Consider the following 56935-nt stretch of genomic DNA (forward strand, 5'->3'; position numbering starts at 1 on the left):
CGTCTGCGACAGCGAGTCGGTGTGCGCGGAGCCGTAGCCGTTCATCCACGCCTTCCAGGAACCGCCGTGCGCGGCCTGGCCCGAGCTGTTGTCGACCACACCGGAGCTCGCCGTCCACGGCGACGCCGAACCCGTCTCGAAGCCCGGGTTGCCGAGCAGCTGCGCCGGCGTGCAACCGCCGCCGCCGCCACCGGTGACCGTCCAGGCGAAGGTGGTGGCGGCGGACTTGCCGGCGGCGTCGGTGACGGTGACGGTGACGCTGGAGCTGCCGGCGGTGGTGGCGGTGCCGGAGATCAGGCCGGTCGAGGAGTTGATCGACAGGCCGGCGGGCAGGCCGCTCGCCTTGTACGACAGCGGGGCGGTGCCGCCGGAGGCGTTGATCTGCAGGCTGACCGAGCTGCCGACGGCGGTGGACTGGCCCCCGGGGTTGCCGACCGAGACGCCGGCGCCGGCGGGCTTGGTGAGCAGGCAGCCGGGCACGGTGAGGTCGACGGTGCGGGCGGAGTTGACGCAGGTGGTGAACCAGTAGGTCTCCTCGCCGTAGCTCTGGCCCTTGACGGCCTTGGTGGAGCCGTCGGCGGCGACCTCACAGGGGTTGTTGAGGGTGCACATCTGGCCGTCGTCGTTGCCGGTGTTGTTGATGCCGACGATCCGCCCGCTCGCGGAGTCGATGATCGGCGAACCGGAGGTGCCGTGGGTGGTGTCGCAGCCGGAGCTGTAGCGCAGCGAGTCGTGCCAGCTCCACTGGTCCTCGCGCAGGGTGGGCACGAACCCGTTGACGGAGCAGTTCCAGACCTGCTTCCAGTACGACGAGGGTATGTACATGGAGGAGCCGTCGACCGGGTGGGCGTCGTTGATCGTCAGTGCGGTGGCGCCGTACCGGGAGGTGATCGACGCGAAGGTGTCGGTGAGTTCGTAGAGGGCGACGTCGGTGCCGGTCATGGTCGCGTAGATCACCTTGTCGGCCTGGACGGTGCCGAGGTTGTTGCCGGCGCCGTTCAGCAGGGTGCCGCTGCGGTTGGCGCTGACGTTCTGGATGACCTGGCCGTAGGGGGGCATCGTCGGCAGGCAGTGCCCGTTGGTCAGCATCATGGCCCGGTCGCCGGAGGCCGAGGTGGGGAAGCGGACCAGCGAGGCCGAGCAGTCGTCCAGGGCGATGGTCGACGTCAGGTCGGCGGCCTGCACGGCGGGGGCGGCGGGGGCCGAGGCGTGGGCGGGGACGGCCGCGAAGGCCAGCCCGCCCGCGACGACGGCACCCGTGCCGGCCATCGCGGCGAGTCTCTTGAACATGGCTCTCCTTGTGGGGGATTGCGGGGTGTACGACTGGTCGCCGACGCCCGCGCCGCACGAAAGTGCCATGGCCACTTCAAAGGGGTCAACCGTTCTGGCCGAACTCGCCACTCCTCATGACCTGTTGTGCCACCCTGCGGCAACCACCCGTCCCGGTATGCCCGTTACGCGCCGCCGAGTGAACGCTACGGCTGCGGCGCGGAGTTCACGGCCTGCCGTTCGGCCGGGGCGCCCTGGTTGCCGAGACCGCGGCCGTCCCCTGACCGCCGCCGAGCCGCGCCTGGGCGACGCCGACCGGGCAGAGCTTCTTGTCGAGGACGTCGCCGCGCGGCGCTGACGACTCGGCGGCGAGCGCGGCCAGGCCGTTCACCGGATCGGTTCGGGCCGCGTCCGCCCCGGCCGGCGCCTCGGCGGCGTCCAGGCTCCGGACGGCACGGCCGCTGTGGGCTTCGACGCGGTACGAACGACCCCGGTCACACCGTTTCGAACGATCACCCGAAGGGCCCGCCCCGGCCCGCCGGTGAGGGTCAACTACGATCGGGCACGTGCTCAGCCTCACCGGACTCCCCCTCCAGATCATCACGTCGGTCATCGCGATCGCGGTCTTCGTCGCCACCATGTGGCTCTGGCCGAAGTTCGGCGGGAAGGGCTGGAAGTCCTGGCTGGGCCGGCTCGGCGCGTTCCTGGCCGCCCAGGTGTCGGTGCTGGTCGCGATGGGCCTGATCGCCAACAGCTACTTCGGCTTCTACAGCTCCTGGACCGACCTGCTCGGCACCAGCGGCGGGCTCGGCACGGTGGTCGACCACACGCCCAACGCCTCCGGCGTGTCCGTCACCGGCGAGCAGAGGTTCTACTCCTCCCAGGGCTCGGACCCGGAGCGCTCCGGGCTGATCCAGAAGGTCGACGTCAAAGGGTCCGGCAGCGGTCTGAGCACCGAGGCGTACGTCTACCTGCCGCCGCAGTACTTCCAGCCGGACTACACCAAGCAGCGCTTCCCGATGGCCCTGGTGCTCACCGGCTACCCGGGCATCCCGGAGAAGCTGATCTCGCTGATGAAGTACCCGGCGTCGACGCTCGACGCGATCGAGCAGAAGAAGCTGCCGCCGACCATCCTGGTGATGGCCCGCCCCACCCTCGCCGGCAACCGGGACACCGAGTGCGTCGACGTGCCGAACGGCCCCCAGGTGGAGACCTTCTTCACCAGCGACCTGCCCAAGGCGCTCGCCACCACGTACCGGATCGGCACCGACCCGGCGAACCGGGCCGTGATCGGCAACTCCACCGGCGGCTACTGCGCGCTCAAGTTCGCGCTGCGCAAGCCCGACTCCTACCCCGCCGCGATCGCCCTGTCCGGCTACTACAGCGCGGCCCACGACGAGACCACCGGCGACCTGTTCGGCGGCAGCGACAAGCTCAAGCAGGAGAACGACCTGCTGTGGCGGCTGAAGAACCAGCCGCCCGCCCCGGTCTCGCTGCTGCTGACCACCGCCAACGACGAGAACAACCGCGACGAGACCAAGGCGATGGTCGCGGCCTTCAAGGCCCCCACCAAGATGTCCACGATCACGCTGGACACCGCCGGCCACAACTTCCACACCTGGACCCGGGAGATCCCCCCGGCGCTGGAGTGGCTGGGCAAGCACCTCACCATGCCCGCTGCCGCGTAGCCGACGGCCGACGGTCCGGAGCCGTCCGACGAGCAGGCAGGCTGAGATCAAACTCGCCTCACAGCCCCGTCTCACGGTTCTCTCAGCCACGCCACGCACCGTATGACGCATGACCACGAGCAGCTACTCCCGTCCGGCCGGCGAACCGTGGCCCGAGGCCGCGAACCACCCGCCGCCGGAGGTGCCGCAGCCGGACCCCGTCCCGCCGGCCCCGGCGCCGCTCTTCCCCGAGCAGCCGCTGCCGCCCGTCGGCCCCAAGGGCCCCGCCTCCTGGTCCGGCCGGCTGCGCACCCTCCCGGCCCGCGCCTGGCGCGGGCGGGCGGACGACCCGCGCTGGGTGCGCCCGGCCCTGCTGGCGCTGCTGGCCGCGACCGCCGTCCTCTACCTGTGGGGCCTGAGTGCCTCCGGCTGGGCCAACGCCTTCTACTCGGCCGCCGTCCAGGCGGGCACCCGGAGCTGGAAGGCCTTCTTCTTCGGCTCCTCCGACGCCGGCAACTTCATCACCGTCGACAAGCCCCCGGCGTCGCTGTGGCCGATGGCGCTCTCGGCGCGGGTCTTCGGCCTCTCCTCCTGGTCGGTGCTGGCCCCGCAGGCGCTGATGGGCGCGGCCACCGTCGGAGTGCTGTACGCGACGGTCCGCCGCCGCTTCTCCCCGCTGGGCGGCCTGCTGGCGGGCGCCGCGCTGGCGCTGACCCCGGTGGCGGCGCTGATGTTCCGCTTCAACAACCCGGACGCGCTGCTGGTGCTGCTGCTGACGCTGTGCGCGTACGGGATGGTGCGCGCGGTCGAGTCGGCGAGCACCCGGTGGCTGCTGTTCACCGGGGCGATGTTCGGCTTCGCCTTCCTCACCAAGACCCTGGCGGCCTTCCTGATCCTGCCCGCCTTCGCGGTGGTCTACCTGGCGGTGGCCCCCACGGGCTTCTGGCGGCGGGTGCGGCAGACCCTGCTCGCGGGCGTGGCGCTGGTGGTCTCGGGCGGCTGGTGGGTCGCGGTCGTCGAGCTGCTGCCCGCCTCGTCCCGCCCGTACGTCGGCGGCTCGCAGGACAACAGCTTCCTCTCGCTCACCTTCGGCTACAACGGCCTCGGCCGGGTGGACGGCAACGAGCGCGGCAGCGTGGGCGGCGGCGGGCGGCTCCCGGCCGGGCTCGACCTGCCGGGCGGCGCGATGCGCGGCGGAGCCGGGCGCGGCTGGGGCCAGACCGGCCTGACCCGGATGTTCGGCACCGACATCGGCGGGCAGATCGCCTGGCTGCTGCCGGCCGCGCTGATCCTGCTGCTGGTCGGCCTCTGGGCGACCCGCCGCCACGCCCGGCCCGACACCGCCCGCGCGGCGTTCCTGGTCTGGGGCGGCTGGCTGATCTCCACGGCGCTGGTCTTCAGCTTCATGTCCGGGATCTTCCACCAGTACTACACGGTGGCGCTGGCCCCGGCCGTCGCGGCGCTGGTCGGCATGGGCGTGGACGGGCTGTGGCGGGCGCGGCACCGGCTGCCCTGGGCGCTGGTGCTGGCCGGGACGCTCGCGGTGACGGCGGGGTGGGCGTTCGTCCTGCTCGGCCGCAGCCCGGACTTCCTGCCGTGGCTGCGCTGGGCGGTGCTGGTCGGCGGACTGGCGGCGGCGGCCGCGCTGGTCGGCGGGCAGGTCGCCGGGCGTTCCTCGGGCCGGGTCGGCGCGCGGATCGCCTCGGTGGCGGGCCTGGTGGGCCTGGCGGCGGCGCTCGGCGGTCCGGCGGCGTACGCGGTGGACACCGTCGGCACGGCGCACACCGGCTCGATCGTGACTGCCGGACCGGGCGTGCAGGGCGCGTTCGGGCCGGGCGGCGGCGGGCGTAAGGGCGCGCGGGGTTTCCCGGGCGGCGCGGGTGGCGGCAACGGCCGGTGGTTCGGGCAGGGCGGCCAGGGTGCCCAGGGCGGCTTCCCCGGCGGCCAGGGCGGTCAGGGCGGTCAGGGTGGCTTCCCCGGCGGCCAGGGCGGTCGGCAGGGCTTCGCCGGCGGGGCACCCGGCTTCCCGGGCGGCTCGGGCTCGGACCGCGCGAACGGACGCCACGAGCGCGGCACCGGCGGCAGCGGCGTTCCCGGTGCCGACGACGGCGCCAACGGCGGCACCGACGCCCCCGGCACGACGGGCCCGGCGGGCGCGGGCCCCGGTGGCACCGGTGGTCCCGGCGGTCCGGCCGGCACGGGTGGAGGCGGCATGGGCGGTCTGCTCGGCGGCACCAAGGTGAGCGACGAGGCGGCCGCCCTGCTCGAGGAGAACGCCGCCCACTACACCTGGGCGGCCGCCACCGTCGGCTCCCAGAACGCCGCCAGTTACCAACTCGCCACCGGCGAGCCGGTGATGGCCCTCGGCGGCTTCAACGGCACCGACCCCTCGCTGAGCCTGGACGGCTTCCGGAAGTACGTCCAGGAGGGCAAGGTCCACTGGTTCGTCGCCGACGGTTCCCGGGGCGGCTTCGGCGGCGCGGGCGAGGGGACCGGCGAGGGCAAGCAGGAGTCGGAGAGCGCCCAGATCGAGTCCTGGGTGGCCGGCCACTTCACCGCGAAGACGGTCGGTTCGGCCACCTTCTACGACCTGACGGCGCCGGCGACCCCGGCGTCCTGACCGCAACCCCGGAGGGGGCGTGCCGCGTTCGCGCGGCACGCCCCCTCCCCCGTGCGCCGGTCTCCCGGTCTCCAGCCCGAACGTCCGACGCCCGACGCCCGACGCCCGACGCCCGATGCCCGACGGCCAACGGCCAACGGCCAACGGCCTCAGTCTGACGGGCAGTACGTCCCCGCCACCGGCAGCCTGCCCTCCACCAGGTAGGCGGCCACCGCGTCGCGCACGCAGCCGCTCTTGTCGTAGGCGGTGTGCCCGTCGCCCTCGCGGGTGAGCAGCACGCCGTGCTCCAGCCCGGCCGCCAGCCGCTGCGCCCACGGGTACGGGGTGATCGGGTCGGCGGTGGAGCCGATCACCAGGATCGGGGCGCTGCCGGGTGCCCGGACCGGATGCGGGTGTTCGGGCGAACGGTACGGCCAGCTGCGGCAGTCCGGGTCGAGCAGGGTGGCCAGGGGGGCGTGCCGGCTGGTCAGCGGGGCCCGGGCGGCGAGTTCGGCGAGGGCCGTGCGCAGGTCCGCGTCGGTGGGCGCCTGTGCGGCGTCGGCGCAGGAGATGGCGGCGTAGGCGTCGGCCGGGGTCGCGTGACTGCCGTCCTCGCGGCGGCCGTCGGCGCCGTCGGCGAGCGCGAGCAGGCCTTGGGCGTCGCCCCGGGTGACGGCGGGTCCGAGGGCGTCGCGCAGCCGGGGCCAGGAGCGGTGGCCGTCGGCGAGCACGTCGAGGGCGGCGGTCCAGCCGAGGGCGGCGGTGAGGGTGCGGCCGTCGTCGGTTCGCATCGGGTGGTCGCGCAGGCCGTCGAGGAGGTCGGCGAGGCGGCGCGGGGCGGCGGCCGGGTCGGTGCCGAGCGGGCAGTCGTCGCGCTGGTCGGTGGCGCAGGCGGCGGCGAAGGCCCGGAATCCGGCTTCGGCGGCGGCGGCCTGCTCGATGCCGAGCCTCGTCGGGTCGACGCTGTGTTCGACGGCGCCGTCGAGGACGAGGCGGCCGGTCCGGTCGGGGAACTCCTCGGCGTAGAGCGCGCCGAGGTGGGTGCCGTAGGAGGAGCCGAGGAAGTCGAGTCTGCGTTCGCCGAGGGCGCCGCGCAGCACGTCGAGGTCGCGGGCGGTGTCGCGGGTGCCGAGGTGCGGGAGCAGGTCGGCGTGGTGTGCCCGGCAGGCGTCGGCGAGGACGCGGCCGTGGTCGTAGGTCGGGTCGTCGGTGCCGTTCCACTGGTCGCGGGCGGCGTCGTCCAGGCAGTGGACGGGGGTGGTGTCACCGGCGCCGCGCGGGTCGAAGCCGACCAGGTCGTAGCGGTCGTGCAGCGGCCCCTGGTAGTTCGTCCAGCCCCGACGGACCATGTCGACGCCGGAGTTGCCCGGGCCGCCGGGGTTGAGCAGGAGGCTGCCGATCCGGCGGCGCGGGTCTGCGGCGGGCACCCGGGCGAGGGCGACGCCGATGGTGCGGCCGCCGGGGTCGGCGTAGTCCAGCGGGACTCGGAGGGTGGCGCAGCGGGTGGCGGCGCCGTCCGGGGCGGTGTCGCCGTCGTCGGGGCAGGCGTGCCAGTCGATCCGCTGGTCGTAGAGGGCGCGCAGGGCCGGGGCGGTGGTGGCGGCGACCCGTTCGTCCAGCGGCGGGCGGCTGTCCGGTCGGCTGCCGCCGGGCGCCGTGCAGCCGCTCAGCGGGGTGAAGGCGATAGCCAGGGCGAGGGCTGCGGCGGAGGCGGGCAGCGCGTGCCGGGGGGACCGGGCGAGCCGGGAAGACCGGCGGGACCGGGGGATCATCGGGGCCACCGCCCAGGAATACCATCCGGCCCCGGCCGGGGGCACATCGCGCCCGCCTGCCGCCGCCTGGACGTAACGTTTCGTCAGCCGCCGATGGCGGACATCGGGCGGTCGGGCCGGACGAACTCCGCGCTGCCGATGGCGTGCCCGGGCCCCTTGCCCGCCACGGACGCCCGCCAGGCCGCCTCGACCGCCGCGTCGTCCGCCCCGCCGCGCAGCAGGGCCCGCAGGTCCGACTCCTCCGTCGCGAACAGGCAGTTGCGCAGCTGTCCGTCGGCCGTGAGCCGGACCCGGTCGCAGCCCCCGCAGAACGGTCGGGTCACGGAGGCGATCACGCCGACCACCGCGTCCGTCCCGGCGATCCGCCACTCCTCGGCGGGCGCGCTGCCGTGCCGCCCGACCGGCACCAGGTCGAACCGCTTCCCCAGCGCGGCCAGGATCTCCTGTGCCGTCACCATCGCCGTCCGGTCCCACGCGCCCTGCGCGTCCAGCGGCATGGACTCGATGAACCGCATCCGGTATCCGTGCTCCACCGCGAACTCCGCCAGCGGGACGATCTCGTCCTCGTTCGTCCCCCGCACCGGCACCGCGTTCACCTTCACCGGCCCCAGCCCGGCCGCCTTGGCCGCCGCCAGCCCCGCCAGCACGTCGGCCAGCCGGTCCCGCCGGGTGATCGCCGCGAAGCGCTCGGGCCGCAGGGTGTCCAGGCTGACGTTCACCCGCCCCAGCCCGGCCTCGCGCAGTCCGACGGCCGTCCGCGCCAGGCCGATCCCGTTGGTGGTGAGCGACAGGTCGACCCCGAGCGCGGCCAGCCGTGCGACCAGCCCCGTCAGCCCGCGCCGCAGCAACGGCTCGCCGCCCGTCAGCCGTACCGACGCGACCCCCAGCCGCTCGACGGCGATCCGCACCAGCCGCACCACCTCGTCGTCGCCGAGCACCCCGTCCCGGGGCAGCCAGTCCAGCCCCTCCGCCGGCATGCAGTACGTGCAGCGCAGGTTGCAGCGGTCGGTCAGCGAGACCCGCAGATCGGTGTGGACCCGGCCGAAGCGGTCCACCAGCGGGCGCGGTGCGGTGTTCATCGCCCCAGTACAGGCGGCGGCCGCCCGCAGGGCCAGCGGCCGAACCACCGGGGAACGGCCGCCGCCTGAGGCCTCCCGCTGTGCGTTCACACAATGCGCGACCCCGCCCGGTGGCGGCAGGCTGGGCCCATGCAGATCGCGCCGACACCCGGCGGGCGGAGCCCGGTCGCCGCCCTGGTCCTCGCCGCCGGGGGCGGGCGGCGGCTCGGCGGGCGCCCCAAGGCCCTGATCCGGTACGGGGGCCGGCCGCTGGTGGAGCACGCGGCGGCGGTGGTGCGGGCCGGCGGCTGCGCGGACGTCACGGTGGTGCTGGGCGCGGAGGGCGAGCGGGTGCGGGCCACGGCGCACCTGCCGGGCTGCCGCCTGGTGGCCAACCCGGACTGGGCCGGCGGCATGGGCTCCTCGCTGCGGGCCGGCCTGGCCGCCCTGCCGCCGGGCGCCTCGGCCGTGCTGGTGATGCTGGTGGACACCCCGGGCGTCACCCCGGCCGCGGTGGCCCGGCTGCTGGCCGCGCACCGGGCGGGCGCGGAGCTGGTCGCGGCGGCCTACGGCGGGCGGCGCGGCCACCCGGTACTGATCGGCGCCCGGTACCTCGCGGAGGCGGCGGCGGGCGCCCGCGGGGACGCCGGCGCCCGCGCCCTGCTGGCGGCGCACGCGGCGGAGGTCGTCCTGGTCGAGTGCGCCGACGTCGCCGTCCCGGACGACCTCGACACCCCCGCCGACCTGGCCCGCTGGTCCGCCGGCCGGCCCTCCTCCCCGGGGCGGAGCGCGCCCTGACCCGGGAGCGCGGGAACCCCTGATCCGTCCCTGAGGATTGCCCCATTCCGCGCCCAGCGCCGGACATTTCGGGGAGCATGGGAATCGTCCCATTCCACCCGACACCGACGGACGGAGCCCGCGATGGCCGGACTGCCCGACGACTTCACCGGACACGACCCCACGCGGTCGGGGGCAGGCGGTGGTGCCCGGGCGATCCGCTGCCCCGCCTGCCGCCGCGAGCACCTGTACGAACCGCCGTCGCTGCCCTGCCCCTGCGGCGCCTCGCTCAAGGTGCCGCTGCTGCGCGGCGGCGTGCCGGTGCAGGTGCGCTTCCGCTCCTGGGAGGACTCCTGGCTGAACATGCGCTGCCCGCACTGCGGCCGTTCCGACCAGTGGCCGCAGCCCGAGTTCACCTGCAACTGCGGCGCCACCGTCCGGCTGCCGGTGGACCGCGCCACCCGGTTGGGCAGCGGTACGGCCGCCCCGCTCGCCGCGCCCGGCCCGCAGGCGTCCCGTCCCTCCCCGGCCCACCCGATGGGCGCGCCGGTGCCCGCCCCGCCCGCGCCGCCGGGGGCCTCGACGGGCCGCTCCCGCACGTTCCGCCCCCGCACGCCGTTCCGCCCGCACCCGGTGCGCACCTCCCAGGACGCGGTGTTCACGGCCGCCCGCTACCTGGAGTGGCTCGGCTTCGACGACCTGGAGCTGACGGAGGCGCAGGAGCGCGACGGCGTCACCCTGCTGGGCAGCCGGATGGTCGCCCAGGTGGACACCTGGACCGAGCCGGCCGATGTGAAGTCGGTCGAGTGCCTGTGGCTGCAGACCCTGCACGCCGAGGAGATGGCCGCCGCGATGTTCACCCTCGCGGGTTATTCGCACCAGGCCACCGTGCGCGGCGAGCAGTTGCTGGTCGCACTGTTCAGCCTGGATCTGGCGGGTGTGCCGCAGCCCGCGAACGGCGCCGCAGAAGCCCTGATGGAGACCGGCTGGACCTCCTGACCGCCCGGACGCCCCTCTAGATCATTTCCTCCCCGAAAGCAACAACCTCCGCTCGTGATCTGGTGCACAAGCTCGCCCCCGTGTTGAATTGCCGCCACAGCGCGGGCCTTTCGCCCTGCCGTCGCCGTGCGCACGGTTCGCGGCGGCAGGGCCGCAGGGGGCAGGCCCGTGCCCTGCTGGATGGCGCACACAAGGAGGTGGCGTTGTCAGAGCACGGATGGGGCCCGAGCGGCCTCGACGGGCGGGGGCGGGCGGCAGCCGAGGAGCCGGGCGACACCGTGTGGCGGCTGAGGTCCCGGGCGTGCTGGCAGGAGGCGGCCGAACTGTTGCGCCCGACTGCCGAGCACGACCCGGCCGTGGCCCTGGGGCGGGCCGAACTCCTCATCGAGCAGTGCCTGTTCACCGCCGCGCACTGGACCCAGGCGGAGCAGGCCCTGCGCCTGGCGGAGGCACTGGCGGCCGGCACCGAGCAGCGCGCCGGCGCCGCCTGCGCCCGCGGCTTCCTCGCGTACGTGGCGAGCGTGCTCGGCCCGCGGGACCGGCTGGACGAGGCCCAGGCCGCGCTCGGCCGCACCTCGGCCCTGCTGCCGCCGGACGCGCCGGGCCGCCCGCTGCTGGACTTCCGGCGCGGGCTGGTCGCGGAGAACCTGGTGGGCGACCGCGGCGCCGCCTGGATCGCCTACCGGCGGGCGCACGAGGGCGCCGCCGAGCGCGGCGACGAGCTGCTGCGTTCGTACACCTGGCGCCACCTGGCGGCGCTGGCGCTGTCCCGGGGGGACGTCGGGCACGCCCGGGAGGGCTTCGACGCCTCGCTGCGGCTGCGCGAGCAACTCGGCTTCACGGTGGGGGTGGCGCCGGCGCTCGCGGCGCTCGCGGAGGTGTCCGAACCGGCCGAGGCGGTACGGCTGCGCGCCGAGGCGGCCCGGCTGGTGCACGCCCTGGGCGGGGTGCCGGTCTGGCTGGCGCGCCAGCTGGGCGCCGCCCGCGCGCCGGGGCCTCCCCCGGACGGGCGCATCGCTGGGGAGACCCTGGGGACAATCAGCTAAGGTGAGCCTAACCTGGCCGGGGCGAGCAGTGCCCCGGCCGGGTCGCCTTGCCGTTCCCCGGGCACCGCCATGCCCCGGTCCGACCGCGCCCGCCACACCGCCCCGCGGCCCCGGCCGGGCGGTCATCGGCGGCCCCGGTCGACCCGATGGGGCCGCCATGACCGCGAGCAGCACCAGGCCCGGCCCCGCGCCGCACGCCCCCCGCCCCACCGGGGCGCACACCCCCGCCCCCGCGCCGGCCTCGGCGGCCCCGGGCGTCCCCTCGTACCACCGGCTCACCGGGCTCACCCCCGCCCTGAGCGTGCACTGCGCCCCGCCCCGGCGCGGCGGCGGCTGGCTGCCCGCGGCCGACCTCGCCGCCCGCCCCGAGGCGGTGCGCGAGCTGGTCGCCCACGACGCCCGCAAGGGCCTCGCCCGCTACGGCCGGCCACTGCGCCCGGACGTCGCGGCCGGCTTCGGGCTGCACCGCTTCGTCTGGCCGGTGTCGCTGCTGTTCACGCTGCCGTGGTTCCTGGAGCGGCGCGTCCCGCTGCTCGCCCTCGGGGACGTCTCGCTGCGCCGCCGGGCCGACTCGGTCGAGCTGACGGTCCGCCCGGCGCGGTTCGCCTGCCTGCCGGGCGACCCCGCGGCCGGCTCGCCGCGGGCCCGGACGGCACCGGACGAGGAGGCGCTGGCCGCCGAACTGCGGTGCGCCCTGGGCGGGTTCCTGGCACCGGTGCTGGCCGCCTTCGGGCCGGAGGCGCGGCGCGGGCCCCGGGTGCTGTGGGCGATGGCCACGGACGCCGTGGTGGAGGGGCTCTGGTACGCGGGCGGCCTGCTCGGGGAGCGGGACCGGGCGCGCGCCGAGCTGTCCGCACTGCTGGCGCCCGGCGAGCCCGCGCACGCGCCCCGCGGGCCGGGCGCGGGCGGGGGCCCCGCTCCCGCCCCGGCCCCGTTCGCTCCGGGGGCAGGTTTCGCGCCCCCGGCGCCCGGCCGCGGCGGTGCTTCGGATGCCCCCGGGGCCGGCGGCGATGCTTCGGGCACGGAGCGGGCCCGGGCCAGTTGCTGCCTCGTGTACACCGTGCAGCCGCAGGACATGTGCGCCGGCTGCCCCCGCGTCATGCGACGTTGACGAAAACCTGTGCGGTCACAGATCCGGAAAGCCCGGGATTTCAGGAACAATCCACAGTTTATTTGTACGACAATCTTTTTGTTGCTGAGTCAGAAATCCCTCTCCTCAGCGCATTGACGACGAATCGGCCATTCGCCCGCCGAGCATCCGCCATGATGGTCCCCGCCATCACGACGCAGGAAAGCGACGCAGGAAAGCGAGGCTGGTCCCGGCGATGAAATTGTCCGACATACCGCTCGGGTGGGCCGTCACCGGAGTCGCGGGGCTGCTGGTCAGCGCACTCCTGCTGGCCCTGCTCCGCAACCGGGGATCCGCCCCCGCCGGCGGACCGGATTCCTGGGAACGCTCCGAGGAACGGCGCCGCCGCAAGGAATCCCTGTACGGCGGCGCCTCGTACACGCTGCTGTTCTGCTGTGCCGGTGTCGCCGCCGCGCTGTCCTTCCACGGGCTCGTCGGCTTCGGCGTGCAGAACCTGGGCCTGTCCGGCGGCTGGGAGTACCTCGTCCCGTTCGGCCTCGACGGCGCCGCCATGTTCTGCTCGGTGCTCGCCGTCCGCGAGGCCAGCCACGGCGACGCGGCACTCGGCTCCCGGCTGCTGGTCTGGCTCTTCGCCGGCGCCTCGGCCTGGTTCAACTGGGTGCACGCCCCGCGCGGCTTCGGCCACGCCGGCGCCCCCCAGTTCTTCTCCGGCATGTCCCTCTCGGCGGCGATCCTGTTCGACCGGGCGCTCAAGCAGACCCGCCGAGCGGCGCTGCGCGAGCAGGGCCTGGTGCCCCGCCCGCTGCCGCAGATCCGCATCGTCCGCTGGCTGCGCGCCCCCCGCGAGACCTACGCGGCGTGGTCGCTGATGCTCCTGGAGGGCGTCCGCAGCCTGGACGAGGCGGTCGACGAGGTCCGCGACGACCGGCGGGAACGCGCCATGGAGAGGGAGCGCCGCAGGCTGGCCGGGCGCCGCGAGCGGGCCGAGATCCGCGCGATCAACCGCTCCAACAGCACCTGGCGCCGGGGCGGCACCGCCCGGCAGCTGGAGTCGGGCTCGGAGTCCGCCATAGCCGGCGGCCCCGGGGCCGAACCGACCGCCCCGGCCGCGCTGCCCGGGGTGGAGCAGGCGCCGGCGCCGCGCGAGGTCGAGCCCGCCGAGGGCACGGTGGTCCAACCCGGCCTGCCGGCCCGCCCGGAGCGGCGCACCATCGACCTGACCGTGGAGGAGGACACCGTCACCCTGCCCCGGCTGGACTCGCTGGAGCGCAAGCTGAAGGACCTGGAGCAGCAGTTCGGGTAGCGGGCGGTTCGGTGGCGGGCTCCGGAGGTCGTCTTCGCCGGGCTCGCTGCCGAGCCCTTCGCCGGACCGGTCCCCGACCCGGTCCTGAGCCCGGCCCCGGGCCTGGCCCCCGGCTCAGTCCCGGATCGCGGGCCTGAGGACGAGCGCCGCGTCCGGTCCGAGCAGCCGGCCCGCGCTCGGCGGGAGCGGTACGGTGACCGCGTCCAGGCCCGGGTCGAGCGGGCTGCTGGCGGCAGGATCCCGGTCGGCGATCGCGACCGGGAGTTGGGAGTTCCAGACGGCCCAGAGCCGCAGCTCGCCCTTGGGGTCGTCGCTCTCGTGCCCCACGTCGACGATCAGGGTGTCGTCCCAGTCCGCCGTCTGGGCGAGGTGGTCGCGCCAGAACAGCAGTCCGTGCTCCTCCGCCAGCCGGGACACCCTCAGGTGCAGCGCGTACCGGGACGGCAGGGAGACCGGCGCGTCCGTGCCGTCGGCGGGCACGGTCAGCGGATCGAGGAGGAAGACGGTGGTGAGCGGCACGGGGGCGCCGTCGGGGCCGGGTTCCAGCCCGACGGGGCAGTAGTGCGCCGCGAGTTGCTGGTGCAGCACGACGGGCAGCCCGCGGACCGACAGCTGGACTTCGGCCTGCCGGAAGGTCCGGCGGCCGTCGACGTCGGGCGGCCCCGGCTCCAGGCCCGCGAGTTCGATCGCCACCCGCTTGCGGCCGAACAGGAAGCGGCGCAGGTTCTGGTACCCCTCCTCCGAGTTGACCAGACCGTAGCGGCCGGAGTGCGAGCGGTGAACGTACGCGCGGTGCGCGCCTTCGACGCAGGCGTTCCGGATCGTCACCAGGCCGTCACTCTGCGGGCCGACCACCTTCCGGGCCGGGCCGTAGTCGCCCGGATCCGTCCCGATGACGCAGAAGACCCGGTCGGGATCGAAGGCCTCGGGCGGGATCCGGTCGGGCTGCCAGCCCTCCGGGGCCTCGGTGCCGTACGCGACGCCCGGCACCAGGTAGCCGTACATCTTCTCGGGCGAGAAGATGTCGGAGCCCACCGGGCCGAGGTCCTCCATGAACTCGTCGAGCAGGCCGCCGCCGACGGCGAAGGTGATGCCGCCGTGCGGCGTGCCGTAGGTGAACAGCCGGTCGACCAGGTCCTTTCCGGGGATGGTGGGGTGGAAGTCCCCGAAGCTGTCGTACGACCACTTCTGGAGCATGCTGCGGCAGACCAGGCCGCCCATCGAGTGGGCGATCAGGTCGACCTTGTCCGAGCCCGTCTTCTCGCGGACGAGCCGGACGAGTTCGTACAGGTCCCTGGCCGCCGCCTCGATGTCGAAGTCGGCGGCCCCTTTGCTGAAGGTGTCGGCTGAGGCGTCGTAGAAGCGGTGGATCCAGACGGTCGCCGGATCCACCGACGCCGCCTCGCAGGACCGCAGGTAGGCCTTGGGATCCCCGGCCACCAGCGGGTGGTAGCCGTCCTCGGCGAAGAGCCGGAGCAGCGGGCTCTCGAACTGGTAGTACTGGGCGTTGCCGTCGCCGCCGACCCGGATGTGGGTCGAGCCGTCGTTGAACCCGTAGAAGGGGTCGTCGACCTGCTTGTCGATGCCGGCGGTGCCGCCGGCGAAACCGCGGACGTAGATCAGCGGGAGGCGGGCGACGCCGTCGGCGGCGTAGCGGGGCGCGGTCGACGGCCCGCGCGGGGGCGGCAGGGGGAGCGTGGGGGAATCGGCGGTTTCGCCGTCCGTCTGAGGGTGGAAGACCGACACCATGACGTGATCCTCGTCGGCACTGGTCCGTGGCTGCCCGCCTCGGGTCGGCGAGCCCGAGCCACGCACCCTCGTCGGCTGCCGGGACGCGCCGGAGCGCGTGACCTGTCTTCAGGTTCGCAGACGCGACCGCGTTCCGTCCAGGGCCGCCCCTGCGGGCCCCGGCTAGGCGGCGGCCGTGCCGCTGAGTTCGAACCACATCCGCTTGCCGGAGCCGCGCGGTTCCACGCCCCAGGCGTCCGCCAGCGCCTCAACCAGCATCAGGCCGCGCCCGGAGGAGGCCTGTTCGCCCGGCGTCCGACGGGTCGGCCACAGGTCCGACTCGTCCTCCACCTCGACCCGCAGCCGGGCCCGCCCGCCGTCCGCCTCCGGCTCCCGGTAGAGGCGCGCAGTGAACATGGCGTCACGGTCCGTGTGCCTGATGGCGTTGGTGACCAGCTCGGAGGAGAGCAGTTCGGCGGTGTCGATGAACTCGGCGACGCCCCAGCGGCGCAGCGCGTCGCGCAGCTCGGCCCGCACCTCGGCGACCCTCGCCAGGTCGGCCTGGCCGATCCGGCGGCGCAGCTGCTGCGCGGCGAGGCCGCCCGCCGGGCCGTCCCAGCGCAGGAGCAGCAGCGCGATGTCGTCCTCGCGCCCGCTGGAGTCGGCGGCCTGGGAGGCGATCCGGTCGGCCAGTTCCTCCAGCGGGTCGTGGGCGGCCTCCGCGGCGGGGGGCAGCGGGCCGGCGAGCACCCGGGCGAGCCGGGAGATGCCCTCGTCCAGGTCCATGCCGCGGGCCTCGACCAGGCCGTCGGTGCAGAGCAGCACGGTCTCGCCCGGGTCCAGGCTGAAGCGGGTGACCCGGTACTCCTGGTCCGGGTCGATGCCCAGGGGCAGCCCGCCGGCCACCGGCACCACGGCGGCGGTGCCGTCGGAGCGGCGCACCATCGGGTCGAGGTGGCCGGCCCGGACCGCGTAGACCACGCCGTAGTCGACGTTGACCTCGGCGTAGGTGCAGGTCGCGAAGTGGTCGGTGTCCAGGTCGGCGAGGAAGCGGGAGGCGCGGGCCATCACGGCGGCCGGCGGATGGCCCTCGGCCGCGTAGGCGCGCAGGGCGATCCGCAGCTGGCCCATGATCCCGGCGGCGTGCACGTCGTGTCCCTGGACGTCGCCGATCACCAGACCGACGTGCCCGCCGGGCAGCGGCACCACGTCGTACCAGTCGCCGCCGATCTGCAGACCGGAGCCGGCCGCGAGGTAGCGCACCGCGGTGGTCACGCCCGGCACGGACGGGACGGTGCGCGGCAGCATCACCCGCTGCAGGCCGGCCGCCAGCTCGTGCTCGGCGTCGTGCAGCCGGGCCCGGGCGAGCGACTGGGCGACCAGGCCGCCCAGGGTGGACAGCAGGGTGCGCTCGTCCGCGTCCAGCTCGCGCTCGTCGTCGAAGCTGACCACGCAGACGCCGATCGCCCGGCCGCTGGCCACCAGCGGCAGGTACGCCCAGGAGCCGCGGCCGGTGCGGCTGGTCGGCTCCCACACGTCGGGGTAGCCGTCGCGGAACTCCTCGCGGGTGGAGACGAACACCGGCGTCCGCTGCCGCAGTGCCTCGGAGGCGGGGTGGCCGGCCGGCAGCCAGGTGCGGTCCCAGACCGCCAGCGACTCCGGGTGGTAGCCGAAGGCGCCGAGGATCTGCGCCCGGCCGGCGTCGAAGGAGGCCAGCACCAGGCCGTCCGGCGGCAAACCGGGCAGCGGCAGTTCGGTGAACACCCGGGCCACGTCACGGACGGTGACGGCTTCGGAGAGGGCACGCGCCGCCTCCTTGATGAACCGGGAGCGGTCCTCGCGCAGCATGGCCAGCCGGTCGGCGCGGTCGCGCTTGTGCAGCTCGACGGTGGCGTCCCAGACGAAGCCCACCATCCGGGAGGCGCGGCCGAAGGCGTCGGCGAGCACCCGGCCGCGGAAGCGCACCGCGCGCATGGTGCCGTTCGGTCCGACCGTGCGGTAGTAGGCGCCGCACTGGCCGAGCTCGGACACCGCGCGCTGGACCCGGCGACGCACCACCGGGGCGTCCTCGGGGTGCAGCAGGGCCAGGAAGGAGTCGGCGGTGCGGTCGAAGCGGCCCACTTCCAGGGCGTCCAGGCCGATGATCGCGCAGGCCCGCTGGTCGCCCTCCAGGACGTCGCGGCGGATGTCCCAGTCGAAGGAGCCGATGCCGTTGGCGGCCATCGCCGGCTCCAGCCAGTCCGGCATGGTGTCGGCCGAGGCGGACGGCAGGCCGCCGGACAGCACGGGTGCCACCCGGGCGGCGGCGAGGCTCGGCGACGGGCGCAGCGAGGAGGTCCGCCGGGTGGACTGGACGGGCGGCCGGGCCCGGCCCGCCCCGGAACCGCTGGGGCCCGCGGCGGGACCGACGGTACCGACGGTACCGGCGGCGCCGGTGACGGGGCCGGCCGGAGTCCGCGGCTCGAGGGCGGCGGCCGGCTGGTCGTCCTGCCTGACCTGCGCCGTCTGCGCGGCCTGCGCGGCCTGCGCGGCCTGCATGACTTTCTCTGCCTGCTCGGCCACGCGCGGCTCCGCGACTCGCGGCTCGACGGTGGACGCGCCGGCAGGAAGCGCCGGCCCCGGCGACTCGGGCTCAGTGGGCATGCTGCTCCTGCCGCTGCCGTGGCGGACCGCGCCGACCATCCGGACGGGCCGCGTGGCGGTGTGATGGGTCGTGCTGGATAGGACGGTGCCGACGGACGGGTGGCCAGTCGAGGTTCGGTCTCCCCGCTGCTTCCCGCACGCGGACACACATTCCCATCATCCTGGCCAATGTTCCGCCGAGCGGCAATGCCAAGGGGCCGGAAATCTTCCGTTCCGCCTTCTGTTCAGGGCTTCCTTCGATGGCGAATCAGTCGACGGCGAACAATCGTACGGCAGTGGGAACCGAGTGCGGGGCCGGGCCGCGTCGGGGCGGAGGGGCGACGGCGGACAGCAGTGAGCGACGGCGGGCGACGGCGGACGGCAGTGAGCGACGGGCGGCGGAGCCAGGCGGGCTCAGGCGGACTCAGGCGGACTCAGGCGGACTCAGGGCAGGGCGAGCTCGAACCAGGTGACCTTGCCGTCGCCTCTCAGCTGCACGCCCCAGGAGTCCGCGAGCGCCTCCACGAGCAGCAGGCCGCGCCCCGAGGTCGCGTACTCGGCCTGCGGATCCCGTCGGCGCCCGGGCAGCCTGCTCGTGCCGTCCTGCACCTCGATCCGCAGCCGGTGGTCCGAGCCGAGCACCGCGTCGAAGACCGCGCCCTTGGCGGTGTGCAGCAGTGCGTTGGTGACCAGCTCGGAGGAGAGCAGTTCGGCCGTGTCGGACAGCTCCGGGACGCCCCAGCGGCTGAGCGCCGAACGCAGCCGCTGCCGCACCGCGCCCACCCCGACCAGATCGGCCGGGTCGACCGTCAGGTGCAGCCGCCGGTGGAGGGCGCAACCGGGGGCCGACGCGCCCGGCACGGCCGTGCCGGTCACCCCGGCCGCCCCTGTCGCCCCCGTCGCTCCGGCGGTGCCCGTCGGGCCGGAGCTTCCGGGGCCGCCGCCCTGGCCCTGGGCCGGACCGGACCGGTAGGCGTTGCCCGAACTCGTCCGCTGCCGCGGGAATCGCGGCTGACCGTCCATCACCATGTGCCCCCGCCCTGGAATCCGGGCCCCCGTCTCCGGATCCCCCGCCGGCCGGGTGGCCCCCTCGATCTGACCACCATCCTCATGCCCAGTTGACGGCGTTTGCAACAGTGTGCGTCCGATCACGTGGGGTGAAAGGGGCACGGGGAGGTTCGCGTGATCCAACTGCCCGCGCCGGACAGGTTTGCGAAGTGCAGAGGGCGCTTTCGAAGCCGCCGTCGCCCGATCCCGCGCACGCCCGGCGCCCGCACCTGCCGTGCGCCCGGCCACGCGCCCCCGCTCCCGTCGCCACCGCGCCTCACCCCCATCCCCCGCCCGGGGAGCCGAAGCCGCGCGGACCGGCAACGCTGGACAGGGCGGCCCGGTCCGGGTTCAATGGCCCGAGGTGTTTGAACGGCGTTCTAACACCGCCCCCGGGAAGCCCCCGACAACCCGGGCCCCCGGACCCCGGCCCCAGAACCGACCCCGAGACCCGAGCCGCCCCCTCCCCCCCGGCGACCGCGAGCGAGGAACCGTGCGACTGACCCCCACCGAGCGGGACCGGCTGCTGATCTTCACAGCAGCCGAACTGGCCCGCGCCCGCCGAGCCCGGGGCGTACGCCTCAACATCCCCGAGGCCACCGCCCTGATCGCCGACGCCGTCTGCGAAGCCGCCCGCGACGGCCGGCGCCTCGCCGAGGCCATCGAGGCCGGCCGCTCCGTGCTGACCGCCGCCGACGTGCTGCCCGGCGTACCGGACGTGGTCACCGTCGTGCAGGTCGAGGCCGTCTTCGAGGACGGCACCCGCCTCGCCGTCGTCAACGACCCCTTCAAGGGCGCCGGCTCGCTCGGCGACGAAGCCCCCGGCGGAGCCCTGGCCGGTGACGGCGCCGGCTACGACCCGGTCGAGGAGACGCTGCTGCTCCCCGTGCACAACACCTCCGCCGTGCCGATCTCGGTCACCTCGCACTTCCACTTCTTCGAGGCCAACCCGCGCCTCGCGTTCGACCGCGCCGCCGCCTACGGCACCCACCTCGCCATCCCGGCCGGCTCCTCGGTCCGCTTCGACCCGGGCACCACCGTCGAGGTCGGCCTGGTGCCGATCGGCGGCGAACGGGTCGCCATCGGCTTCGCCGGGCTCGTCGACGGCCCCCTGGACGCGCCCGGCGCGAAGGAGTCCGCCCTGGCGAAGGCCCGCGCGACCGGCTACCTGACCGACTTCGACGACGCGGAGGTGCCCTCGTGACCTCGATCTCGCCCCATGACTACATCTCCGTGCACGGCCCCCGCGCCGGCGACCGGATCCGGCTCGGCGACAGCGGCCTGATCGTCCGCGTCGAGTCCGACTCGCAGGCGCCCGGCGAGGAGTTCCTGGCCGGCTTCGGCAAGACCGCCCGCGACGGCCTGCACCTGAAGGCCGCCGCCGTCCGCGACACCTGCGACGTCGTGATCAGCAACGTCCTGGTCATCGATGCCGTCCAGGGCATCCGCAAGACGTCCATCGGCCTGATCGACGGCCGGATCGCCTCGATCGGGCGGGCCGGCAACCCGGACACCCTCGACGGTGTGGACGTCGTCGTCGGCACCGGCACGACGATCGTCTCCGGCGAGGGCCTGATCGCCACCGCCGGCTCCATCGACACCCACGTCCACCTGCTCTCGCCGCGGATCATGGAGGCGTCGCTGGCCTCCGGCGTCACCACGATCATCGGCCAGGAGTTCGGCCCGGTCTGGGGCGTCGGCGTCAACTCCCCCTGGGCGCTGCGCCACGCCTTCAACGCCTTCGACGCGTGGCCCGTCAACATCGGCTTCCTGGGCCGCGGTTCGTCCTCCGACGAGGCCCCGCTGGTCGAGGCGCTCGCCGAAGGCGGCGCGTCCGGCTTCAAGGTGCACGAGGACATGGGCGCGCACACCCGCGCACTGGACACCGCGCTGCGGGTCGCCGAGGAGTACGACGTCCAGGTCGCCCTGCACACCGACGGGTTGAACGAGTGCCTGTCCGTCGAGGACACCCTGAAGGTGCTGGAAGGCCGGACCATCCACGCCTTCCACATCGAGGGCTGCGGCGGCGGTCACGTCCCCAACGTGCTCAAGATGGCGGGCGTGCCGAACGTCATCGGCTCCTCCACCAACCCCACCCTGCCCTTCGGCCGCGACGCCCTCGGCGAACACTTCGGCATGATCGTCTCCGCGCACGACCTCAAGGTCGACCTGCCCGGCGACGCCGCGATGGCCCGCGACCGCATCCGGGCCGGCACCATGGGCGCCGAGGACGTCCTGCACGACCTCGGGGTCATCGGCATCACCTCCTCCGACGCCCAGGGCATGGGCCGGGCCGGCGAGACCGTGCGCCGCACCTTCGCGATGGCCGGCAAGATGAAGTCCGAGCTCGGCCCGCTCGACGGCACCGGCTCGTACGGGACGACGGAGAGCGGCGACGACAACGAGCGCGTGCTGCGCTACATCGCCAAGCTCACCATCAACCCCGCCATCGCGCACGGCCTCTCGCACGAGGTCGGCTCGATCGAGGTCGGCAAGCTCGCCGACATCGTGCTGTGGCGCCCGGACCACTTCGGCGCCAAGCCGCAGCTCGTCCTCAAGGCCGGCTTCCCCGCGTACGGCGTGGTCGGCGACCCCAACGCCTCCACCGACCGCTGCGAACCGCTCGTCCTGGGACCGCAGTTCGGCGCCCACGGCGCGACCGCCGCCGACATCTCGGTGGCCTTCGTCGCCCAGGCAGCCGCCGACGGCGCCTACCTCGACCGCCCCGCCGACGGGCTCCCCACCCGCCGCCGCCGCGTCGGCGTCCGCGGCACCCGCGGCATCGGGCCGCGCGACATGGTGCGCAACGCCCGCGTCGGCCACGTCGAGGTCACCGAGACCGGACTCGTCTCGCTGGACGGCTCACCGCTGCGCTCCGAGCCGGCCGACAGCGTCTCGCTCAGCCGCCTCTACTTCCTCTGACCTCCTGACCTCCTGATCCCCGGCTCTCCTGATCCCCGGCTCTCCTGATCCCCGGCTCTCCTGATCTCCCGTGATCGCGCCCGATCTCCCCCATAGGACTTCACGATGACCACCCCCACGCCCGCCTCCCTCGGCTACCGGATGCCCGCCGAATGGCACCCGCACGACCGCACCTGGATGGCCTTCCCGACCCCCAACCCCACCTTCGACGGCCCCGAGCAGCTGCACGCCGCCCGCCAGGCCTGGGCCGCCGTCGCCGACACCATCGTCAACTACGAGCCGGTGACCCTGATCGTCAACACCGGCGAGACGGAGCAGGCGCGCAAGTACGTCTCCCAGCAGGTCGAGATCGTCGAACGCCCGCTGAACGACGCGTGGATGCGCGACATCGGCCCCTCCTTCCTGATCGACGGCAAGGGCTCGCTGGCCGCCGCCGACTGGATCTTCAACGGCTGGGGCGCACAGTCCTGGGCCCGCTGGGACAAGGACCAGCACATCGCCGAGCACATCGGCGAGCTGACCGGCGTCCGGCGCTTCGCCTCCCGGCTGATCAACGAAGGCGGCGGCATCCACGTCGACGGCGAGGGCACCGTGCTGGTCACCGAGACCGTCCAGCTCGGCGAGGGCCGCAACGCCGACTGGACCAAGGAGGAGGTCGAGGCCGAGCTGCACGCCTTCCTCGGCACCACCAAGGCGATCTGGCTGCCGCGCGGACTCACCCGCGACTACGACGAGTTCGGCACCCGCGGGCACATCGACATCGTCGCCTCCTTCGTCCGCCCGGGCGTCGTGGTCGCCCACGTCCAGCCCGACCCCTCCCACCCGGACCACGAGGTCTGCAAGGAACTCGTCGCCCTCCTGCGCGCCTCGACGGACGCCCGCGGCCGACAGCTGGACGTCATCGAACTGCCCGCCCCCACCGTCCTGCTGGACGAGGACGGCAAACCGGTCGACTACTCCTACATCAACCACTACGTGGCCAACGGCGCCGTCATCCTCTGCGCCTTCGCCGACCCGCGCGACCAGGAAGCCGCCGCCATCCTCGGCCGCGCCTACCCGGGCCGCACCGTCGAACTCGTCGACGCCCGCGAGATCTTCGCCAACGGGGGCGGCATCCACTGCATCACCCAGCAGCAGCCCAAGGCGCTCTGAGGCCCCGCCGCGCCCGGGTGGGAGCCGCGCGCTCCCACCCGGGCAGACCCCCGACCGCCGCCTCGCCCCGGAAGGAGCAGCCCCCGACATGGCAGACCCCCGCCCGCGCCGACCGGCGCGCCCCCGCGAGGAGGTCTTCGCCACCGCCCGGGCCGCGATCGCCGAACACGGACTCGCCAAACTCACCATGGCCGGCCTCGGCAAACAGCTCCAGATGAGCGCCGGACACCTGCTCTACTACTTCGGCAGCAAGGACCAGCTGCTGCTGGAAACCCTCCGCTGGAGCGAGGACCAGCTCGGCGCCCGCCGCCGCGACGCCCTCGCCGACCACTCCCTCGACCCCTGGCAACGCCTCGACGCCTACCTGCGCCTCTACCTGCCGGAGGGGGCGGGCGACCCGCGCTGGATCCTCTGGGTCGAGGTGTGGGGCCGCTCCCCCGCGAGCGCCGAGCTGCGCCAGGGGCAGCAGGAGATCGAAGCGCCCTGGCAGGCCGACCTGGTCGCCCTCATCGAGGAGGGCACCGCCACCGGCCACTTCACCCCGGGGCCGGCCGCCGACCGCGCCGCCCAGCTCCGCGCCCTCCTCGACGGCCTCGCCGTCCCCCTCGCCATCGGCCTCCCCGACGCCCACCCCCCGACCGCCCTCACCCACGCGACCACCGTCGCCCGGATCCTCCTCCACACGCCCGCCTCGCACGAGAAGTCGGCGGAGCCGACTTCTGGCGCACCGGGATAGGGGTTCGGTCGACCCGCCCCTACTCGGTCCAGACGGCGGCGGCCGTGCGGTCGTCGGCGTAGCCCTTGGCACGGACCTGGACCTGGCGCAGGAAGTCGACGGTGCCCGGCGGGTGCGGGTGGGTCCAGTGGGTGGAGAGGAAACGGGCGACGGCGGGTTCGTCGGCGATCGGGCGGGCCAGGCCGGGGGTGCAGAGGAGCAGGACGTCGCCCGGGGTCACGGGGACGAGCCGGAAGCGGAACGGGCGCGGCTCCGGGACCGGGGCCTCGGGCACCGGGGGCTGCCCGTCCGGGTGGTGCAGCAGCCGGGCGGCGTACGCGTCGATCCAGTGCCCGGAGCGCAGCAGGTACAGTCCGCCCGGCCCGACGCCGAACGCCGCGCGGTAGCCGGCCGCAGGATCCAGCGACACCATCAGGCAGTGCAGCGAAGCCGGCGACGGGCTGCCGTCCCCTTCCTCCCGGGCCGCCAGGGCGCGCAGCGGGGCGGCGGCGCTGGTGGCCAGCCGCTGGAGGCCGTAGCGGAGCCGGTCCCGGGCGCCGTCACGGAGGTCCGCTGCCAGTCCGGCCCGACTGCGCCCGATCGCGGCGGCCAGTTGGCGGCACGCCTCGCCGGCGCCGGTGGCGACGGCCTCCGGGGCGACCGCCTCCTCGGCGGCTCCGCCGGTACGGTCGAAGCCGCCGAGGACGGCGAGCAGCAGTCCGTCGGGGCCCTCACCGAAGCGGGTGACCAGCAGGGAGTCCCGGCGCGGTTCGCCCCGGTAGCGCGCGGAGTCGCCCCGGACGGAAGCGGCACGCAGCACGGACGGCCCGTACTGCGCCCCCTCCAGCACGGTGTCGGGCACGATCGCGTGCAGGGTGCCGGGGTCCACTTCGGGTACGGCCGTCGGCTCGGGGCCGTACGTCGGGGGGCGCTCGCCGACGTGTGGAACGGCGGCCCCGTCGGTGAGCGGCGCGCGGACGGCCAGGCGCGGGTCGGGGACGGCCGCGGTGGGCGGCGCCGGTTCCGGGTCGGGCGCCTGGGCGGGTTCCGGGTCGGGTTCGGGCTCCGGGGTGGGGGCGGCAGCCTCCCGGGCCTCGGGCAGGGGTCGGGCGGGTACGTCGGAGGCTTCCGGCTCCGGCTCCGGCTCGGGCGCCGGGTCGGGCTCAGGCTCGGGCTCGGGCTCCGGCTCCGCCGCAGGCCCCGGTTCGTGGACGGGCTTCTCCAACGAGACCGGATCGGGCTCGGGTTCGGGCGAAGGCTCCGCCCCCGGCCCCGGCCCGTCGTCCGCGAAGGACGGCGCCCTGAACTGGTGGGTCTCGGTCGACGTCCGCTGCCGCCCGATCCCCTCCGCGCCGCCGATCACCCCGACCGCGGTGTCGAACCACTCGTCGATGCTGTCCCGGCCACCCCGCTCCGACTCCCGCTCCGACCCGGGCTCCGGCTCGGACTGCGCCCCGGGCTCCGGCTCCGGGGTGGACTGGGTGGACGGGGTGGACCGGGTGGGCGGCTCCGGCTCGGCGGTCTCGTCCACCGCAGCGGCCTGTGCCTCCCCCGACCGCTGCGGTCCGATGAGCCCGGCCGCCGTGTCGAACCAGTCGTCGACGCTGCCGTCCCCCGGGTCGGCGTCCGGGGTGTCGGGGAGGGTGCCCGCCGGGCCGTCGTAGACGGCGTCCCACCAGCCGTCGTCCGGCCGGTGCGGCTGTGCGGGTGCACCCTGGGTGCTCATCTGGCGGCTCCTGGTGGGTCCGTGGTCGCGCCGCCCCCGGGCGGGCCGGGCTCGACGTCATTGTTCTCCAAGTGCAACGACCCTGTCCGGGTTTCCGCGACAACCGGTCAACCACCGGAACATCCCGGCCACCGCGCCGACCAGCCGGTTCGCCGTCCGCGCTCCGTGGACGTCACCGCATCGTTCGTTTCCGTTCCGTCCGTGCTTGCCGGATGTGCCCGGAGCCGGGCGTTTCCTGGACATCCGGGTGTTTGGCCCCCCGAAAATGAGGGCCGATGGGGGGCATCGCTTCACCCGTTCGGCTGATTAAATGTCCGCATGACCGCGTCGGCCCCCAGCTTGCCCCGACCGGGGAGGGCCGCACCGGCGGGCCGCCCGGTGGGTGCGCTGTTGGTCCTGCTGCTCGTCGCGCTGTTGACGATGCTGCCGTGCGCGGGCCAGGCGAAGGCCATGGGCGGTTCGGCCCCTGCGGTGCCGACCGCCGCTCCGGTGAGCGCCGTCAGCGTCGTCAGCGTCGTGACCGTCATCAACGTCGTCGACGTGCAGATCGCCACCGGGCAGGCTTCCCACCCCGGCCACGCCGCGCAGACCACCAGGTCCACGATGGCCGCGAAGGACGCGATGGCCGCGAAGGACGCGAAGGCGTCCGACCACCGCCGCATCGCCGAGGAGCAGGGTCACTGGATCCTCTGCACCGCCGACGGCCGGCCCCCGCACGACAACGGCTGCACCAGCCATCCGTACTGCCCGCAGGACGCCCAGCTGCCGAACCCGCCGCCGCAACCGCAGCAGGCCGTGTCGCCCCTCGTTCCGGCCGCGCCCGAGGCGCTGCCCCGGGTGGTGCCCGCCGGTCTGCTGGACGGTTCGCACCCGGCACCCGATCTGCACGAGCTCCAGGTCCACCGGTCCTGAGCGGAACCCACCGCCGGCGCTGTCTCCGGCGGATCCGCCCTTCCTCGCATTCCAGCTGACCGCCGCCACCGACCGGGTGCGCGGCGGAGACAAGGACACCATCATGGGTTCCGCCTCCAAGCAGTCCAACAAGTCCGGTGGCAGGCAGGACGGCCTCGACCGCCGCGCCCGGATAGCCGAACTGCGCGCCGCCGAGCAGCGCCGCGACCGCCGCAACAAGATCATCGCCTCGGTGGCGGCCGGCGTGCTGGTGATCGGTGCGATCGCGACCGGCACCTGGGTCGTCATGGACCAGAACCAGAAGAAGAAGGACAAGGAAGCCGCCGCCAATGCGGACATCCCGGGCGTGAAGACCTTCGGCGACCTGAGCCGCAACCACGTGAAGGAGAAGGTCACCTACCCGATGACCCCGCCGGTCGGCGGCGACCACAACGCGGTCTGGCTGGACTGCATGGGCCACGTCTACGACCAGCCGGTCGAGAACGAGCGCGCCGTCCACTCGCTGGAGCACGGCGCGGTCTGGGTGACGTACAACGGCAAGGCCACGCCGGAGGACATCAAGACCCTGTCCGACAAGGTCAAGACCACCCCGTACTCGCTGATGAGCCCGTACCCGGACGAGCAGGGCACCATCACCCTGAACGCCTGGAGCACCCAGCTGATCGTGGACAGCGCCAGCGACCCCCGGGTGAACCAGTTCTTCACCAAGTACGTCCAGGGCAAGCAGACCCAGGAGCCGGGCGCCTCCTGCACCATGGGGCAGATGTGACCGCCGACGCGGGCCGCCCCGAGCAGGCCGCCGCCGAGGACACCACCGGGGAAGCCGCCGCAGCCGTCGCCGAAGCCGTCGTCGCCGAGGGCGGCGCCAAGCCGCCGCGCCGCCGGCTCTGGTGGCCGGCCGCGCTGGCCGCCGCCGTGGCACTGGCGCTCGGGGTGCCTGCGCTGGTGGCCGGCGGGACCTCGGCCTCCGGGTCGTCCTCGCTGTCCGTGCCGGCCGACGACTCGCCCGAGGCCGGGTTCGCCCGCGACATGGCGACCCACCACCAGCAGGCAGTGGACCTGTCGTTCGTCGTCCGGGACCGCACGAGCGACGAGCCGACCCGCACCCTGGCCTTCGACGTGATCAACACCCAGGCCAACCAGCGCGGCATGATGATGGGCTGGCTGGAGCAGTGGGGGCTGCCGCAGCACTCGGGCGCCAAGCCGATGGCGTGGATGAAGATGGACCACGACTACCAGGCGCACGACGGTTCGCTGATGCCGGGCATGGCCACCAACACCCAGATCGCGAAGCTGCGTTCGCTCAGCGGTCGGGACGCCGAGGTGTACTACCTGCAGCTGATGATCGAGCACCACAAGGGTGGTGTCGAGATGGCCCAGGGCTACGTGGACCTGGCCCGGAACGACTCCGAGAAGCGGCTCGCGCAGTCGATGGTGATCGCCCAGACCTCGGAGCTGGAGCTGATGACCGACATGCTCAAGGAGCGCGGCGCCGCCCCGGGCGTCCCCGCCTCCTGAGCCGCCCCGAGCAGGCCGGCCACCGGGGCGCGGCCGGCGGACCCGTACGGTCCCCGGCCGCCCCCGGCCTTCCGCCGTCCCCACACCCTTCGGAGACTCCCGTATGACCCCGGACGCCGGTGCCCCCTGGCTGATCGCCGGACTGGGCAACCCCGGCCCGTGGTTCCGGCTGACCCGGCACAACGCGGGCTTCCTCGCCGTGGACCGGCTGGCCGAACGGCACGGCGCCCGCTTCCGGCGGCGCGGGATCGCGACGCTCGTCGCGGAGATCCAGGTCGACGGCCACCCCGTGCTGCTGGCCAAGCCGTTGTGGTTCATCAACCTGTCCGGCCGCCCGGTCGCCGGGCTGCTGCGCCGGTACGGCGTGCCGGTCGAGCGGCTGGTGGTCGCGCAGGACGACCTGGACTTCCCGTTCGGCTCCGCCCGGCTCAAGCGCGGCGGCGGACCCGGCGGCCACAACGGGGTGCGCTCGGTGGGCGAGGCGCTCGGCACCCGCGACTTCATCCGGCTGCGGTTCGGCGTCGGGCGGCCGCCGAAGGGGCAGAGCGTCGGCGACTTCGTGCTGGCGAAGTTCTCGGACGACGAACTGGCCGTGATGCCGGACGAGTTGGACGCCTGCGCGGACGCCCTGGAGGCACTCGTGCGGCTCGGCCTGAACCGGGCCCAGGACATCCTGAACACCCGGACCGCCCGGCACCTGCCCGACCGCTCACGGACGGGGCCGGAACGCCGTCCGTAGCCGGTGCGGCAGCCCGTCGGTCACCTGCCGATGGTCCGGCCACCGGCCGCAACGCCGCCTTGTCACCGGCGGTCGGGAACGGCGGGCCCTCCCCGGCCGCCCCGGACCGGACCGGCCCCGCGGACCGGCCGGGTGAGGACCGCGGCCGCCGTCGCGACCGCCGCGAGGGCGAACAGCACCGTCCGCCCTCCGGACGCCGCGCCCGCCAGGTGGACACCGAGCACGGACAGCGCCATGCCGAGCGCCGTACCCAGGCTGCGCGCCGTGTTGACCATGCCGCCGCCGACCGCCGAGCACTCCGCGGGGATGGCCCGCATCACCAGCGCGTTGTTGGCGGGCAGCAGCAGTCCCAGCCCGTACCCGGCGACGAGCAGCGGAGCCGCCGCCGCGGCCGAGGTCGGCAGCAGGGCGAACAGCAGCAGCCCGACGGCCGCGACGGCCGCGCCGAGACGGCACCTGGCGACGTCCGACCAGTCCCGCGGCAACAGCCCGCCGCCGACCGTCGCGGCGAAGGCGAACGCGGCGGGCAGCAGGGTGACCACCAGGCCCGCCCGGGCCGTCGACACACCCGCGTCGGTGAGCAGCACCGGGCCCAGCACGAGCGGGCAGAACAGCAGCAGGTAGCCGATCAGCGCGACCACCAGGCCGGACCGCACGCCCGGGGTGTTGACCAGGCCGGGCGCCAGGATCGGCCGGGCGGCGCGCCGCTCCTGGCGCACCAGCGCGAGCGTGAGCGCGGCGGCGGCAAGCAGCAGCACGGCGACGGCCCAGCCGGGCAGGGGCAGGCCGGAGGCGGTGGAGAGGGCGAGCAGCAGCGCCGTGGTCGCACCGGTGAGCAGCAGCATGCCGGGCAGGTCGAAGCGGGCGTCGGCGCCCCCGCCGGCCGGGCGTGGCCGGGCGGCGCCGCGCGTGCGGGGCTGCGGTACGGGAGCGGGGCGGTCGGTGCGGGTGCGGGGCAGCAGGTACCGGCCGGCCAGGATGCCGAACACGGCGATCGGCACGTTGACCCAGAACACCCACCGCCACGAGGCGTGTTCGACCAGCAGCCCGCCGAGGCTGGGCCCGAGGGCCAGCCCGAGGCCCTGGGCGGAGGCCTGGATGCCGAGCGCGCGTCGCATGGCGTGGCCGGGGACGCCACGGGCGACCAGGGCGACGCTGTTGGCCTGCATCATCGCGGCGCCGACGGCCTGGACGGCACGGCAGCCGACCAGGGCCCACAGGCTGCCGGCGAATCCGGCGCCGAGTGAGGAGAGGCCGAAGACGGCGAAGCCGCCGATGTACATGGTCTTGCGGCCGACCAGGTCGGAAAGCCAGCCGATCGGAGCCAGCAGGGCGACCAGGACGAGCAGGTAGGCGAGGGCGACCCACTCGACGGCGGCGAAGCCCGCGCCGAAGTGGCGGCCGATGGCGGGGAACACCAGGGCGATGACGCTGGCGTCCAGCTGGCCGAGGAAGGCGCCGAGGCAGACCGTGCCGACGGCCAGCCAGTGCGCGTGGCGCCAGCCGGCGATGCCGCGAGGCCGGGGGCGCTCGGTGAGCAGCCGGGCGGCAAGGGAGGTGGCGTCCATGCGTCGAATATATCGGATGCAGATATGTTCCTTCTACGAGTTGGTCGCCCTGCGATACGAAGCCTCTCGCAGGGCCCCCGCGCAAGGTGCCCCGCGCAAGGCGCGCCTCGGAATGCGCCGCTCGTCGGGCACCCGCCATCGGGCGCCCCTCGGCGGGCACACCGTGTCGAGCGCCGCGCCGCGTCCGAGGGCCGGACCGGGCCCCCGGCGCGGTCCGTACCAGGCGATACGCTGTCCGCCATGCCGTCGTCACCACACGTTTCCGACCCCGCCATCGAAGGCCCCGACCAGGCCGTCGAGCACGCCCGACGGCTGACCGACACCGTCACCCGGCTGCGCCGCGCGCTGCGCAGCAGCATCCGCACCGACTACCCGTGGGAGTCCCTGCCGATGGCGCAGGTCGAACTCCTCCAGACCCTGGCCGCCGCACCCCTGCGGGTCGGCGAGCTGGCCGCCCGGCAGCGGCTCGCCCCCAACACCGTCAGCGGCCTGGTCGGGAAGCTGCTCGACGCCGGCTTCGTCGACCGCCAGGCCGATCCCGGCGACCGCCGCACCGCCCGGATCGCGCTCACCCCGGCCGGCCGGCGCCAGCTGGACGACTGGCAGCACGCCCACGAGCGCCGGATCGCCACCGCGCTCGACACCCTCGGCCCCACCGCCCGGGCGGCGGTCGTCGACGCCCTGCCCGCACTGGAACAGCTCGCCCGCGCCCTCGCTCAGCCGGGAGCCGGCACCGAACAGGGCTGACACCTGCCGCCCGGCCCCGCCGACCCGCAGTCCCGCCGCCCCGCCGCCCCGCCGCCCGGCGGGAAAAAGCGCTGGTCGACGGCTCGGACCGGCCGCTACCGTCCCCGCATGACCACCACACAGGCGGGCGCCCGGGCACAGGTCCGGATCGAGCCCTGGACGGACGCCGACCTCGCGCTGCTGCGCCAGGTCAACACCCCGGAGATGAAGAAGCACGTCGGCGGCCCGGAGAGCGAGGACCAACTGCTCGTCCGGCACCGGCGCTACCTGGACTTCGTTCCGTCCGGCCTCGGCTGCATGTACCGGATCGTCCTGCTGCCCGAGGGCGAGCCGGTCGGGACGGTCGGCTACGGCACCCGGACCTGGGAGCGCGGGACGGTCCACGAGATGGGCTGGAACGTACTGCCCGGCTTCCAGGGCCGCGGAATCGCCGTCGCCGCCACCCGCGCCGCGATCGCGGCCGCCCGCCGCGAAGCCGCGCACCGCTACCTGCACGCCTTCCCGTCGGTGGACAACCCCGCCTCCAACGCGGTGTGCGCGAAGGCCGGGTTCACGCTGGTCGGCGAGACGGACTTCGAGTTCCCGCCCGGGCGGTTCATGCGCAGCCACGACTGGCGGGTGGACCTCCGCGCTCCGCAGTGCCCCCGGGGGGCGGGTCACGGTGCTCGGGTCACGGTGCTCGGGTCACCGGGCTCGGGTCACGGTGCTCCGGTCACCGGGCTCGGATCGCCGGGCTCGGGTCACGGGCTCGGATCGCCGCCTCAGAACAGGGTTCCGTGCTCCAGCTCCAGCAGTCGGCGCTTGCGGTCCACGCCCGCGGCGAAGCCGGTGAGCGAGCCGTCGGCGCCGAGCACCCGGTGGCAGGGGCGCACGATCAGCAGCGGGTTGGCGCCCACCGCGCCGCCGACCGCCCGGACCATGCGCGGCTCCTGCCCGGCCAGCACCGCGAGCTCGCCGTAGGTGACGGTCGTGCCGTACGGGATCTCGTCCAGGGCCGCCCAGATCCTGCGGCGGAACTCGGTGCCCACCGGCGCGAGCGGGAGGTCGAAGTCGGTGCGCTCGCCGGCGAAGTAGGCGGTGAGCTGGGCGACCGGTTCGGCCAGCGCCTGCGGGTCGAGGATCCAACCGTCGGCGGGCTCGGCCAGCGCGTACTTCTGCCCGGGCGCGGTGACGGTGGCCAGCGCGGCCGGTCCGCCGTCCTCGGGCAGGACGCCGCTGAGCAGCAGCCGGCCGAGGGGACTCTCCATGGTGGTGTAGACGGTGGTGCTCACGCGGGTGCTCGTGATGGTGCTCATGCGGGTGCTCGTGGTGGTGCTCATGCTCGTACGGTCTCCGTTCCGGTAGTGGTGATCGCGGGGCCGGCCCACAGCCGGTGGACGGCGTAGGAGCGCCACGGCGCCCAGGCCTCGGCCGCGCGGGCGGCGGACTTCGGGTCGCCGGGGGCACCGAGCCGGACGAGGCCGTGCTTGACGCCCACGTCGCTCGGCAGGAAGACGTCCGGGTCGGCCAGGGCCCGCATCCGCAGGTAGCCGACCGTCCAGGGGCCGATTCCGGGCAGGTCCAGCAGCCGGGCCGCGGCCTCCTCCCGGTCGACCCCGCTGTCGAGGCGGACCGCGCCCTCCGCCAGGGCCTCGCACAATCCGGTGAGGGCGCGGCGGCGGGCGGCGGGCATCGCGAAGTCCTCCGGATCGGCGGTGGCCAGCGCCGCCGCGGTCGGGAAGAGCAGTCGCAGGCCGCCGCTGGGCTCGGGCAGCGCGGCGCCGTACTTCTCGGCAAGCCGCCCCGCCAGGGTACGGGCGGCGCCCACGGTGACCTGCTGGCCCAGGACGGCGCGGACGGCGAGCTCGTGCGGATCCACGTGGCCGGGCGAGCGCAGTCCGGGCCGCGTCCGGACCAGCGCGCCGAGCACTGGGTCTGCGCCGAGCTGCTCGTCGACCGCGAGCGGGTCGGCGTCGAGGTCGAAGAGGTTGCGCAGCCGCTGGACAGCGGTCGGCAGGTCGCGCAGGTCGGTGAGGAACAGGCGGCAGTCCAGCCAGCCGCGGGTGCGCGGCTCGCCCGGCGCCAGGCCGTCGACCTCGGCGATGCCGTGGCCGTACGGGAGCGCGAGGGTGCGCCGGTAGGTGCGGACGCCGGGGCGCTCGCCCTGGACGACCTCCTCCACCCCGGGGACGGCACGCAGGGCGAGGAAGTCGATCAGGTGGTCGCTGTCCAGCGCACCGCGGTAGGCCAGGCGCAGGACCAGGCCGCCGGCCGGGGTCGCGGTGCGGCGACCGGCGGCGACCTCGGCCCGCAGGCCGCTGGGGGTCCGGTCGTACACCTCGCGCACGGTGTCGTTGAACTGGCGTACGGAGGCGAAGCCTGCCGCGAACGCGACGTCGGTGACGGACAGTTCGGTGGTCTGCAGGAGGAGGCGGGCGGTCTGGGCGCGGCGGGCGCGGGCCAGCGCGATCGGGCCGGCGCCGAGTTCGGCGGTGAGCTGGCGCTGCAACTGGCGGGCGCTGTAGCCGAGGCGGCCGGCCAGGCCCGCGACGCCCTCGCGGTCCACCACGCCGTCGCCGATCAGGCGCATCGCACGGCCGACCAGGTCGGCGCGGTGGTTCCACTCGGGCGAGCCCGGCACGGAGTCGGGGCGGCAGCGGCGGCAGGCTCGGAAGCCGGCGCCCTGCGCGGCCGCGGCGCTCGGGTAGAAGACGCAGTTGACGCGCTTGGGTGTCACGGCGGGGCAGCTCGGTCGGCAGTAGATGCCCGTGGAGGTGACGGCCGTGAAGAAGACGCCGTCGAAGCGGGCGTCGCGGCTGTCCACGGCTCGGTACCGGATGTCGTCGTCGATCACGTTGTCCAGTCTGCGGCAGTGGACGGGGCGGGACTGGCGGGAATCGGACATCGCCGTTCGGGGGCCCTCCCCCTCCCCTCCCACCCCGCCCCCGCCTCGCCTCGCCCCAGGGCCGGGGTCCGCGCCGGGATCCGCGCCGAGATCCGCGGGCCGAAATTCGCGGGCCGTCCAGGCGGGCGCGCGGCTACGCTCGCGCGATGAACGAGCAACCCGGCAACCAGCCCACCGACCGGTCCCCCACCGGCCAGTCCCCCACCGGCCACTCCCACACCGAGCAGCCCCGGGCCGACCAGCCCTATACCGGCCCGGGCGACCCCCGGGTCGCCGCCCTGCCCCCGGAGGAGTTCGCGTTCCCCGGCCCGTTGCGCGACCAGCTGGTCGCGGCCATCCTCAGCGGCACCAAGACCAGCACCACCGGCCTGGTCGCCGCCTACGAGCACGAGGACGAACCCCTGCCCCGGGTCGGCGAGCGGGCTGCCGTCCTGGACTCGGACGGCCGCCGGATCGCGGTGATCGAGACCACGGACGTCCGCGTGGCCCCGCTCGCCGAGGTCGACCTGCAGCACGCCCTGGACGAGGGCGAGGGGTACGGCAGCGTGGCCGAGTGGCGAGCGGCGCACGAGAACTTCTGGCACGGCCCGCAGTCGCGCGCCGCCCTCGACGACCCGGACTTCACCGTGGACGACGCCACTCCGCTGCTCCTGCAGCGCTTCCGTCTGGTGGCCGACCTCCGTTGAGCCTGTCAGGCCCGACGGAGATCGGCTCAACGGAGATCGGCCCGCCGGTCGACGGCCGGACAGCCGCTGCACGGCCGTCGGCGGGCACCAGCCGACGCCGGAATGGTCAGCGCTTCACCGGGCCTCCCGCGGCACGCATCGACTTGGTGATCGCCTTCCACTTCTGCAACCGGGCCTTGGCCACCCGGGCGTCCGTGCGCGAGGCGATCCAGTCGTTCTCGCGCTGGAGCTTGAGGTAGCTCTCCATCCGGCGCTGCGGCAGGGTGCCGTCGGCCAGCGCCGACTGCACTGCGCAGCCTGGCTCCGTGTGGTGGCCGCAGTCGTGGAAGCGGCACTGCTCGGCCAGCTCGGCGATGTCGGCGAAGGCCAGGTCCACGCCCTCGCCACCGTAGAGGCCGACCTCGCGCAGCCCGGGGGTGTCGATCAGCACGCCCCCGCCCGGCAGCGGGATCAGCTCGCGGGTGGTCGTGGTGTGGCGGCCCTTCTGGTCGACCGAGCGGGCCTCCTGGACGGTCATCACCTCGGCGCCGGCCAGCGCGTTGGTGAGGGTGGACTTGCCGACGCCGGACTGGCCGATGACCGCGGTGGTGCCGGGGGTGCAGGCGCGGAGCACGTCCATGCCCTCGCCCGTCTCGGCGCTCACCACGAGCACCGTGACTCCGGGCGCGACCGCCTCGACGTCGGCCCGGATGAAGTCGGCGTCGTCGACCAGGTCGGCCTTGGTCAGGACGACCAGCGGTTCGGCGCCTGACTCCCAGGCCAGGGCGAGGAACCGCTCGATCCGTCCGAGGTCGGGATCGGCCGCCAGGGAGGCGGCGATCAGCACGGCGTCCACGTTGGCGGCCAGCACCTGGCCGTCGGAGCGCTTGCCCGCCACCTTGCGGATGATCGCGGTGGAGCGCGGCAGCAGCGCGGCGACGGCGGCCATCGGCTGGGCGTGGAGGTCCACGGCCGCCCAGTCGCCCGTGCACGGGCAGTTGATCATGTCGGCGTCGCCCACCGGCCTGGTGTCGAGCCGGACGGTGCGCGGCTCGCCCGTCTCCGGGTCGGCGATCACGGCGTCGCACTGTCCGCGGTCGACACGGAGGATCCGGGCCGGGAGCAGCCCGGCCTCGCCGAGCGGGGCGAACCGCTCCGCGAGCTCGGACGTCCAGCCGTAGTCGGCCAGCGCGGAGCCGACAGCGGACTCGTCACCGCAGGAGGGGGACGGGGAAGAGGAAGCAGAGATGGAGGAAGCAGAGAACGACGAAACGGAGGCAGCGTTGAACAACGCGGTGGGCCCTTCGGGAGGAGATCATCCCGGCGGGCTGCAGCTGGCGCGAAGGGCTCAGCCGGCGGCCGGGAAAAGGAGGTGAACGCGAGTGCTGCCCTGGGCAGCTATCGGGGCGACAACGACCACGGGGTTCACCTCCTGCTCTCTACTCCTCGGGCGGCCCAACGGCCCCCGAACCGGACGCGTCACACGCTAGCCGACCGGTCCGACCCGGCCAACCCATTTTTGACCTGGGCAAACGCGCACCCCGGGGCCCCAGGTGAGACCGGGCGGCACCCCCGGACATCCCGGGCAGCATCCTCCGGGCATTCCACCGCCGCCTCCGAAGGGCAGGACCAGGCCCGCCGGTGCCGGAGCCTCCGCAGGGGTCGCCAGGGACCGCCTAACCCCCGTACCGGTGCTTGAGGTTCGGGTCGTCCAGCCACCACGGCCGCATCCCCGCCTCCTCCTCTTCCGGCCGTCCCTGCGCCCGGGCCTCCGCGGCCGCCGCCTCGAACCGGGCGTCCAGCTCGGCGTCCACGGCCTTGATCTCCTCGCGCCCCTGCACCACCATCCGCCGCACCAGCGCGGCCAGGAACGGCAGCCCGACCAGGTCCCCCAGGACCCAGAACGCGTTGCCGCCCCAGGTCTGGTCCTGTACCAGGCTCGGCCCCCACGGCCGCCCGAGCGCCACGTAGTAGTGCTCGGCGACGAGGTGGCCGCCGTAGATCAGCACGATCCCGAGCCCCGCGTCGAAGTTCACCTCGGCGAAGGTGATGAACAGCCCGAGCAGGTGCGGGTACTCGTGCCCGACGGGGTCGATCTGCAGCCGCGGCCAGAAGTAGGCGAGGCCCAGCAGCACCAGCGCCAGGTGCAGCAGCACGTTCCCGAACGCGCTGGAGACCGACTCCTCGTACCAGGGCGTGAAGTAGAGCAGCCACGGCGGCGCCATCAGCAGCGCCGTCGAGACGGCCGGGAACATCAGCACCTTGGACGGGCGGCTGCGCAGCGCCCGCAGGATCCGCTCCCGCCGGGCCGGCGACGCGGCCCCGACGAGCAGCGAGACGGGCGCACCGAGCGCGAGCAGCAGCGGGACGACCATCAGCAGCAGCACGACCTGTACGGCCCGGTCGGTGAAGAGGATCCGGTCGTACACGCCGAGGCCGGAGCAGGTGCACCAGATCCACAGCAGCAGTCCGCCGAGGAAGGCGGCGGTGCGGCTGGGCTGCCAGCGCTCGCCGCCGGACCGGTGGACGGTGCGCACCGCCGCCAGGTACCAGGCGCCGAGCAGCACCGAGAGGGCGAGCACCAGCGGCTCGGCCGTCCAGGAGGTGGCCAGCGCGGACCAGTGCCACGGTGGTGGTCCGCTGTAGGCGAGCGTGGTGGCCACGCCGTCCACCGCGCCGCCCGCCGCGCCGTTCATCCGTCCGCCCACCTCGCTCGTACCCGCCGCCCGGGGCGGCGGACGTCGTCCGCACCGCCGCCGTCGCAGAGCCGGCGGTCGCCGCGGCGGAGGCCGGGGCGCCCGGCCATGATGTCGCCGCGCCCCGGGCGGGCCGCACCCGGGCCCCGGCTCTATACCCGAGCCTGGACAAAGCTTTGCCAACCCCCGACAAAGCTTTGCCAGGGCAAAGTTCTGACCCCGGGGTCGCGCGGCCCGCAACCACGGCGACGGCCCGGACGTCTGGCAGGATGCCCGTCGGCGATACCCGCCACGTGGGGTGACAAGGGGACGACAAGAGGTGCGAAGCACTGCACGCGGCGACGGCCGGCGGCTGGCCGCGCGCCACCGCAACATCGAGCTGGGCCTGCTGGCGCTCGCGGTGGCCGTCTGTCTGGCGGGACACATCGACGCCGCTCTGGCGCTGACCGGCAGGATGCCGCCGGGGCTGCTGGTGCACGCCCTGTCGCTGGGCGCGCTCGCCGGGGCGGCACACCTGGCGGTGCGCCGGTTCGCGCCGTACGCGGACCCGCTGATCCTGCCGCTGGGCGTCTTCCTGACCGGCTTCGGGCTGGTGCTGCTGGACCGGCTGGACTTCAGCTACAAGGCCGCGCACGCCGCGAAGGGCGACTACCAGAAGCTCCCGGCCGCACCCTCCCAGTTGATGTGGGTGTTCATCTCGGTGGCGGCGGCGATCGCGCTGATCGTCCTGGTCAAGCACCACCGCTTCTTCCAGCGCTACGTGTACCTGCTGATGGCGGGCGCGCTGATCCTGCTGGCCGCGCCGGTGGCCTCGCCGGGCGACAGCTTCGGCGCCAAGCGCTGGATCCGGCTGTTCGGGCTCTCCTTCGAGCCGGACGAGTTCGTGAAGGTCGCGATCACGATCTTCTTCGCCGGCTACCTGATGGCCTCCCGGGACGCGCTCGCGCTGGCCGGCCGGAAGGTCTGGGGGATGACCCTGCCCCGAGGCCGGCACGCCGGGCCGGTGCTGGCGATCTGGGTGGTCAGCCTGCTGGTCCTGATCTTCGAGCGCGACCTGGGCACCTCGCTGATCTTCTTCGGCGTCTTCATCGTGATGCTGTACGTGGCGACCGAGCGCACCAGCTGGGTGGTGCTCGGCCTGCTGATGGCCGTCGGCGGCGCGGCGGTGGTCGGCACCGTGGAGCCGCACGTGCACGGCCGCGTCGAGGCCTGGCTGCACCCGCTCGACTACTACAAGCCGGTGCACGACAAGGCGATCTCCGAGCAGCCCGCCGAAGCCCTGTTCAGCCTCGGCACCGGGCACATGACCGGGACCGGCCTGGGCTCCGGCCGGCCCTGGCTGATCGGCTTCGCCGGGCGCAGCGACTTCATCTTCACCACCATCGGCGAGGAGCTGGGCCTCGCCGGGGTGACGGCCGTGCTGCTGGTCTACGTGCTGCTGATCCAGCGCGGCCTGCGCACCGCCGTCGGCCTGACCGACCCGTTCGGCAAGCTGCTCGCCACCGGCCTGTCGGCGGCCCTGGCCCTGCAGATCTTCGTGGTCGTCGGCGGCGTGAGCGGGCTGGTCCCGCTGACCGGCAAGGCGCTGCCGTTCCTGGCGGCCGGTGGTTCGTCACTGATGGCGAACTGGCTGATGGTCGCGCTGCTGATCAAGCTGAGCGACTCCTCCGGGCGCACCGCCCTGGACCCGGTCCAGACGTCCCCCGAACCCCTCCCGGTCCAGGCCCGCCCGGCCGGGCGGAGCCCGCAGGGCGACCCGGCTGCGGCCGCCCCTGCGGCCCCGGACCCCGCCGCACCGGCCTCCGCCGACCCGTCCACCGCCGACCCCTCCGCCGCGACCGAGCTGCACCCCGTGATCGGCCGGACCCCGAACGACCGATCCTCGGACGGCCGGCCGCCGAACGGCCCGAGCCCGTACGACCGGACCGCGAACGACCGGAGCCCGGCCGGTCGGCAGCCCACCGGACCGCAGTACGGCCACCCCACGCACCCGGCCACCACCTGACGCACCGACCGGCCCCGACGGGACCGACAGGACCGACGGGACCGACCGGCCGTCTCTCCCCCACACACGGGTCAGGGCCTCCCCCAGAAACCGCACTCTCCGGGGGAGGCCCTGACCCGTGTCGTGGCCCCGTCCACTACTGCTGCTACTGCTGCTCCCACGGCGGCCGGGGAGGCCGCGGCGGGTACCCCGGCACCCCCGGCCCCCCGGTGCCCGGAGGCCCCATGGAATCCGCCGGCCCCGACCCCGGCACCCCCGGCCCCTGCGCTCCCGCCCCCGGCGGCGGCCCCGACGGACGGTCGCTGTCGGGCGGCGGCGGCGCGGGCCGGTGGTGCGGCCCGCCGCGGGCGGTGAGACGGCCGCGCAGGTTGTCGGCGGCCAGCACGTCGGCCCAGCGCTCCGGGTACTCGGAGGGCACGTCGACGTCCTCGCCGTCGTCCTCGCCCCACTCCTCCTCGACGCCCTCGGCGAGCCCGAGTTCGCGGGCGCGCCGGGCCCGTTCGGCGGCCCGCCGGGCGGCGACCTCGCGGACGACGGCGGCGGCGGCCTCCTCGTGGGCGCGTTCGTTCTCGGCGCGCGCGTCGGCGGTCTCCAGGGTGGGCCAGCGGCGGTCTATCGCGGCGTTCATGGCGGCGCCGATGAGTACCGCGAGGGCCACCACGAAGATCCACAGCAGCACCGCGACGGGCGCCGCGAGTGAGCCGTACACCGAGGGGCCCTCGACCGAGCTGACCAGGTAGAGCCGGAGCCCGACGCTGCAGAAGACCAGTACGACGAGGGCGACCAGCGCGCCGGGGATGTCCTCGCGCCACGGGGTCGAGACGGGGACGGCCAGGTGGTAGAGGGTGGTGAGGGAGACGATCAGCAGCACGATCGCGACCGGCCAGTAGGCGGCGCCGACCAGTCCGGCGATGCCGGGCACGGCGTTCTCCACCAGCCCGGGCCCGGCCATCAGGAGCGGCAGCACGAGTGAGCCGATGACCAGGGCGCCGAGGTAGAGGCCGAGTGACATCAGCCGGGTCTTGACGATGCCCCGCTTGCCGTCGAGCCCGTACATGACGGTGATGGTGTCGATGAAGATGTAGAGCGCCCTGGAGCCGGACCACAGGGACAGCAGGAAGCCGATCGAGACGAGGTCGGGCCGGGTGTGGTCGAACACCTGGTTGAGCAGGGGGACGACGACCTCCTTGACGGAGGAGTCCGACAGGACCGTCCCGGAGGCCGAGACGATGTCGTGCTTGAGCCGGTCGATGGTGCCTGCGCCGAGGAACTCGTCGAGGTAGCCGAGGGTGCCGGCCAGGCCGAGCAGCAGCGGTGGGATCGACAGCAGGGTGAAGAAGGCCGCCTCGGCGGCGAGACCGGTGACCCGGTACTCGACGCAGGTGTTGGTGGTGTCCCTGACCAGTTCCCATGCCGTTCGGCGCCAGGTGGCCCGTTTGGCCGCGCGCCGGGAGCCCTTGCCCCGGCGCCGGGTGGGCCGTTCGGGGTTCGGTCCGCTCGTATCGCCTGCTGCTTGCACAGGGCCAACCGTATCGGGCCGGGGCGCTCCGGTTGATCTCCCCCGGGTGGGGGCGTGTGGCCGGACGCCCGGGCGGGGAGCGGCGGGAACGCCAATCCGTCCCACATGACGAAACATCAGCGTCCAGCATTCGGATGTTAGTGGACCGCGAGTCATGCCCCGTGCGAATCTCTTGCCATGCCTAGCGCCGGAACAACCTTGGTAGGTCGACTCCACGTCGATCTCCTTCGCGTGTCCAGCGCCATCTGTCCGGTGACCTGAGCCCACCCCTGCCGCACCACCGCACCCGGCGCCACCCTTCTCGCCGTCCCGGCCGCAACGGACGTGCAGGCGCCCCGCCCGGCCTCGGTCACTGCCCTCCCGGTCCTGAGAAACCCGCAGGTCAGAGCAGCACCGCACGGCTGAGCACGCACCGCGACCCACCCGGCACCAGCGCCACCTGCCCCGAAGGACTTCACCATGGCCACCTCCCCCGAGACCGTCGAGCCCACGGCCGACCGCCCCGCCGCGAGCCGCCCCGCCGCGGCCCGCAAGGTGACCCGCCACCGTGGCGAGGGCCAGTGGGGCATGGGACACCACACGCCGCTGAACGCCAACGAGCAGTTCAAGAAGGACGACGACGGTCTCAATGTGCGGACACGTATTGAGACGATCTACGCGCACCGCGGTTTCGACTCGATCGACCCCGCCGACCTGCGCGGCCGGATGCGCTGGTGGGGCCTCTACACCCAGCGCAAGGAAGGCATCGACGGCGGCAAGACCGCGATCCTGGACCCGCACGAGCTGGACGCCGAGTACTTCATGCTCCGCGTGCGCATCGACGGCGGCCGGCTGACCGTCCCCCAGCTGCGGGCGATCGCCGAGGTCTCCGAGCAGTACGCCCGCGGCACCGCCGACCTGACCGACCGCCAGAACATCCAGTACCACTGGATCCGGATCGAGGACGTCCCGGCGATCTGGCAGAAGCTGGAGGCCGTCGGCCTGTCCACCACCGAGGCCTGCGGCGACACCCCGCGCGTCATCCTCGGCTCCCCGGTGGCGGGCGTCGCCGAGGACGAGATCATCGACGGCACTCCCGCCATCGACGGGATCCAGCGCCGCTTCATCGGCAACAAGGACTTCTCCAACCTGCCGCGCAAGTTCAAGGCCGCCGTCTCCGGCTCCCCGCTGCTGGACGTCGCCCACGAGATCAACGACGTCGCCTTCGTCGGCGTCGTCCACCCCGAGCACGGGCCCGGCTTCGACCTGTGGGTCGGCGGCGGCCTGTCCACCAACCCGCGCCTGGGCGTTCGCCTGGGCGCCTGGGTGCCGCTGGACGAGGTGCCCGACGTCTTCGGCGGCGTCATCGGCATCTTCCGCGACTACGGCTACCGGCGCCTGCGCAACCGCGCCCGGCTGAAGTTCCTGGTCGCCGACTGGGGGCCGGAGAAGTTCCGCCAGGTGCTGCAGGACGAGTACCTGAAGTACACGCTGGTCGACGGCCCCGCCCCCGCCGAGCCGTCCGGCCGCTGGCGCGACCACGTCGGCGTCCACCGGCAGCGCGACGGCAGGTTCTACATCGGCTTCGCGCCGCGCGTCGGCCGGGTCGACGGCAAGCTGCTCGGCCGGATCGCCGACCTCGCCGCCGCCCACGGCAGCGACCGGGTGCGCACCACCGCCGAGCAGAAGATGCTCATCCTCGACATCGCCGAGGAGCACGTCGACTCCGTGGTGGCCGGCCTGGAGGAGCTCGACCTGCGGGTCACCCCGTCGCCGTTCCGCCGCGGCACCATGGCCTGCACCGGCATCGAGTACTGCAAGCTCGCCATCGTCGAGACCAAGGAGCGCGGCCGCACGCTCATCGACGAGCTGGAGCAGCGCCTGCCGGACTTCGCCGAGCCGCTGACCATCAACATCAACGGCTGCCCGAACTCCTGCGCCCGCATCCAGGTCGCCGACATCGGCCTCAAGGGCCAGCTGGTCACCGACGAGAACGGCGAGCAGGTCGAGGGCTACCAGGTGCACCTCGGCGGCGCGCTCGGCCTGGAGGCCGGCTTCGGCCGCAAGGTCCGCGGCCTCAAGGTGACCAGTGCCGGCCTGCCCGCCTACGTGGAGCGCCTGCTGACCCGCTACCAGGCCGACCGCAGCGAGGGCGAGCGCTTCGCCCAGTGGACGGCCCGGGCCACCGAGGAGCAGCTGTCGTGAGCGAGCGAGCCGCCCCGTTCTTCTGCCCCTACTGCGGGGACGAGGACCTGCGCCCCTCCGAGGCCGGGCACGGCGCCTGGGAGTGCCACGGGTGCCGCCGGGCCTTCCAGTTGAAGTTCCTCGGCCTGCTGGCACCGACCGATCACGGGGGTACGTCCGATGAGCAGCACCGCGCCTGACCACGAGGAGGCGGCCGTCCGGGCCGGCCGCGAGCTGGAGGACGCCACCGCGCAGGAGGTCCTGCGCTGGGCGGCCGACACCTTCGGCCGGCGGTTCTGCGTCACCTCCTCCATGGAGGACGCGGTCGTCGCGCACCTGGCCTCCACGGTGCTCCCCGGCGTGGACGTGGTGTTCCTGGACACCGGCTACCACTTCGCCGAGACCCTCGGTACCCGCGACGCGGTGGCCGCGACCATGCCGGTCAACGTCATCACGCTCGCTCCGCTGAGGACCGTCGCCGAGCAGGACGCCGAGTACGGGCCGAACCTGCACGACCGCGACCCGGACCTGTGCTGCTCGCTGCGCAAGGTCGAGCCGCTGAACCGCGGCCTCGCCGGCTACGACGCCTGGGCGACGGGGCTGCGCCGCGACGAGTCGCCGACCCGGGCGAACACCCCGGTGGTCTCCTGGGACCCGAAGCGCCGCAAGGTCAAGGTCGCCCCGATCGCCCGGTGGACGCAGGAGGACGTGGACGCCTACGTCGCCGCCAACGGGGTGCTGCTCAACCCGCTGCTGTGGGAGGGCTACACCTCGATCGGCTGCTCGCCGCTGTCCTGCACCCGCAAGCCCGCCGAGGGCGAGGACGCCCGGGCCGGCCGCTGGTCCGGCTCCGGCAAGACCGAGTGCGGCATCCACCTCTGATCCGCCACCGCCAACCACTGCGTAAGGAAGAACCCGTGACAGCTGACACCCTGGGCCGCCGCGGCTCCGTCGGAGGCACTGCGGCGGCCCGCCCGGCCGCCCCCTGCGAGCGCGGCGCCACCGTGTGGCTGACCGGGCTGCCGAGCGCGGGCAAGACCACCCTGGCCTTCGCGCTGGCCGAGCGGCTGCGCGCCGAGGGCCACGAGGTCGAGGTCCTGGACGGCGACGAGATCCGCGAGTTCCTCTCCAAGGGCCTCGGCTTCTCCCGCGAGGACCGGCACACCAACGTCACCAGGATCGGCTTCGTCGCCGAGAAGCTCGCCGCGCACGGCGTCAAGGTGCTCGCCCCGGTGATCGCCCCGTTCGCCGACTCCCGCGCCGCCGTGCGCGAGCGGCACGCCGCGGCCGGCACCGAGTTCCTGGAGATCCACGTCGCCACGCCGGTCGAGCTGTGCGCCGAACGCGACGTCAAGGGCCTGTACGCCAGGCAGGCCGCCGGGGAGATCTCCGGCCTCACCGGCGTCGACGACCCGTACGAGGCGCCGGCCTCCCCGGACCTGCGCCTCCAGACGCAGGGCCGCGCGGTCGCCGAGTCCGCCGCCGAGCTGCACGCCTTCCTGACCGAGAGGGGCCTCGCATGACCACCGCGACCCAGCACGAGGTGCAGACCGACACCCCGTTCGCACTGTCCCACCTGGACGTGCTGGAAGCCGAGTCGGTGCACATCTTCCGCGAGGTCGCGGGGGAGTTCGAGCGCCCGGTGATCCTCTTCTCCGGCGGCAAGGACTCCATCCTCATGCTGCACCTGGCGCTCAAGGCCTTCCACCCCGCGCCGGTCCCCTTCTCGCTGCTGCACGTCGACACCGGGCACAACTTCCCCGAGGTCATCGCCTACCGCGACCGCGTCGTCGCGCAGCACAACCTGCGCCTGCACGTCGCCCACGTCCAGGACTTCATCGACCGCGGCGTGCTGCGCGAACGCCCGGACGGCACCCGCAACCCCCTGCAGACCGTGCCGCTGCTGGACGCCATCGAGAAGGGCCGCTTCGACGCGGTGTTCGGCGGCGGCCGGCGCGACGAGGAGAAGGCCCGCGCCAAGGAGCGCGTCTTCTCCCTGCGCGACGAGTTCGGCGCCTGGGATCCGCGCCGCCAGCGCCCCGAGCTGTGGTCGCTCTACAACGGCCGGCACGCCGTCGGCGAGCACGTGCGCGTCTTCCCGCTGTCCAACTGGACCGAGCTCGACGTCTGGCAGTACATCGAGCGCGAGGGCATCGAGCTGCCCGGGATCTACTACGCCCACGAACGCGACGTCTTCTCGCGCGACGGCATGTGGCTGACCGCCGGCCAGTGGGGCGGCCCCAAGGACACCGAGCCCGTCGAGCGGAGGCTGATCCGCTACCGCACCGTCGGCGACATGTCCTGCACCGGCGCCGTCGACTCCGACGCCACCACCATCCGGGCCGTGATCGCCGAGATCGCCGCCAGCCGCCTCACCGAGCGCGGCGCCACCCGCGCCGACGACAAGCTGACCGAGGCCGCGATGGAAGACCGCAAGCGCGAGGGGTACTTCTAACCATGACCAGCACCGCCCAGGCCCGCACCACCCAGACGGGCACCGCCACCTCGCTGCTGCGCTTCGCCACCGCCGGCTCCGTGGACGACGGCAAGTCCACGCTCGTCGGCCGGCTGCTGCACGATTCCAAGTCGGTGCTCTCCGACCAGCTGGAGGCCGTCGAGCACGCCTCCCGCAACCGCGGCCAGGAGGCGCCGGACCTCGCGCTGCTCACCGACGGCCTGCGCGCCGAGCGCGAGCAGGGCATCACCATCGACGTCGCCTACCGCTACTTCGCCACCCCCCGGCGGCGGTTCATCCTCGCCGACACCCCCGGGCACGTGCAGTACACCCGCAACATGGTGACCGGCGCCTCCACCGCCGAACTCGCCGTCGTCCTGGTCGACGCCCGCAACGGCGTCGTCGAGCAGACCCGCCGGCACGCCGCCGTCGCCGCCCTCCTGCGCGTGCCCCACGTCGTCCTCGCCGTCAACAAGATGGACCTGGTCGACTACGCGGAGCCCGTCTTCGCCGCCATCGCCGAGGAGTTCACCGCCTACGCCGCCTCCCTCGGCGTGCGCGACGTGCTCGCCGTCCCGCTCTCCGCCCTCGCCGGCGACAACGTCGTCGAGCCCTCCGCGCACATGGACTGGTACGGCGGCCCGACCCTGCTGGAACACCTGGAGACCGTCCCGGTCGGCAGCGACCCCAGCGCCGAACCGGCCCGCTTCCCCGTCCAGTACGTGATCCGCCCCCAGACCGGCGACCATCCCGACTACCGGGGCTACGCTGGCCAGTTGGCCTCCGGCGTGCTGCGCGTCGGCGACCGCGTCACCGTCCTGCCGTCGGGCCACACCACCACCGTCGCCGGCATCGACGCGCTCGGCCGCGAGAGCGACATCGCCTGGGCGCCCCAGTCGGTCACCGTCCGCCTCGCCGACGACCTCGACGTCTCCCGCGGCGACCTCCTCGCCGCCGGCCCGGCCCCCGCGCCCACCAAGGACATCGAGGCCACCGTCAGCCACCTCAACGAGCGCCCCCTGCGCGCCGGCGACAAGGTGCTGCTCAAGCACACCACCCGCACCGTGCGCGCGGTCGTCAAGGAGATCTCCTACCGCATCGCCCTGCCGACCAAGGCGGGCGACACCCTCGAACAGCGCTCCGGCGCCGACGGCCTGAACGTCAACGACCTCGGCCACGTGGTGCTGCGCACCGCCGAACCGCTGGCCCTCGACGCCTACTCCGACAACCGCCGCACCGGATCGTTCCTGCTGATCGACCCGGCCGACGGCGCCACCCTCACCGCCGGCATGGCGGGCGAGGCCTTCGAAACCGTACGCTCCACCACCGACACGACTTCCGGCGACGGGGAGGACTGGGTCTGATGCCCAGCGAGGCGTTCTCGGACATGGACAAGGAAGGCGGGCGCATCGGCAGCGGCGCCCTCGGCAGCGGCCAGGGCGGTCTGACCCGATGTGCGGGCCCGCAGAGCTGAGTCACGCCCCTCGGCCGCCCCGACGGGGCGGCCACCATGCCCCCGAGACCGCCTCCTGACGGCCCGTCCACGAACAGGACCCCACCATGGCTCCGCACCAGGCATCCCCGCACAGCCCGTCCCCCCATGGGCACGCCCGCCCCAACGCCGGCCGGATCAGACGCTCCGCTGCCGCCGCCGCGGCCGGTCTGACCGCCGTCGCCCTGCTGTCCGCCTGCAGCTACGGCTCCAAGGCCGACAGGTCCTCCGACCGCAAGGCCGACACCGCGGCTGTCGCCGGGGCTTCCGGTGTGAAGCTCTCCGCGGACACCGTGAAGATCGGCTACTTCGCCAACCTCACCCACGGCACCCCGCTGGTCGGCCTCCAGGAAGGCATCTTCCAGAAGGAGTTGGGCGCCACCCAGGTCAAGACGCAGGTCTTCAACGCGGGCCCGGCGGAGATCGAGGCCCTCAACGCCGGCTCGATCGACATCGGCTGGATCGGCCCCTCCCCCGCCATCAACGGCTACACCAAGTCCGACGGCAAGTCGCTGAAGGTCATCGGCGGTTCGGCCTCCGGCGGCGTGAAGCTCGTGGTCAACCCGGACAAGGTCTCCTCCCTGGACGACCTCAGGGGCAAGAAGATCGCCACCCCGCAGCTGGGCAACACCCAGGACGTGGCACTGCTCAACTACCTCGCGGGCAAGGGCTACAAGGTCGACGCCGCCTCCGGCGCCGGGGACGTCTCGGTGGTGCGCACCGACAACAAGGTCACCCCGGACGCCTACCGGTCCGGTTCCGTCGACGGCGCGTGGGTGCCCGAGCCGACCGCCTCCAAGCTGGTCACGCTCGGCGCGAAGGTCCTGCTCAACGAGAAGGACGTCTGGCCGGACAAGAAGTTCGTGATCACCAACATCATCGTCTCGCAGAAGTTCCTCAAGGAGCACCCGGACGTGGTAGAGGCCGTGCTGCGCGGCTCGGTGAAGACCAACGCCTTCATCAAGGCCGACCCGGCCAAGGCCAAGGCCGACGCCAACGAGGCCATCCGGAAGGAGGCCGGCAACGCCCTGGAGCCGGCCGTCCTCGACCCGGCCTGGCAGGACATCGACTTCCTGGACGACCCGCTGGCGAACACCCTGCAGGCCGAGGCCGACCACGCCGTCACCGCCGGGCTCCTCAAGAAGCCCAACCTGACCGGCATCTACGACCTCACCCTGCTGAACAAGGTCCTCGCGGCCCAGGGCCTGCCCGCCGTGGCCGACGCCGGGCTCGGCGCCGAGTAGCGCCACCGCCCCTCCGGCTCCGCGGTCCGGCCGCCGCCCGCCCGGTCGATCCCCGATCGATGCCCACCGGGACGGGCGGGGCCGGGCCCCGGCCCCAGCTCAGAGTCCTTCCCCTCCCTGCCCGCCGACGAGCGGGAAGGGGCCCACGACCACTCACGCAGGAGGTGGCCGGATGACCCCGGCACTGACCACCGAGGCCGGCACCCCCGTCGTCGACGCCGCCGGCACGCCCGCCGTCCGGATCTCGCACGTGCACAAGTCCTTCGGCCGCCCGGGCGCGCACACCCACGTCCTGGACGACATCACCCTCGACGTCGCGCCCGGCGAGTTCGTCACCCTGCTCGGCGCCTCCGGCTGCGGCAAGTCCACCCTGCTCAACCTGGTCGCCGGCCTGGACGAGCCCAGCCGCGGCACCATCGAGGTGTCCGGCGGGCGGCCCGCCCTGATGTTCCAGGAACACGCGCTGTTCCCCTGGCTCACCGCCGGCAGGAACATCGAACTCGCCCTCAAGCTCGCCGGTGTCCCCCGCCCCGAACGCCGCGCCGAGGCCGAGCGCCTGCTCGAACTCGTCCGCCTCGACGGCGCCCACGCCAAGCGGGTGCACGAGCTGTCCGGCGGCATGCGCCAGCGCGTCGCCATGGCCCGCGCCCTCGCCCAGGGCAGCAAGGTCCTCCTGATGGACGAACCGTTCGCCGCCCTCGACGCCATCACCCGCGACGTCCTCCACGACGAGATCACCCGTATCTGGGCCGAACGGCAACTCTCCGTCCTCTTCGTCACCCACAACGTGCGCGAAGCCGTCCGCCTCGCCCAGCGCGTCGTCCTGCTCTCCTCCCGCCCCGGCCGCATCGCCCGCCAATGGCACATCGACCTGCCGCAGCCGCGCCGCATCGAGTCCACCGGCGTCGCCGACCTGTCCATCGAGATCACCGAAGAACTGCGTGGGGAGATCCGCCGCCATGGCCAGCACTGACACCACCCTCACCAGGAGCGGCGGCGACACCGCCGACGTCGGCGCCGGCCTCGACGCCCTCGACACCGTCACCGCCCCGCACCGCTCCCTCGGCGAAGCACTGCGCAAGAAGGCCCTGCCGCCGCTGATCGGCGTCCTGGTGGTGCTCGCGCTCTGGCAGGGCGCCTACAGCCTGCACCTCACGTCCTCCTACAAACTGCCCAGCCCCGCCGACGTGTGGCACTCCGCACAGGACCTCTGGTACCAGGGCACCCTGTTCTCGATCATCTGGACCAGCGTCTGGCGCGGCCTGTCCGGCTTCCTGCTCGCCGTCGCCATCGGCACCCCCGTCGGACTGGTCGTCGCCCGCATCCGACCCGTGCGCACCGCCATCGGCCCCGTGCTGCAGGGCCTGCAGTCACTGCCCTCGGTCGCCTGGGTGCCGGCCGCCGTCATCTGGCTCGGCATCAACGACTCGATGATGTACGCGGTGATCCTGCTCGGCGCCGTCCCCTCCATCGCCAACGGGCTCGTCGCCGGCATCGACCAGGTGCCACCGCTGTTCCTGCGCGCCGGACGCACCATCGGCGCCACCGGTCTCACCGGCGCCCGCCACGTCCTCATCCCGGCGGCGCTGCCCGGCTACCTCGCCGGGCTCAAGCAGGGCTGGGCGTTCTCCTGGCGCTCCCTCATGGCCGCCGAACTCGTCGCCTCCTCCCCCGACCTCGGCCGGGGCCTCGGCCGCTACCTGGAGGACCAGCGCGAGTTCTCCGACATGTCCGGCGTCCTGCTCGGCATCATCCTCATCCTCTTCGTCGGCATCGCCATCGAGCTGCTCGTCTTCACCCCGGTCGAACGCCGGGTCCTGCGCAACCGCGGCCTGCTGGCCACCGGCAAGTGAGGCAGCACTGATGCCCGCCCTCCTCCTCATCGCCCACGGCAGCCGCGACCCGCGGCACGCCGCGACCGTGGCCGCGCTCGTCGAGGAGGTGCGGGCCCAGCGGCCCGGCACCGAGGTCGCCACCGCCTACCTGGACCACTGCGCCCCCCGGATCCCGCAGGTGGTGGCACGGCTGGCGGACGCGGTGGCCGTGCCGCTGCTGCTCAACCGGGCGTTCCACGCCAAGCACGACATCCCCGCCGCCCTGCGCGCCGCCGGCTCCCGGCTGCCCGTGGCCGACGTGCTCGGCCCCTCCCCCCTGCTGCTCGCCGCCCTGGACCGCCGCCTCGCCGAGGCCGGGCTGGACGTCACCTCCCGCGCCGTCCGCGCCCGGACCGGCGTCGTGCTCGCGGCGGCCGGCTCCTCCGACCCGGCCGCCGACGCCGCGACCCGCGCGGCGGCCGCCGAGTGGCGCCGCACCCGCGGCTGGGCCGCCGTCGAGGTCGCCTACGCCTCCGCCACCGGCCCGCGCGTCCCCGACGCACTCGCGGCCCTGTGTGCGGCCGGCGCCGGACGGACCGCCGTCGCCCCCTACCTCCTGGCCCCGGGCCTGCTGCCCGACCGCATCGCGGCGGCCTCGGCGGGGGCGGACGTCGTCGCGGACGTCCTCGGCGCGGCCCCGGAGCTGGCCGCCCTGCTCCTGGCGCGCCACGACGAGGCCCGCCGCACGACACCGGCCCTCCCGGCCCTCACCGCCTGAGCCGTCGAGAGGCCTTGCGGTGCCGGTGCCCGGCCACCGCGGCGGTGGTCACGCTGAGCGGCACCGGTGCGTGCGGGTCGGGCACCCATGGCCTCGTCCTCGGTCAGCTTCATGCGTCTCGGCGTACTCGGCGATCGCTGCGGGTTCCGCGCCGTCGTCCGTCCTCCGCCACCGTCACGGCGCGCGCGGACGGGGCCGCGCGCGCCGTGGGACCGGGGCGGGTCAGGCGGGAAGGTTCCACTTCTGGTTGGCGGCGCCGTTGCAGTCCCAGATGCCGAGCTGGTTGCCGTTGGTGGTGGAGAAGCCGAGGTCGTCCAGGCAGCGGCCGGACTGCGGGTTGAGCAGCGAGCCGTCGGGGCGGGCCTGCCACTGCTGGGCACCCGTGCCGTTGCAGTCCCAGGTCTGCACCAGGGTGGCGTTGCCGGTGTTGCCACCCGAGACGTCCAGGCACTTGCCGAGGGCGCGGATGGTGCCGTCGGTGCCGATCTTCCACGTCTGGTTGACGTTGCCCAGGCAGTCCCAGATCTGGGTGGGGGTGCCGTTGGCGGTGCTTCCGCCGCGCACGTCCACGCACTTGTTCACGTAGCCGCTGATCTGGCCGACCGGGCCCGCCGGGACGGCGGGGCCGGACACGATCCAGGCGGTGGTGGCCATCATCGGCCAGAAGCACCCCGCGGCAGCGCTGGTGTTGCCGGTGACCCAGCCGCTGCTCGAACCCGAGTAGACGGGGAACCCGTTGCTGTCGACGCCCTGGCAGGAGACCGCGACCCGCCAGGTCTGCATCGGGTCGATGCCCGAACAGGTGCCGAGGAAGCCGGCGCCGCTTCTGCCGACGGAACAGCTCCCGGCGGCCAGGGCCCCGGTGGCCGGTGCGGCGGAGGGCGCGGACGCGCCGGACGCGGCAGGGGCGCTCTCGGCGGCGCCGGCGGCCGGCGCGGTGAGCGCGGCGGCACCGGAGAGCAGCGCGGTGGCGAACATGACGGACGTACGGCGCACGGGAGGGTCCTTCCGAGAGGGAATCCGGTCGGCCCGCATGTGAAGCACCGGTGGTGATGGTGCGTTCTTTGTGCGGGCCGCGCGAAAGCCTCGGGCACGCCATGTCCACGGTCAACGGGTGGGGCGGAGATCACGCCACCGGTCCGTCCACGCACGGAGGGGGTGCGGCACCACGCCGGACCGGCCCGGGCAGGCCGGGCGTGCGGCCGATCCGGCCGGATCGCGTCCGGCCCGACTCCCCGGGTGAGCGGGAGCCGGGCCGTGACCGGGCCGGCCCGGGGCCGATCCGGCGCAGGATCAGATCCGGCGCAGGGTGAAGCTGTCCGACGGGTGGCCCGAGATGGCGTCGGCGAGGCCGGCGGAGAGCTGATAGGCGCGGCCCGCCGGGCCCGCGACGAGCGCGGTGGGGGTCGGGTCGACGGAGGAGCGGACGGCGGTGAGGCGGGCGGTGCGCCAGTGGTCGTCGGAGCGCAGTTCGACCCGGGCATCCCGGCCGGCCCCCGCGAGCGCGTTGGTGACCCCCGCGACGGAACCGTCCGGGCGGCCGAGCAGGCCGTCCAGGTGGAGCAGGGACGCGGCGCCGCCGGCCACCTCGACCTGCCGCACGGCAGCCGGGTTCCACAGCGGGACCTGCCACAGCGTGCCGTCGTCCCACTTGCCGATGACCAGGCGGCCCTCGCGCAGGACGATGCCGTTGAGGCCGTACGACCCCGGGCCGGGGGCCAGGCGCGGGTCGCGCACCAGGACGGAGGCGGTGCCGTCCGGCGCCACCCGGTAGACGACCGGGGCGAAGGAGTCGGTGACGTACGCGGTGCCGTCCGGGCCCACCGCGATGTCGTTGGCCATGTGGTCGCCGCCGTCGGCGGTGACGGCGGCGAGGTCGGTGTAGAAGAGGCGGCGGCCGGTGTCCAGGTCGTAGGCGCCGATCCCGGCGATCTTCCCGAAGGTCGCCGGGCTGCTGTGCTCGCCGACGCCGTTGTCGAGGTCGGTGACCAGGACACGGCGGTGGACGGGGTCGATCCGCAGACCGGCGATCTCGGTCAGCGCCGGGTCCCGCACCAGGGTGCGCACGCTCCCGTCGGTGCCGACGGCGGAGACGGTGCCGTGCCGGAGCGAGCCGAGCAGGAAGCGGTGGTGCGAGGCGTCCCAGTCGCCCGCCTCGGGCACCAGGGTCGGCGCGTGGCCGGTGATCACGGCCGGGGTCGGGCGGTCGGTGGCCGCGGCGGCGGGCGAGGCCGCGGGCAGCGCCCCGGCCGTGGCGACCAGGGTGGTGAACGCGGCCGCGGCCAGGGCGCGGCGGAGAGTACGGTGCTGACGGTTGCTCATCGGAATTCCTCTGCGCGTGCGATCCGTTGACGTGGTCAAGCCTCGCGCGAACGGGCGGCCCGCAGCAGTGCGTGGGGGTACTGGTAGTTCGACTACCAGGAAGAACGGGGGACGTGGTGGACATGGACGACGCCCAGGAGCGCCGGACGGCGCTGTCGAGCTTCCTGCGCAGCCGCCGGGCGCGGCTGACGCCGCAGGAGGTCGGGCTGGCCCCGGGGGTGCGGCGGCGCACGCCGGGGCTGCGGCGGGAGGAACTGGCGCTGCTCGCGGGCGTCGGGGTGACCTGGTACACGTGGCTGGAGCAGGGGCGGGACATCCACCCGTCCCCGGAGGTGCTGGCGAGCCTCGCCCGGACGCTGCGGCTCGACCGCGCGGAGACGGCCTACCTGTTCCGGCTGGCCGGCAGCCACCCCCGGGACGGCGAGGTGGCGGCACCGGGGGACGTCCCGGTCCCGCTGCTGCGGCTGATGCGCGCGCAGTGGCCGGCGCCGTCCTTCGTGATGGACGCCAACTGGGACATCCGGGCCTGGAACCCGGGCGCGGACGCGCTGTTCGGCCTGACCGACCGGGCACCGGACGAGTGCAACCTGGCCTGGGTCGTGTTCGGCAACCCGGTGCACCGGGCCCGGCTCGACCGGTGGGAGGAGCACGCCCGCCGCTTCCTGGCGCAGCTGCGCTCCGCCTACGCCGAGCGCGGCGGCGAGGCGACGGCCGTCGGGCGCCACCTGGCCCGGATGATCCGGCAGGTGCGCGGCGAGTACCCGGAGGCGGACCGCTGGCTGGACGAGCACCAGGTCGCCGAGCGCGGCGGCGCGCGGAAGGTGATCCGCCACGAGGTGGTGGGCGAGCTGCGGATCGACCAGCACGTGCTGCTGGCGGCGGAGGGCCTGCAGCTGATCGTGATGGCCCCGCAGGACGCCGAGACGGAGGAGCGGCTGCGCGTCCTGGCTCCGGCCGCCCCGGCGGTGGCGGCGCCGGTGTGAGCCGGGGGCCGGGGCCTGCGGGCTCCGGGACGGGGTGGCCGCGCCGAGCCCGCCGGCCGTCCCGCCCGCCCGCCCGCCCGCCGGAACGCGGAACGGCCCGGCCCCCCTTGCGCGAGGGGGGCCGGGCCGTTCGGCGGAGCGTCAGTCGAAGCTGCGGCGCTGGCGCCCGGTCCCGTAGTTGGAGCCGGACTTGGCGCCGCTGCCGGGCTTGGCGCGCCCGGCGGAGCGGCCGATGAAGCCGGCCGCCTGCGGGCGCTCGCCCTGGGTGGCGGCGCCCATCCGCTGCTTGGGGCGGGGGCGGCGCGGGTTGCCGTTCATGTCGACGTCGGCGGGCAGCCCGGAGCGCTTGCCGGCGCGGCGGCGCGGGGCTCCGGCCTTGGCTCCGGCGCGTCCGGCGGCCTTGTCCTCCGCGGTCCCCGCGGCGGCGGCCTGGGCCACCGGGACGGCGACGGCGACCGGGACGCCGCTCGGCGTGCGGGCGCCGGTGATCCGGGCCAGGTCGGCGTCGCCCGGGCGGATCTTGGTGACGGTCGGGCGGATGCCGGCGACCGTCATCAGCCGGTTGACCTCGCGGCGCTGCTCGGGCAGCACGAGGGTGACGACCGTGCCGGACTCGCCGGCCCGGGCGGTGCGGCCGCCGCGGTGCAGGTAGTCCTTGTGGTCGACCGGCGGGTCGACGTTGACGACCAGGTCCAGGCCGTCGATGTGGATGCCGCGCGCGGCGACGTTGGTGGCGATCAGCGCGGTGACGTGGCCGTCGCGGAACTGGTCGAGGACCCGGTTGCGCTGCGGCTGGGACTTGCCGCCGTGCAGCGCCGCGGCCTTCACGCCGTTGCCGAGCAGCTGCTTGGCGAGCCGGTCGGCGCCGTGCTTGGTGTGCACGAACATGATCACGCGGCCTTCGCGGGAGGCGATGTGCGCGGCGGCGGAGGCCTTGTCGGACTGGTCGAGCTGCAGGACGTGGTGGTCCATGGTGGTGACCGCGCCGGCCGAGGGGTCGACCGAGTGGGTGACCGGGTCGTTCAGGAAGCGCTTGACCAGCCGGTCGACGTTGCGGTCCAGGGTGGCGGAGAACAGCATCCGCTGGCCGCCCTCGGCGACCTGCTCCAGCAGCTTGGTGACCTGCGGCAGGAAGCCCATGTCGGCCATCTGGTCGGCCTCGTCCAGGACGGTGATGGTCACGTCGGACAGGACGACGTCGCCGCGCCCGATCAGGTCGTCCAGGCGGCCCGGGGTGGCGACCAGCACCTCGGTGCCGCGGCGCACCGCGTTGGCCTGCCGGTTGATCGACATGCCGCCGACGACGGTGGTGATCCGCAGGTTCACGGCGGTGGCGTACGGGGTGAGCGCGTCGGTGACCTGCTGGGCCAGCTCGCGGGTGGGCACCAGGACGAGTGCCAGCGGGTGCCGGGCGACGGCGCGGCGGCCGGCGGTGCGGGTGAGCAGCGGCAGCCCGAAGGCCAGGGTCTTGCCGGAGCCGGTGCGGCCGCGGCCGAGCACGTCGCGCCCGGCGATCGCGTCGGGCAGCGTGGCGGCCTGGATCGGGAACGGCTCGGTGACGCCTTCGCGGCCGAGCGCGGAGAGGATGCCCTTGGGCATCTCCAGCTCGGCGAAGGTGGCCGCCGGGGGCCGGGCCGGGGTGCCCTCGACGACGGTGAAGTCGGCGGCCTCGGGCGTGACGGCGCGGTTCTGCTTGGGGGCGCCGGTGCGGTTGCGCGGCTTGCGCGAACGGTCGCCGCCGGCGGTGCGGCGGGTCTGGTCGGTGGTGCGGGGGCCGCGGTCGCGCGGCGTGCGGGCAGGGGTGGTCACGGGTTCTCCGTCCGTCGGGTCGGCAGCCCGCGGTGCGGGCTGGTCGGCCGTGGGATTGGGAGCGCGCCGCCCCGGCCGTATGGCGGCATGAGCGGGGGCCCGCACCGTGCGGTGCGGGCCCCCGCTTCGCGATGATCGCGAGTCAGCGTGGACGCTGACGTCAGCCGATGATCATGATGTTCTCGGCCTGCGGGCCCTTCTGGCCCTGGGTCACGTCGAACTCGACCTTCTGGCCCTCGAACAGCTCGCGGAAGCCCTGAGCCTGGATGTTCGAGTAGTGGGCGAACACGTCAGCGCCGCCGCCGTCCTGCTCGATGAAGCCGAAGCCCTTTTCGCTGTTGAACCACTTCACGGTGCCGGTAGCCATAACCGTCTCCTCTAAAACTGGGGCATCAGGGACCCACACCTCGTGGATCCCCAAGTAGCCGCGATCCCCATCCGGAGACTGAAACACCGGACAAAACAAATGCGCCTGTTGGTGTTGGAACCAGCAGGCGCACACATACGTTCATGGGAACCAAAACTGCAACTGACTCGACTGTAGCACGGGGACACCCCGAACGACCGGGGATTTTCCGCTGTACAGATCACGTTTGGCGCCCCCCGCAAAGGGGGAGGCGGCGCCCCGCCGAAGCGGGACGCCGCCTGTCTTCCCGAGCGGTCGGTCAGCGTCGGCCGGCCGGCTCCGGCACGCCGTGCGCACCCGCCAGCGGGGCCGGCCCGCCGCCGTGGCCGTGACCGTGGCTGGGGCCGTCACCGTGGCCGGGCCACCAGGCGCGGTGGCCGAGCAGCGCGGTGAGGGACGGGGTGAAGAACATCGCCATCACGAAGGCCGCCAGCACGATGCCGAAGGCCAGCGAGAAGCCGAGCTCCATGAAGAGCACGTTGCCCGCGAGCATGAAGGTCGCGAACGACGCCGCCAGGATGAAGCCGGCCGCGGCGACGGTCGGGCCGCCGTGCTTGATGGCCTCGCTGGCCGCCTCGCGCGGGCTGCGGCCCTCGCGGGCCTCCTCGCGCAGGCGGGAGATGATCAGGATGTTGTAGTCCGTGCCGATCGCCACCACGAAGAGGTAGATGAAGATCGGCAGCATGAACATCAGGCCCGGCTCGCCCTTGAGGTTCTGGAACAG

General features: G+C 74.3%; 49 protein-coding genes and 1 pseudogene (1 of these 50 cut by a window edge). 31 read left to right on the forward strand and 19 right to left on the reverse strand.

Annotated features, from left to right (window positions below; genetic code table 11):
• Positions 1 to 1290 (reverse strand): putative Ig domain-containing protein (locus tag IF30_RS43885; RefSeq protein ID WP_030242228.1); only part of this gene is annotated, 1290 nt, incomplete at its 3' end.
• 205 nt (positions 1291 to 1495) lie between these two features.
• On the reverse strand, positions 1496 to 1660 hold the full coding sequence (locus IF30_RS48060) for a hypothetical protein (RefSeq protein WP_158835436.1): 165 nt from the start codon (positions 1658 to 1660) through the stop codon (positions 1496 to 1498).
• A 175-nt stretch (positions 1661 to 1835) separates the two neighbouring features.
• Between IF30_RS48060 and IF30_RS0124315 the strand changes: the two genes are divergently transcribed.
• Together IF30_RS0124315 and IF30_RS0124320 are read left to right on the forward strand one after the other, a co-directional pair.
• Positions 1836 to 2957 carry an alpha/beta hydrolase gene (locus IF30_RS0124315; RefSeq protein WP_030242231.1) on the forward strand — a complete coding sequence of 374 codons (1122 nt, stop codon included), beginning with the start codon at positions 1836 to 1838 and terminating at the stop codon, positions 2955 to 2957.
• Positions 2958 to 3066: 109 nt separating this feature from the next.
• A complete protein-coding gene (locus tag IF30_RS0124320; protein ID WP_030242234.1) occupies positions 3067 to 5556 on the forward strand; it encodes a glycosyltransferase family 39 protein in 2490 nt (829 codons plus the stop codon).
• 149 nt (positions 5557 to 5705) lie between these two features.
• Here the strand turns inward: IF30_RS0124320 and IF30_RS0124325 are convergent, their stop codons facing one another.
• Positions 5706 to 7307, reverse strand: coding sequence for an alpha/beta hydrolase (locus IF30_RS0124325; RefSeq protein WP_051711034.1), 1602 nt, complete (start codon positions 7305 to 7307; stop codon positions 5706 to 5708).
• 83 nt (positions 7308 to 7390) lie between these two features.
• The gene (gene moaA / locus IF30_RS0124330; protein WP_030242239.1) at positions 7391 to 8386 is read right to left on the reverse strand and encodes a GTP 3',8-cyclase MoaA; all 996 of its coding nucleotides are present in this window, start codon (positions 8384 to 8386) and stop codon (positions 7391 to 7393) included.
• Between the two features lie 129 nt (positions 8387 to 8515).
• On the opposite strand from moaA, the gene IF30_RS0124335 reads away from it, so the two are divergent.
• From IF30_RS0124335 to IF30_RS0124355, 5 genes are all read left to right on the forward strand, one after another.
• A complete protein-coding gene (locus IF30_RS0124335; protein ID WP_037901056.1) occupies positions 8516 to 9163 on the forward strand; it encodes a nucleotidyltransferase family protein in 648 nt (215 codons plus the stop codon).
• A gap of 123 nt (positions 9164 to 9286) precedes the next feature.
• Positions 9287 to 10141 carry a hypothetical protein gene (locus IF30_RS0124340; RefSeq protein ID WP_234322825.1) on the forward strand — a complete coding sequence of 285 codons (855 nt, stop codon included), beginning with the start codon at positions 9287 to 9289 and terminating at the stop codon, positions 10139 to 10141.
• 203 nt (positions 10142 to 10344) lie between these two features.
• On the forward strand, positions 10345 to 11187 hold the full coding sequence (locus tag IF30_RS0124345) for a hypothetical protein (RefSeq protein WP_051711001.1): 843 nt from the start codon (positions 10345 to 10347) through the stop codon (positions 11185 to 11187).
• Between the two features lie 157 nt (positions 11188 to 11344).
• Positions 11345 to 12298, forward strand: a complete 954-nt coding sequence (locus IF30_RS0124350; RefSeq protein WP_107054503.1) for a (2Fe-2S)-binding protein — start codon at positions 11345 to 11347, stop codon at positions 12296 to 12298.
• A 214-nt stretch (positions 12299 to 12512) separates the two neighbouring features.
• A complete protein-coding gene (locus IF30_RS0124355) occupies positions 12513 to 13580 on the forward strand; it encodes a DUF2637 domain-containing protein (protein WP_030242252.1) in 1068 nt (355 codons plus the stop codon).
• Between the two features lie 114 nt (positions 13581 to 13694).
• Here IF30_RS0124355 and IF30_RS0124360 read toward each other — a convergent pair whose 3' ends face one another.
• From IF30_RS0124360 to IF30_RS44630, 3 genes are all read right to left on the reverse strand, one after another.
• Positions 13695 to 15329, reverse strand: a complete 1635-nt coding sequence (locus IF30_RS0124360; protein ID WP_107054504.1) for an esterase/lipase family protein — start codon at positions 15327 to 15329, stop codon at positions 13695 to 13697.
• Between the two features lie 162 nt (positions 15330 to 15491).
• Entirely contained in the window at positions 15492 to 17870 is a 2379-nt protein-coding gene (locus IF30_RS0124365; protein WP_051711002.1) for a SpoIIE family protein phosphatase, read from the reverse strand.
• 504 nt (positions 17871 to 18374) lie between these two features.
• The gene (locus IF30_RS44630) at positions 18375 to 18806 is read right to left on the reverse strand and encodes an ATP-binding protein (RefSeq protein ID WP_199807916.1); all 432 of its coding nucleotides are present in this window, start codon (positions 18804 to 18806) and stop codon (positions 18375 to 18377) included.
• A gap of 664 nt (positions 18807 to 19470) precedes the next feature.
• Between IF30_RS44630 and ureA the strand changes: the two genes are divergently transcribed.
• The 4 genes from ureA (at position 19471) to IF30_RS0124390 (ending at position 23787) form a co-directional block, all read left to right on the forward strand.
• The gene (ureA, locus tag IF30_RS0124375; protein ID WP_030242263.1) at positions 19471 to 20181 is read left to right on the forward strand and encodes an urease subunit gamma; all 711 of its coding nucleotides are present in this window, start codon (positions 19471 to 19473) and stop codon (positions 20179 to 20181) included.
• A complete protein-coding gene (locus tag IF30_RS0124380; RefSeq protein ID WP_030242265.1) occupies positions 20178 to 21899 on the forward strand; it encodes an urease subunit alpha in 1722 nt (573 codons plus the stop codon). The genes ureA and IF30_RS0124380 overlap by 4 nt, the downstream gene beginning before the upstream one ends.
• Before the next feature lie 105 nt (positions 21900 to 22004).
• Positions 22005 to 23051 carry an agmatine deiminase family protein gene (locus IF30_RS0124385; protein ID WP_030242268.1) on the forward strand — a complete coding sequence of 349 codons (1047 nt, stop codon included), beginning with the start codon at positions 22005 to 22007 and terminating at the stop codon, positions 23049 to 23051.
• An 88-nt stretch (positions 23052 to 23139) separates the two neighbouring features.
• A complete protein-coding gene (locus tag IF30_RS0124390; RefSeq protein WP_078891642.1) occupies positions 23140 to 23787 on the forward strand; it encodes a TetR/AcrR family transcriptional regulator in 648 nt (215 codons plus the stop codon).
• A 19-nt stretch (positions 23788 to 23806) separates the two neighbouring features.
• Here IF30_RS0124390 and IF30_RS41925 read toward each other — a convergent pair whose 3' ends face one another.
• Positions 23807 to 25492 (reverse strand): protein phosphatase 2C domain-containing protein, encoded by a 1686-nt coding sequence (locus IF30_RS41925; protein WP_051711004.1) that lies wholly within the window; start codon positions 25490 to 25492, stop codon positions 23807 to 23809.
• A 318-nt stretch (positions 25493 to 25810) separates the two neighbouring features.
• Here IF30_RS41925 and IF30_RS0124400 point away from each other — a divergent pair, with 318 nt between their 5' ends.
• The 4 genes from IF30_RS0124400 (at position 25811) to pth (ending at position 28661) form a co-directional block, all read left to right on the forward strand.
• Positions 25811 to 26404, forward strand: coding sequence for a hypothetical protein (locus IF30_RS0124400; RefSeq protein ID WP_158835442.1), 594 nt, complete (start codon positions 25811 to 25813; stop codon positions 26402 to 26404).
• Between the two features lie 103 nt (positions 26405 to 26507).
• A complete protein-coding gene (locus IF30_RS0124405; RefSeq protein ID WP_030242277.1) occupies positions 26508 to 27173 on the forward strand; it encodes a DUF3105 domain-containing protein in 666 nt (221 codons plus the stop codon).
• On the forward strand, positions 27170 to 27922 hold the full coding sequence (locus IF30_RS0124410) for a DUF305 domain-containing protein (protein ID WP_078891643.1): 753 nt from the start codon (positions 27170 to 27172) through the stop codon (positions 27920 to 27922). Before IF30_RS0124405 ends, IF30_RS0124410 begins: the two co-directional genes overlap by 4 nt.
• 103 nt (positions 27923 to 28025) lie before the next feature.
• The gene (pth, locus tag IF30_RS0124415) at positions 28026 to 28661 is read left to right on the forward strand and encodes an aminoacyl-tRNA hydrolase (protein ID WP_051711006.1); all 636 of its coding nucleotides are present in this window, start codon (positions 28026 to 28028) and stop codon (positions 28659 to 28661) included.
• Between the two features lie 62 nt (positions 28662 to 28723).
• On the opposite strand, the gene IF30_RS0124420 is transcribed toward pth, so the two are convergent.
• Positions 28724 to 30229 carry an MFS transporter gene (locus IF30_RS0124420; RefSeq protein WP_078891644.1) on the reverse strand — a complete coding sequence of 502 codons (1506 nt, stop codon included), beginning with the start codon at positions 30227 to 30229 and terminating at the stop codon, positions 28724 to 28726.
• A gap of 240 nt (positions 30230 to 30469) precedes the next feature.
• Between IF30_RS0124420 and IF30_RS0124425 the strand changes: the two genes are divergently transcribed.
• Positions 30470 to 30976 carry a MarR family winged helix-turn-helix transcriptional regulator gene (locus IF30_RS0124425; RefSeq protein ID WP_078891645.1) on the forward strand — a complete coding sequence of 169 codons (507 nt, stop codon included), beginning with the start codon at positions 30470 to 30472 and terminating at the stop codon, positions 30974 to 30976.
• A gap of 108 nt (positions 30977 to 31084) precedes the next feature.
• Positions 31085 to 31519: pseudogene (locus IF30_RS45530) on the forward strand (GNAT family N-acetyltransferase); the annotation flags it as partial.
• 218 nt (positions 31520 to 31737) lie between these two features.
• Here IF30_RS45530 and IF30_RS0124435 read toward each other — a convergent pair.
• Together IF30_RS0124435 and IF30_RS0124440 are read right to left on the reverse strand one after the other, a co-directional pair.
• Entirely contained in the window at positions 31738 to 32295 is a 558-nt protein-coding gene (locus IF30_RS0124435; protein WP_324605650.1) for a methylated-DNA--[protein]-cysteine S-methyltransferase, read from the reverse strand.
• On the reverse strand, positions 32292 to 33860 hold the full coding sequence (locus tag IF30_RS0124440) for a DNA-3-methyladenine glycosylase 2 family protein (RefSeq protein WP_030242293.1): 1569 nt from the start codon (positions 33858 to 33860) through the stop codon (positions 32292 to 32294). Before IF30_RS0124440 ends, IF30_RS0124435 begins: the two co-directional genes overlap by 4 nt.
• Before the next feature lie 146 nt (positions 33861 to 34006).
• Between IF30_RS0124440 and IF30_RS0124445 the strand changes: the two genes are divergently transcribed.
• Positions 34007 to 34546 (forward strand): ASCH domain-containing protein, encoded by a 540-nt coding sequence (locus tag IF30_RS0124445; protein ID WP_078891646.1) that lies wholly within the window; start codon positions 34007 to 34009, stop codon positions 34544 to 34546.
• Positions 34547 to 34652: 106 nt separating this feature from the next.
• On the opposite strand, the gene rsgA is transcribed toward IF30_RS0124445, so the two are convergent.
• Both rsgA and IF30_RS0124455 read right to left on the reverse strand, forming a co-directional pair.
• On the reverse strand, positions 34653 to 35774 hold the full coding sequence (rsgA, locus tag IF30_RS0124450) for a ribosome small subunit-dependent GTPase A (RefSeq protein ID WP_030242299.1): 1122 nt from the start codon (positions 35772 to 35774) through the stop codon (positions 34653 to 34655).
• 427 nt (positions 35775 to 36201) lie between these two features.
• Entirely contained in the window at positions 36202 to 37221 is a 1020-nt protein-coding gene (locus tag IF30_RS0124455) for a cytochrome c oxidase assembly protein (protein ID WP_051711010.1), read from the reverse strand.
• Between the two features lie 319 nt (positions 37222 to 37540).
• Between IF30_RS0124455 and IF30_RS0124460 the strand changes: the two genes are divergently transcribed.
• The gene (locus IF30_RS0124460) at positions 37541 to 39226 is read left to right on the forward strand and encodes an FtsW/RodA/SpoVE family cell cycle protein (RefSeq protein ID WP_063752757.1); all 1686 of its coding nucleotides are present in this window, start codon (positions 37541 to 37543) and stop codon (positions 39224 to 39226) included.
• 145 nt (positions 39227 to 39371) lie between these two features.
• Here the strand turns inward: IF30_RS0124460 and IF30_RS0124465 are convergent, their stop codons facing one another.
• Positions 39372 to 40745: a YihY/virulence factor BrkB family protein gene (locus tag IF30_RS0124465; protein WP_078891647.1), complete on the reverse strand. Its 1374-nt coding sequence runs from the start codon at positions 40743 to 40745 to the stop codon at positions 39372 to 39374.
• Between the two features lie 177 nt (positions 40746 to 40922).
• Here IF30_RS0124465 and IF30_RS50620 point away from each other — a divergent pair, with 177 nt between their 5' ends.
• The 11 genes from IF30_RS50620 (at position 40923) to IF30_RS0124520 (ending at position 50691) form a co-directional block, all read left to right on the forward strand.
• The gene (locus IF30_RS50620) at positions 40923 to 41006 is read left to right on the forward strand and encodes a putative leader peptide (RefSeq protein ID WP_310593185.1); all 84 of its coding nucleotides are present in this window, start codon (positions 40923 to 40925) and stop codon (positions 41004 to 41006) included.
• A 198-nt stretch (positions 41007 to 41204) separates the two neighbouring features.
• Positions 41205 to 42929, forward strand: coding sequence for a nitrite/sulfite reductase (locus tag IF30_RS0124470; RefSeq protein WP_030242309.1), 1725 nt, complete (start codon positions 41205 to 41207; stop codon positions 42927 to 42929).
• The gene (locus IF30_RS0124475; protein ID WP_030242312.1) at positions 42926 to 43108 is read left to right on the forward strand and encodes a hypothetical protein; all 183 of its coding nucleotides are present in this window, start codon (positions 42926 to 42928) and stop codon (positions 43106 to 43108) included. Before IF30_RS0124470 ends, IF30_RS0124475 begins: the two co-directional genes overlap by 4 nt.
• A complete protein-coding gene (locus IF30_RS0124480; protein WP_030242315.1) occupies positions 43089 to 43790 on the forward strand; it encodes a phosphoadenylyl-sulfate reductase in 702 nt (233 codons plus the stop codon). Before IF30_RS0124475 ends, IF30_RS0124480 begins: the two co-directional genes overlap by 20 nt.
• A 50-nt stretch (positions 43791 to 43840) precedes the next feature.
• Positions 43841 to 44431, forward strand: a complete 591-nt coding sequence (gene cysC / locus IF30_RS0124485) for an adenylyl-sulfate kinase (RefSeq protein WP_051711043.1) — start codon at positions 43841 to 43843, stop codon at positions 44429 to 44431.
• The gene (cysD, locus tag IF30_RS0124490) at positions 44428 to 45363 is read left to right on the forward strand and encodes a sulfate adenylyltransferase subunit CysD (protein ID WP_030242320.1); all 936 of its coding nucleotides are present in this window, start codon (positions 44428 to 44430) and stop codon (positions 45361 to 45363) included. The genes cysC and cysD overlap by 4 nt, the downstream gene beginning before the upstream one ends.
• 2 nt (positions 45364 to 45365) lie before the next feature.
• On the forward strand, positions 45366 to 46727 hold the full coding sequence (locus tag IF30_RS0124495) for a sulfate adenylyltransferase subunit 1 (protein WP_037901058.1): 1362 nt from the start codon (positions 45366 to 45368) through the stop codon (positions 46725 to 46727).
• A gap of 196 nt (positions 46728 to 46923) precedes the next feature.
• The gene (locus IF30_RS0124505) at positions 46924 to 48099 is read left to right on the forward strand and encodes an ABC transporter substrate-binding protein (protein ID WP_051711011.1); all 1176 of its coding nucleotides are present in this window, start codon (positions 46924 to 46926) and stop codon (positions 48097 to 48099) included.
• Between the two features lie 172 nt (positions 48100 to 48271).
• Entirely contained in the window at positions 48272 to 49072 is an 801-nt protein-coding gene (locus IF30_RS0124510) for an ABC transporter ATP-binding protein (RefSeq protein ID WP_030242330.1), read from the forward strand.
• Complete coding sequence (locus tag IF30_RS0124515) at positions 49059 to 49952, forward strand: ABC transporter permease (RefSeq protein WP_030242332.1); 894 nt, start codon at positions 49059 to 49061, stop codon at positions 49950 to 49952. Before IF30_RS0124510 ends, IF30_RS0124515 begins: the two co-directional genes overlap by 14 nt.
• Positions 49953 to 49962: 10 nt before the next feature.
• A complete protein-coding gene (locus tag IF30_RS0124520) occupies positions 49963 to 50691 on the forward strand; it encodes a sirohydrochlorin chelatase (protein ID WP_199807917.1) in 729 nt (242 codons plus the stop codon).
• 222 nt (positions 50692 to 50913) lie between these two features.
• Here the strand turns inward: IF30_RS0124520 and IF30_RS43890 are convergent, their stop codons facing one another.
• Together IF30_RS43890 and IF30_RS0124530 are read right to left on the reverse strand one after the other, a co-directional pair.
• Positions 50914 to 51687: a ricin-type beta-trefoil lectin domain protein gene (locus tag IF30_RS43890; protein ID WP_234322826.1), complete on the reverse strand. Its 774-nt coding sequence runs from the start codon at positions 51685 to 51687 to the stop codon at positions 50914 to 50916.
• A 297-nt stretch (positions 51688 to 51984) separates the two neighbouring features.
• Positions 51985 to 53013, reverse strand: coding sequence for a hypothetical protein (locus IF30_RS0124530; protein WP_030242338.1), 1029 nt, complete (start codon positions 53011 to 53013; stop codon positions 51985 to 51987).
• Positions 53014 to 53135: 122 nt separating this feature from the next.
• On the opposite strand from IF30_RS0124530, the gene IF30_RS0124535 reads away from it, so the two are divergent.
• A complete protein-coding gene (locus tag IF30_RS0124535) occupies positions 53136 to 53996 on the forward strand; it encodes a helix-turn-helix transcriptional regulator (protein ID WP_037901094.1) in 861 nt (286 codons plus the stop codon).
• Positions 53997 to 54137: 141 nt separating this feature from the next.
• On the opposite strand, the gene IF30_RS41935 is transcribed toward IF30_RS0124535, so the two are convergent.
• The 3 genes from IF30_RS41935 to IF30_RS0124550 form a co-directional block, all read right to left on the reverse strand.
• A complete protein-coding gene (locus tag IF30_RS41935; RefSeq protein ID WP_234322830.1) occupies positions 54138 to 55595 on the reverse strand; it encodes a DEAD/DEAH box helicase in 1458 nt (485 codons plus the stop codon).
• A gap of 370 nt (positions 55596 to 55965) precedes the next feature.
• Positions 55966 to 56172, reverse strand: coding sequence for a cold-shock protein (locus tag IF30_RS0124545; RefSeq protein WP_030242345.1), 207 nt, complete (start codon positions 56170 to 56172; stop codon positions 55966 to 55968).
• A gap of 298 nt (positions 56173 to 56470) precedes the next feature.
• Positions 56471 to 56935, reverse strand: partial view of an MMPL family transporter gene (locus tag IF30_RS0124550; protein ID WP_030242347.1) — the 3' end only. 1737 nt of this gene lie beyond the right edge of the window; 465 of the gene's 2202 nt are visible here — the last part of the coding sequence; the start codon falls outside the window, past its right edge; its stop codon occupies positions 56471 to 56473.

The organism is Streptomyces sp. NRRL S-350, assembly GCF_000719705.1.
In the GTDB taxonomy this organism is placed as follows: Bacteria; Actinomycetota; Actinomycetes; order Streptomycetales; family Streptomycetaceae; genus Kitasatospora.

Bases quoted from the DNA above. Each gene is read 5' to 3' on its own strand.
- IF30_RS0124445 (WP_078891646.1), top strand. From the start codon at position 34,007: ATGAACGAGCAACCCGGCAACCAGCCCACCGACCGGTCCCCCACCGGC.
- IF30_RS0124470 (WP_030242309.1), top strand. From the start codon at position 41,205: ATGGCCACCTCCCCCGAGACCGTCGAGCCCACGGCCGACCGCCCCGCC.
- IF30_RS41935 (WP_234322830.1), bottom strand. From the start codon at position 55,595: ATGCCCAAGGGCATCCTCTCCGCGCTCGGCCGCGAAGGCGTCACCGAG.
- IF30_RS0124505 (WP_051711011.1), top strand. From the start codon at position 46,924: ATGGCTCCGCACCAGGCATCCCCGCACAGCCCGTCCCCCCATGGGCAC.
- IF30_RS0124320 (WP_030242234.1), top strand. From the start codon at position 3,067: ATGACCACGAGCAGCTACTCCCGTCCGGCCGGCGAACCGTGGCCCGAG.
- IF30_RS0124385 (WP_030242268.1), top strand. From the start codon at position 22,005: ATGACCACCCCCACGCCCGCCTCCCTCGGCTACCGGATGCCCGCCGAA.
- IF30_RS0124495 (WP_037901058.1), top strand. From the start codon at position 45,366: ATGACCAGCACCGCCCAGGCCCGCACCACCCAGACGGGCACCGCCACC.
- IF30_RS41925 (WP_051711004.1), bottom strand. From the start codon at position 25,492: ATGAGCACCCAGGGTGCACCCGCACAGCCGCACCGGCCGGACGACGGC.
- IF30_RS50620 (WP_310593185.1), top strand. From the start codon at position 40,923: ATGCCTAGCGCCGGAACAACCTTGGTAGGTCGACTCCACGTCGATCTC.
- IF30_RS0124520 (WP_199807917.1), top strand. From the start codon at position 49,963: ATGCCCGCCCTCCTCCTCATCGCCCACGGCAGCCGCGACCCGCGGCAC.
- IF30_RS0124325 (WP_051711034.1), bottom strand. From the start codon at position 7,307: ATGATCCCCCGGTCCCGCCGGTCTTCCCGGCTCGCCCGGTCCCCCCGG.
- IF30_RS0124350 (WP_107054503.1), top strand. From the start codon at position 11,345: ATGACCGCGAGCAGCACCAGGCCCGGCCCCGCGCCGCACGCCCCCCGC.
- IF30_RS0124440 (WP_030242293.1), bottom strand. From the start codon at position 33,860: ATGTCCGATTCCCGCCAGTCCCGCCCCGTCCACTGCCGCAGACTGGAC.
- IF30_RS0124425 (WP_078891645.1), top strand. From the start codon at position 30,470: ATGCCGTCGTCACCACACGTTTCCGACCCCGCCATCGAAGGCCCCGAC.
- IF30_RS0124400 (WP_158835442.1), top strand. From the start codon at position 25,811: ATGACCGCGTCGGCCCCCAGCTTGCCCCGACCGGGGAGGGCCGCACCG.
- IF30_RS0124340 (WP_234322825.1), top strand. From the start codon at position 9,287: ATGGCCGGACTGCCCGACGACTTCACCGGACACGACCCCACGCGGTCG.
- cysD (WP_030242320.1), top strand. From the start codon at position 44,428: ATGACCACCGCGACCCAGCACGAGGTGCAGACCGACACCCCGTTCGCA.
- IF30_RS0124420 (WP_078891644.1), bottom strand. From the start codon at position 30,229: ATGGACGCCACCTCCCTTGCCGCCCGGCTGCTCACCGAGCGCCCCCGG.
- pth (WP_051711006.1), top strand. From the start codon at position 28,026: ATGACCCCGGACGCCGGTGCCCCCTGGCTGATCGCCGGACTGGGCAAC.
- IF30_RS0124510 (WP_030242330.1), top strand. From the start codon at position 48,272: ATGACCCCGGCACTGACCACCGAGGCCGGCACCCCCGTCGTCGACGCC.
- IF30_RS0124480 (WP_030242315.1), top strand. From the start codon at position 43,089: ATGAGCAGCACCGCGCCTGACCACGAGGAGGCGGCCGTCCGGGCCGGC.
- IF30_RS0124455 (WP_051711010.1), bottom strand. From the start codon at position 37,221: ATGAACGGCGCGGCGGGCGGCGCGGTGGACGGCGTGGCCACCACGCTC.
- IF30_RS0124530 (WP_030242338.1), bottom strand. From the start codon at position 53,013: ATGAGCAACCGTCAGCACCGTACTCTCCGCCGCGCCCTGGCCGCGGCC.
- IF30_RS0124515 (WP_030242332.1), top strand. From the start codon at position 49,059: ATGGCCAGCACTGACACCACCCTCACCAGGAGCGGCGGCGACACCGCC.
- IF30_RS0124335 (WP_037901056.1), top strand. From the start codon at position 8,516: ATGCAGATCGCGCCGACACCCGGCGGGCGGAGCCCGGTCGCCGCCCTG.
- IF30_RS0124405 (WP_030242277.1), top strand. From the start codon at position 26,508: ATGGGTTCCGCCTCCAAGCAGTCCAACAAGTCCGGTGGCAGGCAGGAC.
- IF30_RS0124390 (WP_078891642.1), top strand. From the start codon at position 23,140: ATGGCAGACCCCCGCCCGCGCCGACCGGCGCGCCCCCGCGAGGAGGTC.
- IF30_RS0124355 (WP_030242252.1), top strand. From the start codon at position 12,513: ATGAAATTGTCCGACATACCGCTCGGGTGGGCCGTCACCGGAGTCGCG.
- IF30_RS0124535 (WP_037901094.1), top strand. From the start codon at position 53,136: ATGGACGACGCCCAGGAGCGCCGGACGGCGCTGTCGAGCTTCCTGCGC.
- moaA (WP_030242239.1), bottom strand. From the start codon at position 8,386: ATGAACACCGCACCGCGCCCGCTGGTGGACCGCTTCGGCCGGGTCCAC.
- IF30_RS0124545 (WP_030242345.1), bottom strand. From the start codon at position 56,172: ATGGCTACCGGCACCGTGAAGTGGTTCAACAGCGAAAAGGGCTTCGGC.
- IF30_RS0124360 (WP_107054504.1), bottom strand. From the start codon at position 15,329: ATGGTGTCGGTCTTCCACCCTCAGACGGACGGCGAAACCGCCGATTCC.
- IF30_RS0124435 (WP_324605650.1), bottom strand. From the start codon at position 32,295: ATGAGCACCACCACGAGCACCCGCATGAGCACCATCACGAGCACCCGC.